The following is a 57671-nucleotide window of genomic DNA, read 5'->3' as shown; positions in this document are numbered from 1 at the left end:
CCAGAAACGCCGCCTTGATGTTGTGGTCACCCGCCGTGCCGGATTCGATGCCACACGTCTCCAGGGTGATGTAGCTGCCCCCGCCGTTGAGGACGATTTTCTTCTTCGCCGTGATGTGGATTTCATCTTCGGTGCTGGTGATCTCCAGCCCATGCCGCGCCAGCAGTTCAAGTTTGTCGTTCTGCGCCTGCACCCTCACCGGGCCCTGATTGGCGATCAGCTTGATCCCCAGCTTGCGTACGAACAGGCTCAGGCCCTGGCCGACGCCGATGAACAGGCGCTTGACCACGCTGAGGTCGGCCTCGCCGCCGGCGTTGAGCATCAGGTTGTCTTTTGCCGCCAGCTGCAGGTGCTGGCCGCTGGTCAGGGCGATGCCTTGCGGGGCGCTGAGCAGCAGGACCTGGGACTTGAGCTGTTCCAGATCCTTGCGCAGCAGGTTCAGTTGCGCGGCCACGTCCGCCGGTTCGGCGTGGGCGGTTTGGGCGTCCGTGGACAGCTGTTGCAGTTGGTCGCCGGCCTGTTGCAGGCGGCCGACGGCGGCGGCCATGTCCAGCACCGGCCCTTGGGCCTTGGGCTGCGCATCGGCACTGATAAACAACCCCTTGCCCGTCCGAATCGCCCCCCAGGCATCGGTGCGCAACTCAAACCCTTCACCCCGTTTTTGCCGCTCGGCATCCACCACATGCCCAAGGTTGAGCTGACTCTTGCCACTGTGTTCGGTGCTGAGCTTGATGTGCTCCTGCCCTCGGGTATCGTCCAGCCGCAGCTTGTTGTTGGCCGGGGTGCGCAGCACGTTGCGCTTTTCGTTGTACATGGTGACGGGGTCGGGGTGCTGGCTGTCGTGCAGGGCGTGGGCGATGTAGGGCCGGTCGGGGTCGCCCTGTTCGAAGGCCACCGCCACTTCGGTGCCGGCGATCAGCGGCAGGTGCAGGCCGTGGGTGTCGCCGGCGTATGCCCGGGCCAGGCGCAGCCAGGTGCTTTCGCGACCGGCGTCCCAGGTGTCGCGGTCGAACAGGAATTGCACCCGGTAGCGGCCCTCGGCGTCGGTATCGGCGTAGGGGTTGTGGGCCTGCGCGCTGGTCACCCGGGCCGGCACGGTGCCGGCGATCAGGGGTTTGGGCGGTACGTCTGGGCGAAAGCACACCGTCTTCGCGTAGGGGATGGCCTGGAAGCTGCACTCGAAACTGCGGTCGCGGGCGGCGCCGGCCTTGAGCCCGATGATCACCGCCCGCGGCGCGAAGGCCTGGGGCGCGCCGTCGGTGACTTCCAGTACCTGGCCTGGCGCCAGGCGGGCGCTGCTGCTCATGCCGCAAAGGCGGGTGCGGCGGTTGAGGTAACGCTCGTGGCGCAGGCGCGCATAGAAGTAGCCGCTTTCGCACTGCACGTCTTCGGGGAAGGCATGGCGGTCGCCGAGCGCGGTGTAGGGTTCGGCGTAGTGATAGGCCTCGCCGTAGGTGCCCTTGGCGCCGCGCGTCTGGTCGATGTCGCCGTCGAGGTGCGCGCGGGCGTCACGGTGGTGGTAGGCGCGGATGTTCACGTGCTGCTCCACCACCTGGTGTTCCGACTGCAAGGCCCAGACGCTGTCCTCGCCGCTGCTGCTCAACCCGGAGAGCGGACGCAGCGGCAGTTCGACGTCGAACTGGTAGGCGCGCGGGGAGTCGTGGAATTCGACGACGTCGATACTCAGGCGTTCGTCGCTGGTGAAGCGGTACCAGATGCCGACTTCGGCCAGCAGGCGGGCAATAAAGGCCAGATCGCTTTCGCCGTATTGCATCACCTGTTCACGCCGGGGGTACTCGCGGTGCAGGTGGAAGAGGAAGTCCTGGCCCCTGAGCTCGTGGCGGCCGCGCAGGATGTGCTCGACGATTTCCGGCACCGACCGGTGCTGGTAGATCCGGTATTGCCGGCCCCGCGCGAGCAGCGCCAGGCGCGGTTGCAGGGTGACTTCGTAGCGTGCCTCGTCGATGGAAGCGGACAGGCGTTTGAAGCCGCTGATTACCCCGTGCAAGCTGCGCAGCGGCTTGACTTCGGACGGTTCGAAGATCAGCGACGAGACCTTTTCCGGCAGCGCGTGCAGGCTGAAGCTGGCGGGTTGGCCAAGCATGAGCTCGGCGTCGATGTCGAGTTGGCTGGAGGTGAACTCGATGCAGTAGCTGAAGGGTTGGCTGAGGTGTTCTTCGCCGTGGAAGGCCAGGACGTCGAGGGGGGCGTCCAGCTCCCGGACCCAGAGTGTGTGGCGGCTGTGGTCGAAGAAAGTGCGCAGTTCGTTGAGCATGTTCAGGCCTCCATGGCGGTATTTGCCGCGCAATCCTGCGTGTTGGAGAACTGCAGGGTGACTCCCTGTTCCTCGCTGTAACCCAGGGTCACACCATGGGTGCTCTGCCCAGCGGCCTGGCGCTGCAACAACTGCTGGCTGAGCACCGGCAGAATCTGCTGGTCAAGCAGGCTGTCGATGTTGCGGGCGCCGGTATCGGGCAACAGGCAGGCGGCGACCAGGGCGTCGTTGAGCGCGGCTTCGATCCGGCAGTCCAGTGCGTAGTGACGCTGCAAGCGTTTGCCGACCTGGGCGAGTTTGATGGCGACGATGCCTTTGAGGGCCTCGGCTTGCAGCGGTCGATAGATCAGCGTCTGAAAGCGGGCCAACAGGGCCGGCTGAAAATGCTCACGCAAAATGGGCCGCAGCAGTTCGTGCAAGGTGCTGTCCGAGGCTTCGGGTTGTTCTTGCAAGAAACCTTGCAACTCATCACTCCCCAGGTTGGAGGTCATGAGAATGACGGTGTTGCGAAAGTCGATTTCACGGCCTTCGCCGTCGCGCATGCAGCCGCGATCGAACACCTGGTAAAACAGGTCAAGCACGTCACGATGGGCTTTTTCCACCTCGTCGAGCAGCACGACGCTATAGGGTCGTTGGCGTACGGCCTCGGTGAGCACCCCGCCCTGCCCGTAGCCGACGTAGCCGGGCGGCGAGCCCTTGAGCTGGCTGACGGTATGGGCTTCCTGGTATTCAGAGAGGTTGATCGTGATCAGCGACTTTTCGCCACCGAACAGGCTGTCTGCCAGGGCCAGGGCCGTTTCGGTCTTGCCGACTCCGCTGGTGCCCACCAGCAGGAACACGCCCAAAGGCGTCTTTTCGTCAGTCAGGCCGGTCTTGGCCGCACGCAGGCGTTGGGCCATGGCACTGAGGGCATGGGGTTGGCCAATCACCCGCTCGCTGAGTTGCTGTTCCAGTTCCAGCAGGCTGGCCTGTTCATCCTTGAGCAAGCTGCCCAGCGGTACGCCGGTCCAGTCGGCGATCACTTCAGCCACGCTGCGCGGGTTTACGTCGAGCAAAAGCAGCGGCTGATTGCCCTGAATCTCGCTCAGTTGTCGCTGCAACCGGGCGCAGTGTGCCATGTATGGTGGTTCGGCCTGGCGTGCGTCGAGCAGTTGGCGGGTCAGTTCGAGCTCGCTCTGGTATTGCCGCACCAGGTCGATTTGTTCTCGCTGCAATTGCGCGTATTGCTGTGCGATCAGAGCGAGCCGTTGATCGGTGGCGTCGCCGCTCAGTTGCTGATCCTCTTGCCGGGCCTGGCGTTCCAGGTCCAGGGCAGCCATTCGGGCTTTGAGGCGCACCAGCACCTGCGGTTCGCAATCGAGGCTCATGCGTACCCGTGCACTGGCGGTGTCGAGCAGGTCGACGGCCTTGTCCGGCAGTTGACGGCCGGTGAGGTAACGCCGCGACAGGCTGACCGCCGCCTCTACCGCCGCGTCTTCGATGTGCACGCCGTGGTGGCTGGCGTAGCGGGCTTTGAGGCCGCGCAACATGAGGCAGGCACTGGCATCGTCCGGTTCGTCGACCTTGACCCTCTGGAACCGTCGCTCAAGTGCGGCATCGCGCTCAAAGTATTGTTTGTACTCACTCCAGGTGGTGGCCGCGATGGTGCGCAATTCTCCGCGAGCCAGGGCGGGCTTGAGCAGATTTGCCGCATCGGCGCCACCGGCCTGGTTGCCGGCACCGATCAGGGTGTGGGCTTCGTCGATGAACAGCAGGACCGGAGTTTCTGATTGCTGAACGGCCTCGATGACGTTTTTCAGGCGTTGTTCGAACTCGCCCTTGACCCCGGCTCCGGCTTGCAACAGGCCCAGATCGAGGGTGCGCACGCTGACCGGCTTGAGGCTGTCGGGTACATTGCCCTCGGCAATGCGCAAGGCCAGGCCCTCGACCAGCGCGGTCTTGCCGACCCCCGGTTCCCCCACCAGCAACGGGTTGTTCTTGCGCCGACGACTGAGGATGTCGATGACCTGACGGATTTCATCGTCACGCCCGAACACCGGGTCGATGCCTCCCTCCCGGGCCTTGGCGGTCAGGTCCTGGGTGTACTTGTCCAGCACCGCCCTCAATGCATCGCACCGTTGAGCACTCGATGAGTTGTCGAGGATCACCGCCTTGCGATCCAGCGTCTGCTCCTGTTGCAGGTGCGGTCGTTCTTCGGAGTGCTGGTCAAGCAGCGGGAGCAAGTGCTGCAATTGCACCGGACCGAGACTGAGCATCGGCCAGGCCGCTTCACAGGCCAGCAGTGTCGGGGTCTCCAGCAGCGCACCGAGCAGGTGGGCCGAGCGCAGGCTGTCATTGTCGTCGTCCAGCGATGCACGTAGCCAGGCGTTCTTGATCAATTGCTGTAACTTGCCGCACAGCTGCGGCTTGCCCTGCACGCTGCGCGGCAAGCTGTCGAGATGCTCGAGCAAGCCGTGCCAGAGGGCGTCTATATCCCATTCGTAACGGCGCGCAATAAGCGTCAGGTCACCCTCGCCCTGCTCCAGCAGTTTGAGGAGCCAGTGCTCGATGCTGATCTGCCCGTGGGCGCGGCTTTGGCACAACGATGCCGCCGCGCTCAAGGCCTGGGCGCAGTAAGGATTGAGGCGGCGAAGCAAACGGGTGGCGTGATGGGCCATGCTGGGCGTCCTTGTGCTGAGTTCCTGGCGTATTGCCGGTGGTGGGCTTGAAGCTCGATGTGCCGGGTTGAGCGTCCGCCAACAGGCGCTCAAGCCGACACACTCAAACCAGCAGGCAGCGTTCTGCCTGCTGGTGTTTTCGCGTCAGACGCTCTGGCGTTCGTTCCAGGAATCGCTGTGAATGATGTTGCCGTCCTTGTAGGTCCAGGTGATTTTGTCGTAACGCAGTTCAATCAATTCCAGGTGGTTGTGCTTCTCCTTCGAAGGGTCTTTGATGTCGTGCATTTTTGGCGCGACCTTCACCACCTTGACGTTTTCGAGTTGAGTCACGAAGTACTCGACTTCTTGGCCTGCGTCGTCGATGCGATACCACTTGAACTCGGCACTCTTGAGGGTCTGGCCAGTGGTCACCGCCTTGTACAGGTACGGGCTGGAGGCATCGATTTCCTTGGTGAACAGAAACGGGGCATGGACCCGGGCACCGGTCAACTTGCCGGTGTTGTTGTCGGTGGGGATGTACAGGCTGTGATCCTGGGCCAGCACCTCAATGCTGCCCTCGCGTTTTTGCACGTTCACCGAACCTTTGATGTCCGCGCCGCCGTCGTCTTGCAGCCAGAGGTAAATGGGAATTGCCATGTGAAACTCCTTTTCTAAGAACATGAATGCCGCGTGACGCGACTGGGGTTGTCAGCCCGGTATCGTTGGGGAATGCGAGCAAGCCCCCGTTTCCGGTATCAGGCGAATTTCGACTCGACGGTTGGCAGTGCGCCCCGCCTCGGTGTCATTGCTGGCGATCGGCTGCCTGGCGCCGAAGCCCTGGACAGCAAAACAACTGTCGGGCAGATCGCCCATGCGTTGCATCCAGTCCCGCACCGACGCCGCGCGGGCCCGGGACAGCAGAAGGTTTTGCGCGTCATTGCCCGACGCATCGGTATGCCCGGCGATGACGATCAGCCATCCCGGCTGGGCCTTGATGTCCGCCAGGGCATTGATCAGCACTTTGGTCGAATCAGGCTTGAGCACGGCGCTGCCGCTTTTGAACAGCGACAGGTTGTCCAGGCGTACCGCTTTGGCGACTTTTACCGCGAGTGGCGCTGACGGCAGAGTGCGGTGACTGGCAATCGCCGCCAGCACCGGCGCACGCAGTCGGTCGCCGCGATACAGGCCCAAACCCAACTTCAGCGGAGCACCATGACGGTAATGGTTGTCCAGACGCTCGGCGTGCTGGCGAAGCGTCGTCAATGCCGCTTCGCGCTGGACAATCCCGGTCTGGTCGAAAGGGGCCGGTGGCGCCATGGAGGTGTAGCGACGCAGGTCATCGGTGACCTGACGCGCCAGCAACATGTTCTGCCAGGCCGAACTGGCCAAGGCCACCGCAGTCGCGACCACAAACAGCCACAGCGCAATCACCCCCGCCCGGCGTATCGGCGTTCGCTGGATACGGATGGGCAGCAACTGCAGCAACGGGTCAGGGAATGGCAGTGGCGCCGCGCCTGCGGTCTGTGCCTGCCAGTCGACTGACAGCGACAGCTTGTCGCTCAGCCATTGTTGCCAGAGGTTCCCCGACACGGTCCGGGGCAACACCGGCACCAGCGTGATGGCGATGGCCACTGCGGGACCTATCGAATGGCGGCGGTCACGCGCGGCCAGGTCCGGCAGTACCGCCTCCTCCAGCCAGGCCGCAACGCTGCTCACTTGAACGCCGGTATGCATGCGCGCCATACGCGTGACATCGTCCACTGCCAACTGCTGCCAATCGACCAGGCCGGCATGCATCCCGGCCTCACGGACCTCGGGGCTGGTCTGACCCGCCTCCCAACTGAACCAGGCCCCCTCGCCCTGAGAAGCTTGCAGGTAACTGACCAGCAACATCGGCAATGCAATCCCGCGTTTGCGAACCAGGGCAACCTGATGACAAAAAGCCCGCACCTGCCCCGCCAGTACGGCGCGGTCGTCATGCTCGCCCGGGTTGGAAACGAACATGACAGCAAGCTGCCCGCCCCATGCCGGCCGACGGGCCAATACGCTGGCTATCAGCTCCGGCAGTTGCATCAGGTCTGGCACCCGCAAGTAGCAACCTTGCCCGGTCTCGCGCAACGCTGGCGAATCACCGGCAACCGCGCCGAACAGACCGTCCAGGCCATCACCACAGACCAATACCACCGGCTGACAATAATCCGCCGGTGGCAGCGTCAGGTTAGCGGCCAGCACCCGTGACCCGGCTTGACGCTTCGCCCGTCGCCCGATCCTGATCCAGACCGCTATGGCAACGCACGCCACGAACAAAACCGCCGTTGCACGTGTCCAGGCCGCCAGCGGGATGATCGCCAGCAATGCCAGGACAAGCGCGCCGGCCCAAAGCCAGAGGAGTCGATTGAGTTTGTACGTCATCGGTGGCTCACGCCTGGCCAGGCTGGAGGTTGGCGATGACACCGCCCAACAGGTGATCGAGCCCCAGCCAGATCCCCGTGAGCAACAACCCTGCCAGCACAACCTGGGCCAGCGGGGAACGCTGCCAACGCCAGCTGCCGGATCGGTAGCCGATGCCCGCTTGTGTCGCTAACCCATGGTTGAGTTGCAGTGGCGGAACCTGCGCATTCAAGGCTGCCAGCAGTTGCAGGCGATCAGGGTCATTCAGCTCGCGATAGCGGCCGCGAAAGCCCAGCATCAATACCCGCTGGAATGCTGTCAGCACCTGCCGGTCCGGTGCGGGCTCGCGCAACACTTCGCGCATGTCTTCATACAGAAACTCACCGGCCTGGTGGCGGCTGAAGAACTTCGCCTGCAAGGGTTCGCTGGCCCAGGAAGCATGATCTTTGCCCTCGGCATAGCCGAGCACGGTTTCATCGAGCAACGCGCATTGGGCGTAGCTGATGTAGTCGATGCTGCGCCGACTCAAACCGGCCTGTTCAAGCGACTGGCGAACGTATTCGATCTGGTCGGCACAACGTGACCACAGCCCCTGGCTGTTTTTTGCTGATCCAGCCTGGCGCAGTTCAACCACCAGCAGGTAGCTGTCCTGCAACAGGACGTCGATGTTCACGGGCGAGCGGGTTTGCTTTTCGGTTTTTCCGTTCATGTGCGCAACACCGCAAACAGTTCAAGCCTGACCTCGACCAATGTGCTCGGCACATACAATGCGCAGACCCCCGCGGCCAGCATCGCCAGCCCCTTGGCATGATTGAGATCAAGGGCGAAGTATTGATTTTCCAGGCGCAACGGAATCGCGGCCGGCACATGGCTGAGCGCCTGCATGGGCACGCCGTCCAGTGCAGCATTGATCAATTGATCCACCTCATCCGGCGTACCGATCTTGCACAGTCGAGGAAACTGGCTCTGCAACTGCGCGGCCGGCAGGCGACAACGCACGGACAGATAGAAGTCCGCGCCGCCAGGCTCACACAAACGAGCGTCGTTGAGACTGACTTGCCAGCGGTTGGCGCCCGTTTCCTGCAACTCCAGGGCGATGACCCGGGACGGAAGGCTGGCTTCCAGCAAGGTGGAAATCATGCTCATCAACGGCGGGAAGACGGTTTCCAGGTGTTCGTGCCGATAGGCAGGAATCAGCTCGATGTCATGTTCCAGCGAAAAGGTCAGCAGGCTTCCAGCCAGCCTGGCCAGTTCCAGATAGACCTGTTCGGGATGGCGCCCCGGATGCGCCTTGAGGTCAGCCAACACGGGTTGATAGCTGTTCAAGGCATTTAGCAGCCAGAACAACGACACATCGGCCACCGCAAAGTCCGCCATGCGCTGATTACTCTCGCGCCGCATGCCCATGAGCCGTTGACGCTTGGCGGCCAACTGGGTCAACAGATTGTCCAGTTGGGTAAGCAAACCCGGGTGAGCAGCAAAGCTGAGAAGCGGCGGTACGTAGCCCGGGTCGAGCATCCAGGCCCCCTGCCCGTCGCGAATCAGACGGGCAATCGGGCAAGTCAGGTAATCGGCGTTGTCATCGTTGACCAGGCGCAAGCTCAAGGCATGCTCCAGCACCCCGATCGATTGCACCTCATCGCCAAACACGTCTTGAACCTTGCGCCAAGCCTGACGATAGCGCATTGGTCGATCGGCCCTGCCCCCGTCGAACAGACAGTTGTTGCCATTGCCCTGTTCCAGCGGCAAGGCCAGCAACAGCGTGACGCTCTGACTGTCATCAGGCAGCTGCCGAGCCAACTCCAGTGCAGGAGGCAGGCGATCGACATGATCGGTATCGACCAGGGTACCGTCGGCCATGCGCAAGTGCAGCCGGGTCAGTTTTAACTTGCCCAGGCGCAGTGCCTGCAGATCAACGTCCATTGCTTGTACACCCCAGGGATGTACCAACGACAGGTGCGCAAGGCACTCATTGGTCCAGGCTTCCCAGCGCGCCTGCTGCTGGAATTGCTGCGGAGACAGCAACGCCCCCGCGGCCCACAGGGGGCGGTCGATCTTCATGACAGTCGTTTCCTACGAAATGGCCCGGGTTTGAACAGGCTCAGTTTTTGGCCTTGGGCATCTGCGAAACCAGTGACAGGTTGACGTCCATGCCTTCCACCTGAAAGTGCGGCACGGCGTACAACTTGACGCGGAAGAAGCCGGGGTTGTCCTCGATGTCTTCCACCGTCACCTTCGCCTCACGCAGCGGGTGCGAAGCCTGCAAATCGTCGCCGGGGTCGGTCATTTCGGTGACCAGCCCACCGATCCACTTGTTGAGCTCAAGCTCCAGCAAGCGACGATCCTTGGTGGTTCCGATGTTCTCGCGCTGGATCATTTTCAAGTAGTGAGCGATGCGCGACAGGAGGAAAATGTACGGCAAGCGCGAGTTGATACGGCTGTTGGCAGTCGCGTCGGCGGTGTCGTACAGGGCGGGTTTCTGGCTGGAGTTGGCTGAGAAGAAACACGCGTAGTCGCGATTCTTGTAGTACGACAAAGGAATGAAACCGAGGTTGGCGAATTCAAATTCACGCGTCTCGGGAATCATCACCTCCGAGGGGATTTTCACCTGATTGCCGGTGCCCAGGTCGTACAGATGAATCGGCAGGCCGGTGACCGCGCCACCCGACTGTGGGCCGCGGATCTGCACACACCAGCCGTTGCTGATGAAGCTCTTGACCATGTTCGCGGCAAACGCGAACGAGGCATTGGTCCACAGGTACTTGTCGTGGTCCGGCCCCTTGACGCTTTCGATGTAGTTGAAGCTGCGCACCGCAATGGTGTCAGGACCGTAGGGCAAGCGACCGAGCACCCGCGGCATGGTCAGGCCGATGTAGCGGGCATCGTCACTGTCGCGAAAGGCTTTCCACTTGATGTATTCGGCGCGGTCAAAGTAGTTGCCGATGTCCTTGATCGCAGCGACTTCTTCCATCGATTCCTTGCCGAAAAAAGCAGGTCCCACAGAACCTATGAACGGCATGTGTGCTGCGGCCGCCACCTTGGAAACATTGCGCAACAAGGCAACATCCTGAGGGCTGCGGTCGAATTCGTAATTGGAAATGGCTGCAGCGATAGGTTCGCCACCCGGCGTGTCGTATTCCTGGATGTAGCTATGGAAATACAACCCGCTCTGGGCGATTTCCGGTGCGTCTTCGAAGTCCTGGACCAAATGGTCCTTGCTGATATCCAGCAACTCGATGCGAACGTTGCGGCGGAAATCGGTTTGGTCGATCAGCGATTTCACGCCGCGCCAGGTCGACTCGACGCGCTGGAAGTCGGGATGGTGCATGACGGCATCGAGCTGGCGACTGATCTGCTCGTCCAACGATGCAATGTGCTCATCGAGCAGCGCCTTGTCCAGACGCTCGACTTTATGTGAAGACTGCTTGAGCAAGTTCAGGAAAACGCTGACGGCAGCGGTCACGCGCTCATCGGCAGAGGCCTCGGACAATGCTTCATTGTCCTGAAAGGAGTCGAAACCGGCCAACTCCTCTACTGGATTCAGATTGATCTTACTGAACAAAGCGCTATATATACCCTGGCTTTCTTCAGACAACACTGTATCGCCACGCGATTGCGCGGAAGAATGTTCAACGGACATTTAGAGTTTTCCTGTGAAGCGAACCGAAGGGAAATTAACGAACTTCTTTTGGAGCCAGGGCAGCCAGTTCGGCACGCAGTTCGTCACTCAGCGCATCATCCTTGAGGATGCGCTCCAGTTCGTGCCGAAAGGTCGCGTTGTCCAGCAGGTTCGACTTGAGATCGCGCAGCAGGTTGCGCATGGCCAACAGTGCGCGCAACTGCGGAATCTGCCGCGCCACCTGTTCCGGTTCAAAGTCTTTCATGGCCCGGAAACTCAATTCCACAGAGGTGTCGCAGTGGTCATTGACCAGTGTGTTTTCCACCGCCAGCTTCAGGCTTGGTGAATACTCGGACAAAACACTGTCGAAATTATTCTTGTCAATGTTCATTTTGTTTCTTGCGGACAGCGGGCGCTGTTCCTTACCGTTGCTGTAGTCGCCCATCACCATCAACTTAAGCGGCAATTCGACTTTTTTCTGTGCGCCACCCGTGTGCAAATCGAGCTTGATATTAACTCGAGCCTTGGGCACTTCGTTTTGAAAACTACTTGCAGTCATCATTCCTCCTGACACCCGCGCAACTGTAACAACCATCACGAAGATAAATAAGACTGGAATCCAGAACGGCGATCAACTCTATACGCAGAGTTGCCATCCACAGCCCTTAAATTCCTTTCAATGCATAGAAGCCGCAACTCCAAGCGACAACTTTTGTCTCTCTGTCTATAAACGATGAAGCATCTGAAGTTAATTCTCCATCCCCCTCTAGCACTTTCGGAAGTTTCCTACATGACCAATCAGCAAAAGAGAAGTTAATTTGTAGGACTAGAGCGGGATAATCAAATCTGGTTACGCCAACACACAATTTTTGCTAGGAGTAATGGATCTCACTCAGGTCGATCGACACCAGCAACGACCGGCGGGACAAAAGGCATCAAAAGACAGCACACCGACTCAATATTCCCGACCCGATCTACGTAACCATCACGTCCTCACTCCCCCCTAAGGACAGTGTCATGGTCATTGCAAAGGCAGTACCCGGCAAAACCCTGCCCCTGTGGTGACCCATTGATGATCTTTTCCCCGCAAGAATCCAGGGCGGCCATTGCCCTGTGCTGCTGCCTGCTGGCAACCCACGCACTGGCCGAGGAATCGGCGAAAGACAGCGTAGGATTTTTCGAGGGCGCGACCCTTGGCGTGCTCAGCCGAAACTTCTATCTGAACAGCGACTATCGATCGCCCTCGCCATCCGGCAAGAGCTACAAGGCTGAATGGGCTCAAGGTTTTATCAGCGCTTTTGAATCCGGTTTCACGCCGGGTACCGTCGGCTTCGGCCTCGATGCCCATGCCTTTCTGGGGTTGAAACTCGATAGCGGCAAAGGCCATTCCGGGACCGGATTACTGCCCGTGGGCAGTGACGGTCGTAGCGAAAGTAACTACTCCGGCGGTGGCGGCGCGATCAAGCTCAAGGCCTCGAACACCACCCTGGCGTTTGGTGAAATGGAGGTCGAAAGCCCGGTGTTCGACACCGCGGACAAACGCCTGCAACCGGAGTACGCCACCGGTTTTCTGTTCGACAGCCGCGAAATCGACGGAATGAACCTGCAGGCCGGCCACTTCACGGCGTTCAAGAATCAGGACAGTGCGTCAGGCAAGGGCAACTTTTTCGGTTATGGCGCCAACACCGAGGCCGGCGGCATTTCGTTTGTCGGCGCCGACCTGTTTACCCAAAGCCCGGTTGGCGGCGCCCTGTATGCCTCGGATCTGACCGACACCTGGCATCAGTACTACGGCAATCTGCACTTCAAGCAGTCCGAGGTGTTCCTCGACGCCAACCTCTATCACACCCGGGACACCGGTCAGGCGCTGGCCGGTGCCATCGACAATACTGCGTACAGCCTGTCCGGCCGATACACGCTGGGCGCCCATGGTTTCACCCTGGCCTATCAGAAGATCAACGGTGATACGCCGTTCGATTTTGTCGGTGGCGACTCCATCTACCTGGCCAACTCGATCAAATACGCCGACTTCAACGGCGCCCGCGAACGCTCCTGGCAGGCGCGTTACGACCTGGACCTGGCCACCTTCGGGATACCCGGCCTGAAGTTCATGACCCGTTACGTCACCGGCGACCAGATCGACGGCACCCATGCGCCGCAAGGCGGGGCCTACAACCCGTTCGACCCGGCGACCGGCACCTTCGTGCCGCAACAGGGTGATGGGGGCAAACACTGGGAGCGCGACATCGACCTGCACTACGTCGTGCAGTCCGGGGCGGCGAAGGGCTTGTCGTTGCAATTGTCCCATGTGTCGCACCGGGCGAACGCGGCCCAGGCAGGCGACGACATCGACCGGGTGTACGTGGTCATCCAGTACCCGTTGGACTTCGGGCCGTTCTGACCGGGAAGTGGCGGAAGGCAGCCGGAGTCGAACCTGCCCGGGAACGGATGCCGTCCCCAACCGGGTTTGAAGCCCGGCCGCGCCACCGGGCGCGATTGCCTTCCTTGAAATCATGTCTTTGAATCAGTGCTCTATGTGCTGGGCCAACGCACTGTCCAGGCGAATCTGCCGGCGATCACCCAAGCGTCGTGTCAGACCGATACGGTCAAAGTACTCCAGTATCTGAATGCTGCGCTTGCGCCCCAGACCCACCGCATCCCGAAATGCCGCCACCTGGATCACCGGGTTGGCGTCCGCCAGCTGCAACAGCATAGCCGTCAATCGGCGAATCATGTTGTCGGGGTAAAACAGATCGCGCACCACCTGGTGCATCAAGCCCAGACGCGCCATCTTGCGTAGCAATGCGCGGACGGTCGCTTCGTCATGCCCCAGGTTACGCACCCAGGGCGGGTCGAATCCGGCCTGTTCGAAAAGCGGCTGCAATTCTAGCCACAGGGCTTCGTCCTCTTCGCTCAAGCGCACCTGATGCCCGGGCAGGTGCAACCACGGTCCGCTGCTGGCGATGTCGCCGCTGGCCAACAACTCGTCGAGCAGGCTGATAAACGTTGGGCGTTCCAAAGTACTGCCGGTGAATCGGCGCAGGCGGTCCCGATCCGGGCCCATCTGGTCCGGTTCGAGTTCATGGAAACGCGCGAGTTGCTCCACTAAAGGCGATTTCAAGGCTTCCCAACGGCTGGCACTGAACAGCAATGGGCCTTGGCGGGTATCGATCAGGCGCACGTCAGCGGGCAACACCCAACTGCTGCGCGGTCGGTTGAACTGTCGCGCCAGGCGCTGTGGATCGAGCCCTGTGTCGCTATTGGCCAGCAATGCCGGCAAAACATCCTCCAGCGTTGCGCTGTTCACCAATGCATGCAGCTGCGCCAATCGTTCGGGGCTGCGGCGTTGCCGAGTGGGAGCAAACGGGTCGAGCACCCGGCCGCCGCCAAGGGTGCGTTGGGCACTCTGGTCGCGCAGGATCAGCGGATCGCCTTTCACCGCATGCACCGGTGTATTGAGCAGCAGTTGCGCCAGCATCCGCTCACCCGGTGCCAGGCTGGCGCCTTCGAGCAAGGCGACTCGACCGGTGACGTCCAGGGTGCCGAGGTGTACGTGCACCGGTTGAAAGTGCTCGAAGGCGCGGGGTTCGGTGGCTAGCAACTGCATGTCGATGTCCAGGCGCTGGGTGGGCGCATACAGGGCTTCGGCGAGTAACCAATGGCCGCGATGGATATGCTCCAGGGCCAGCCGTTCGGCACTCAGGTTCAACGCCACGCGCTGGCCGGCCAAGGCGTGGCCGGCGGCCTGGTTTTGCGCGTGCAGGCCGCGAACGCGCACCGGTTTGCCTTGTGGCCCCAACAGCAGGGTATCGCCCACCGCGACCTGACCGGACAGCGCCGTGCCGGTGACCACGATACCGGCCCCGGCCACGCTGAAGGCCCGGTCGATCGCCAGGCGAAAACCACCTTCGGTGCTGCGCTGCTGCACTCCGCGCTGGGCTTGCAGCAATTGTTGGCGCAGGGTTTCGATGCCCTCGCCCGTCAGGCTCGACAGCGCAATCAGCGGTGCATCGGCATACGGCCCGGGCGCCAACAAGGTGCGGACCTGATCGCGCACCTCCTGTACCCGGGCGCTGTCGACCCGGTCGCACTTGCTGATCGCCACCAGTGCCCGAGGGATACCCAATAGCTGGACAATCGCCAGGTGCTCGCGGGTCTGCGGCATCACCCCGTCATCGGCGGCCACCACCAGCAACACCAGATCGATGCCCTGCGCCCCGGCCAGCATGTTGTGGGTGAAGCGCTCATGGCCCGGAACGTCGATGAAACCGGTCAGCGGCGCATCCGTCTCCAGCGCGGCATACAGGTAGCCGAGGTCGATGGTCATGCCGCGCTCGCGCTCTTCGCGGCGACGGTCACCCGCCTGACCGGTCAACGCCTGGAGCAGCGCCGTCTTGCCATGGTCGATGTGCCCTGCGGTGCCGACAATCACCCTGCCCGGCCCTCCACCTGTAATTGATCGAGCTGCGCCAGCCATGCCGGTTCGTCGTCCAGTTGCCGCAGGTCCAGCCACAGGGCGTCATCGTCGATGCGCCCCAGGACCGCAATCGGCAAGGCGCGAAAGGCCTCTTCCAGCGTCAACAGCGAACGCCCGCGCAAGCGCTTGGAGGTCAGCGGGCGCAGACACAGCGCGGCGCTGGCCAGCCGCGCCACCGGTTGGCTGCCGCTGCCGATCATACCCAGCGCCGGCATGGCACTGACGCTCCAGCCGTCACCCAGCACCTGGGCCAGCCACGGTCGCAAACGCTCGGCCTGGGCGAGGATATCGGCCTGTGGCCGAGTCAGCAGGCGCAGGCTCGGCAAACGCTCGGCCAACCGGTCCGGATTGCGGTACAAACCCAGCACCGCTTCCAGGGCGGCCAGGGTCATCTTGTCGACGCGCAGCGCCCGCTTGAGGGGATTTTTCTTGATCCTGGCGATCAGTTCCTTGCGGCCGACAATCACCCCGGCCTGTGGCCCGCCGAGCAGTTTGTCGCCACTGAAGGTGACGATGTCCGCGCCATCGAGCAGGGCCTGGCGCACTGTCGGCTCCGGCGGCAAGCCCCAGCGGGACAAGTCCAGCAGACTGCCGCTGCCGAGGTCTTCAAGCAGAGGCAAACCGTGCAGATGGGCCAGTTGCGCCAGTTCGGCAGTCGGCACGCTGGTGGTGAACCCTTGAATGCTGTAGTTGCTCGCATGCACGCGCATGATCAAGCCGCTGCGCGGGCCGATGGCAGCCTCGTAGTCGCGGGCATGGGTGCGATTGGTGGTGCCGACCTCAATCAGCTTCACTCCGGCGCGGGCCATGATATCGGGGATGCGGAAGGCGCCGCCGATTTCAATCAGTTCGCCCCGGGAGATAATCCCTTCCTTGCGCGCGCCCAGGCTGTTGAGGGTCAGGAGCACCGCCGCGGCATTGTTGTTGACCACGGTCACTGCTTCGGCGCCGGTCAGCTCGCGAATCAAATTTTCGATCAGGTCGTCGCGGTCTCCGCGCTTGCCGCTATGCAGGTCGAACTCGAGGTTGAGCGGATAGCGCGCGGCCATTTGCACCGCTTCAATCGCCTCCTCTGGCAACAGCGCCCGGCCGAGGTTGGTGTGCAAGACCGTACCGGTGAGGTTGAACACCCGGCGCACATGGCTGCGATGCTGGGTTGCCAGTCGCTCGCCGACCCTGCCCGCCAGTACATCAGGGCTGACTTCAACAGCTTCGAGCAAACCCTGTCGTACCCCTTCGCGCAATTCATCCAGCAATAACCGCAAGGTGGTCAGCAAGGCCTCGCGCCCATAGCGCTCGGCCAACGGCTGGCACGCCGGGTGGCGCAACAGACTGTCGATGGAAGGTAGACGCAGGGGTTGGCTGGCACTGCGTGCAGACATCTGGCGCTCCTGATAACGAATGACCCTCGCGCCAGAGTGTAGACGCTGCGGTTACTCGTCTCCCGGCGCCAGCAACAGATTGGGTGCCAGACGCTGATAACCGTCCTGGGCCAGGCGCATGTCGAGCATCAGGCTGGACAGGTCGGCCGACAACGCTTCGGCGTGCGCATCGTTCTCCAGATAAAGCAACTTCAGATAGCTGTTGCAACCAGGGCAGACTTCGGCGCGCAACGGCGCCTGGTTGGCGGCATGGCGATCATCTTCAAGGCTGAGGTATTCCAGGCCCTTGCTCTGCTCGCAATACACGCACTTGACCCGCACCACATGCCACTCGCAGGCGCACAGCGAACAGACCAGGTAACGCAAACCGTTGTGCTTGCCGCGATGGCGGATGACCCCGGCCATGGCCGGCGAGCCACAGGCCGGGCACTGGCTGAGGCTGTCGCCGGCGGTCAGCGAGAGGTTTGGCGTACTCAACAGCCAGTGGCTCCAGGCCGTTTGCAGCGCCGCACCGAGAAACGGCACCAGCGCGGCCGGCACCAGCGAATACTGGCCGCTGACCAGTGCCACCGCCCAGGCACGACGCTGCCCGGCACCGGCCAGGCGCAAGCTGTCCACGGCATCGGCCACCGCGGATTGTGGCGGTGCGTTATAGCGCTGCAACAAGGCATCGAGGTAAAGCTGCCAATCGTCTTCGCGCGCCAGGCTATCGGCCGCGAACGGCGGCAAGCCATGTTGCTGGCACAACTCGATGCGTTGTCGGTCGAGGGGTTCGCTTGAGGGCGGGTCGTCCAGTACCTGTTGCTGCACCCGGCACAACCCGGCGATCAGGCGCAGGTAGTCGGCCAGCGGGTGCCCTTTGGCCAGCATTTCCAGGCGCTGGGCACGCAGGTTGAACAGGTTGGGCGGTGGCATGTACAGAAACGGCGGCGAACTGGCCGCCGCTTCGATTTCTCCAGGTTCCAGGATGGTTGGCAAAGGTCAGCCCTTTTTAGTGATCGGTCGCTCGGGCGCTTCGTCGCGGGTCTCATCTTGAGTCACTTGGCGATACCAGAGTTCGTGGTGTTTCCTGGCCCAGTCGCGGCTGACCCTGCCGTGCAACATGGCGCTGACCGAGCCCTTGATCCAGATGCCAGCATAGATGTGCACGATGATGCTCAGGATCAGCACAAAACCGGCCAGCGCATGCAGCAACATCGCCCAGCGTATCGCGGTGATGCCGAAATACTCGCTGAAGTACGCACGCCAGATCACCAGCCCGCTGAACAACAGCACCAGCATGCACAGCAGTAAAGTCCAGAACAGCAGCTTCTGCCCGGGGTTGTATTTGCCGATGGGCGGGACGCCCTCCTCCTCATTTTTCATCACCCGGTCGATGCGCCTTAGCCATAGGCGATCATTGGCGATGAAGTAGTTGGCGCGCCAGAAGCGCAACACCAGTGCGAGGAACAGCACGAACATCAGTATGCCCATGAACGGGTGCAGGATACGTGTCCATGGCCCGCCGCCGAACAGGTTGCTCAGCCAGAACAGCGCCGGGTGGAACAGCGCCAGCCCGGACAGCCCGGCCATGAGGAACAGAATCGCCACCAGCCAGTGATTGGTGCGCTGGTTGCTGGTGTAGCGCAGGATCGTCTTGTTGCTCATGGCCTGCCCTCCCCACGGGGATCGAAGGTGTGCACCGACGGGTCGACTTCATGCACGGCGGTGTCCGGCGGCTGCGGATGTTCATCCTCTTCGACGATCTGCGGGCCGACACGCACGTAGTGGAAGAACCCGGCCACCACCGCTGCGCCCATGGCCAGCAGCGCCAGGGGTTTGCTGATGCCTTTCCACAGCCCCACCAACGGACTGATCGCCGGGTGATCGGGCAAGCCGGCGTACAGCCTTGGCGTATCGGCGTGGTGCAACACGTACATCACGTGGGTACCGCCGACGCCTTCGGGGTCGTACAGGCCGGCGTTTTCAAAGCCCCGGCTCTTGAGGTCGACGATACGCTCGGCCGCATGTTCCTTCATGTCGTCCTTGGTACCGAACACGATGGCGCCGGTCGGGCAGGTTTTCACGCAGGCCGGTTCCAGCCCTACCGCGACCCGGTCCGAGCACAAGGTGCATTTGTAGGCCTTGTGATCCTTTTGCGAGATCCGTGGAATGTTGAACGGACACCCGGTGATGCAATAGCCGCAACCGATGCAATGATCCTGATCGAAATCGACGATGCCATTGGCGTGCTTGATGATCGCCCCCGGGCTGGGGCATGCCGCCAGGCAACCGGGTTCGGCGCAGTGCATGCAGCCATCCTTGCGGATCAACCATTCCAGGTTACCGGCGTCGGTCTCGTGCTCGGTGAAGCGCATCAACGTCCAGGTTTCGGCGGTGAGGTCCTGCGGGTTGTCGTAGGTGCCATGGTTGTGACCGACTTCGTCACGCAGTTCGTTCCATTCCGAACAGGCGACCTGGCAGGCCTTGCAGCCGATGCATTTGGTGGTGTCGATCAGCTTGGCGACTTCCTCCTGGTTGCGCACCGAAGGCGGGACTGTGGTGGTGGCCGAACGGGCGATGATGTCTTGGCTGGCCATTTAGACTTTCTCCACGTTGACCAGGAATGACTTGGATTCCGGGGTCTGGGTGTTGCCATCGCCGAGGAACGGCACCAGGGTGTTGGTCAGGTAGCCGTGGCGCGTGAGGCCGGTGAAGCCCCAGTGCAACGGAATGCCGATCTGGTGCACCACCTGGTTGTTGACCTGCAGCGGACGAATCCGCTTGGTCACCACCGCCACCGCTTCGATGAAACCGCGCTTGCTGCTGACCCGCACCCGGTCGCCGGCGACGATGCCTTTTTCCTTGGCCAGCACTTCACCGATCTCGACGAATTGCTCCGGTTGGGTAATCGCGTTGAGCTTGCAATGCTTGCTCCAGAAGTGGAAATGCTCGGTCAGCCGGTAACTGGTGGCGGCGTACGGGTAATCCTTGGCCACGCCGAGGGAATCCCACACCGAATCGAAGATCCGTGCCGCCGGGTTGCTGGTGGCTTTCTTGTTTTGCGGGTGCAGCGGGTTGATGCCGATCGGCGTCTCGAATGGCTCGTAGTGTTCGGGGAACGGGCCTTCGTTCATCTTGTCGACGGCGAAGAATCGCGCCACGCCCTCGGGGTTCATGATGAACGGATTCATCCCCGCTTCCGGCGGCACGTCGGCCTTGTAGTCCGGCACATCGGTGCCGCCCCAGGTTTTGCCGTTCCACCACACCAGGCGTTTTTTCGGATCCCACGGTTTGCCTTGCAGGTCCGCCGAGGCGCGGTTGTAGAGAATCCGCCGGTTGGCCGGCCAGGCCCAGGCCCAACCTTGATGCTGGTGCATGCCGTATGGGTCGTTGTTGTCGCGGCGGGCCATCTGGTTGCCCAGTTCGGTCCAGCTGCCACAGAAAATCCAGCAGCCGGACGCCGTGCTGCCGTCATCCTTGAGCTGGCCAAACCCGGCCAGTTGCGCATTGGCCTTGATCGCCGCGCCCGTGGCGTCGGTGAAGTCAGCAGTGGCGGAGCCGTTGATTTCCTTGGCCAGCTCTTCCGGCGAAGGTTCCTCGGGGATCTTGTACGGCCACGACAACTTGAGCATCGGATCGGGGTATTTGCCGCCATTGGCCTGGTAGCGCTGGCGCAGGCGCAGGAACAGCTCGCTCATGATGCGGATGTCGGTGCGCGCTTCGCCGGGGCCATCCGCGCCCTTCCAGTGCCATTGCAACCAGCGGCTGCTGTTGACCAGCGAACCGTCCTCTTCGGCAAAACAGGTGGTGGGCAGGCGAATGACTTCGGTCTGGATGTCGGCGCTGTTCACGTCATTGTACGGCCCGACCTTATGCCAGAACTCCGAGGTCTCGGTGGCCAGCGGATCCATCACCACCAGCCACTTCAACTTCGCCAATGCCACCATCACCCGGTTCTTGTCGGGTAATGCGGCAATGGGATTGAAGCCCTGGCACATGTAGCCGTTGACCTTGCCCTGGCCCATCAGGTCGAACACCTTGAGGATGTCGTACTGGGGAATATCCAGTTTCGGCAGGTAGTCGTAGGCCCAGTTGTTCTCGGCCGTGGCGTTGGCGCCGTACCAGGCTTTCATCAGGCTGACGTGGAATTTGCCGTAGTTCTGCCAGTAGGACAGTTGCCCCGGGCGCAACGGTTTTTGCGTGCGTTTGACGATGTAGGCGTTGTAATCCTGATCGGCATCGCCGGGCAGCGTGAGGTAGCCCGGCAATGAGTTGGACAACAAGCCCAAGTCCGTCAGCCCCTGGATGTTGGAATGCCCGCGCAAGGCATTCACGCCGCCGCCCGGCATACCGACGTTGCCCAGCAGCAGTTGCACCATCGCCGCGCTGCGAATCATCTGCGCGCCAGTCGAGTGCTGGGTCCAGCCCAGGGCATAGAGGATGGTCATGGTCTTGCCCGGCGTCGAGCAGGTGGCGATCTCCTCCCAGATTTTCTGCATGGCGTCGACCGGCATGCCGCAGATCTGGCTCGCCAGCTCCCTGGTGTAGCGGCTGTAATGCTGCTTCATCAATTGATAGACGCAACGTGGGTCCTGCAGGGTCGGGTCGACCTTGGCAAAACCGTCTTCACCAAGTTCATAGCCCCAGCCGGACTTGTCGGTGTAGAGACGCTTGGCCGCGTCGTAGCCGCTGAAAATCCCGTCCTCGAAGCCATAGCCGGCTTTGACGATGAACGACACGTCGGTGTAGTTGCGCACGTACTCGTGCTGGATCTTGTCCTCGGTCAGCAGGTAATTGATCAGCCCGCCCATGAAGGCAATGTCGGTGCCGGTGCGGATCGGCGCGTAATAGTCGGCCACCGAGGCGGTCCGGGTAAAACGCGGGTCGACCACGATCAGCCGCGCCTTGTTGTGCGCCTTGGCTTCGGTCACCCATTTGAAGCCGCACGGATGCGCTTCTGCTGCGTTGCCGCCCATCACCAGGACCAGGTTCGCATTGGCGATATCGGTCCAGGTATTGGTCATGGCACCACGGCCGTACGTCGGGGCAAGACTTGCCACCGTCGGGCCGTGTCAGACACGCGCCTGGTTATCGAACCCCAGCATGCCGAGACTGCGCACCACTTTGTGGGTGATGTAGCCGGCTTCGTTGGACGCCGCCGATGCCGCGAGGAAACCGGTGGTCAGCCAGCGGTTCACCGTTTGGCCCTGGGCGTTCTTCTCGATGAAGTTGGCGTCGCGGTCGGCCTTCATCAGGTCGGCGATGCGATCGAGGGCTTCATCCCAGGAGATGCGGGTCCATTCGGTGCTGCCGGGTTTGCGCACCTGCGGGTATTGCAGGCGACCGGGGCTGTGAATGAAGTCCAGCAGGCCCGCGCCTTTGGGGCACAGGGTGCCGCGGTTGACCGGGTGGTCGGCGTCACCTTCGATGTGGATGATGTTTTGCGCGACATTCTTCGCCGCATCGCCCTGGCTGTACATGATCAAGCCGCAACCGACCGAGCAATACGGACAGGTGTTGCGGGTTTCATGGGTGTGGGCGAGCTTGAAGTGACGCACCTGTTCGGCAAAGGCAACCGTCGGGGCCATGCCCAACGCGCCCAGGCTAGAGCCTGCAAGGCCGATACCGGCGACCTTGAAGAACTGACGACGGCTGAGATCCATCGTGCACTCCTGATCAGGTGGAACCCGGTACATGGCCGGGCCTTTTTGAACAACCACGGTCGCGGCAGCCTGGCTGCCGACACTTGAACTTTAGTCAATGCTGTCGAAATCACCATGACAGCCGACCGTCGGGCGATTCCCCGATGCGAGCTAAGGCACACAACCTGTGGGAGCAAGCTCGCTCCCACAGGGCTTGGCGTTTATCATGGTCAGCATTCCAACCCAGCTTTCATGAGACTACGCATGACTTTCGATTTTGATCAGGTGTTCGACCGCCACCACACCGGCAGTACCAAGTGGAGCCGCTACCCGGCCGACGTGTTGCCGATGTGGGTCGCCGACATGGACTTCGCCGCACCGCCGGTGATCATCCAGGCCCTGCAAAAACGACTGGAACACCCGATGGTCGGCTACAGCGTGGCCCAGGATGACCTGCGCGAGGCGATCGTCGCCGACCTCTGGAACAAATACGCCTGGCGCGTAGAACCCCAGGAGCTGATTTTCCTGCCGGGCGTCGAGTCCGGTTTCAACATGGCGCTCAAGGCACTGGTGCAGGCGCCACAGAATGTCGTGGTGCAGGTGCCGAACTACCCTCCGCTGCGCCATGCGCCCGGGCATTGGGGCCTGAACAAGGTCGAACTGAATTTCGATGCGCAAGCCGACGGCACCTATACCACGCCGCTGGACACCCTGAGCCAGTCGCTGCAAGGCGGTGGCGCGCTGCTGCTGAGCAACCCGCATAACCCGCTGGGCAAGGCCTTCCCCCGCGCAGAACTGCAAGCCATTGCCGACATTTGCCTTGAGCACGGTGCCTGGATCATTTCCGATGAGATCCACGCCGAGTTGTGCTTCGACGGCCGCCAGCACATTCCGATGGCGACCCTGAGCCCGCAAGTCGCCCAGCGCACCATCACGCTGATGTCGGCGAGCAAGGCCTACAACATCGCCGGCTTGAAGACCTCGTTCATGATCATCCAGGACCGCCACCTGCGTGAGAAGGTCAACCACGCCCGTTGCGGCATGGTCGACAGCGTCAACCCGCTGGGCATGGAAGCCACCCGCGTCGCCTACAGCGAAGCCGCGCCATGGCTGGCCGAGCTGAAGGTCTACCTGCAAGGCAACCGCGATTTCCTCGCCGAGGCCGTGCGCACCCGCCTGCCGGGCATCACCATGAACCTGCCGCAAAGCACCTACCTGGCATGGCTCGACTGCACGGCACTGGGGCTGGACAACCCGCAACAGTTCTTCCTCGAACAGGCCAAGGTCGGTTTGAGCGCGGGCCTGGACTTTGGCGATGACTGCAAGCAATTCGTGCGCCTGAACTTCGGCTGCCCACGGTCGTTGCTGGAAGAAGGCATATCGCGGATGGAGCGCAGCTTGCGCCATCTCAAGGGCTGATAACGTCCCCTGTGGGAGCAGGCTCGCTCCTACAGGTAATAATTGAACCGACGTAGCCCTCCAATGCTCAACAGCCTATAGCCCTGCACTGGCGGTTGTTTCGAGATCTGAGCCATGAGTTTCGTTGCCTGGGTGGCGGTGTTGGGCGCGGTGTTACTGACCCTGGCACTGACCTCGTCGTACCTGCGCTGGATGCCGGTCACCACTTCAGCGGTGTGCCTGGTCCTGGGCATCGCCATCGGGCCGGCGGGCCTGGGTTTGCTCAGGCTGGATATCGACGAGGCGGCCTTCTGGATCGAGCACCTGACGGAAGTCGCGGTGCTGTTTTCATTGTTTGTCTGCGGGCTCAAGCTGCGACCACCGCTTCGTGATCGCCAATGGCGAGTGGCATTCACCCTGGCGGGACCGGTGATGGTGCTGAGCATTGTCGGTGTCTGCCTGCTGCTGCATTTCGCTTTCGGACTGGGGTGGGGGCCGTCGCTGCTGATCGGGGCGATACTGGCGCCGACCGATCCGGTCCTGGCCTCTCTGGTTCAGGTCAATGACGCCAAGGATGATGACCCGGTGCGGTTCGGGCTCTCGGGCGAGGCAGGACTGAACGACGGCATCGCTTTCCCGTTCGTGATTTTGGGACTGTTGTTTTTGCAGCAAAACGGCAGCTTCGGCAGCGGCCTGGATGACTGGTTCTTCAAGCGTCTGTTGTGGGCCGTACCCGCCGGACTGCTGACCGGCTTCTGGATGGGACGCGGCATTGGTCACCTGACATTGGTCATGCGCATCAAGAATGACGACAGCACGTTCTCCCCCAATGACTACCTGGCCCTGGCCTTGATCGCACTGGCGTATGTCGCAGCCGAAACCATCGACGGCTACGGGTTTCTCTCGGTGTTTGCCGCCGGCCTGGGCTTGCGTCAGGCCGAGGTCAAGACCAGCGGCGGTGCCCATACACCGGCCGAACATCTGGTTCAAGCGGTGGTCGGTCATCAACATGTCGAACCCGAGGCGGCCGTGCTCGGCAATGTGGAGCACCTGCAAGACACGCAAGTCGCCGCCGGGATCATGATGGGCGACATGCTGTCGTTCGGCAGCCTGGTGGAACGGGCCATGGAAGTGTTTCTGGTGACCTTGCTCGGTATTGTGCTGATCTCGCACTGGGACTGGCGGGCGCTGCTGGTCGCGTTGGTGCTGTTCGCCGTGATTCGCCCGTTGAGTGTCTGGCTGATGCCTTGGGGTTCGTTGCTCAATGGCCCCCAGCGCTGGTTGATCGGCTGGTTCGGGATTCGCGGCATCGGGAGTTTCTACTACCTTTTCTACGCCTTGAACCACGATCTGTTGCCTTCGGTGGCAACCTTGTGTGCCGACCTGACGCTGTCGGTGGTGGCACTGAGCATACTGGTCCACGGCATCAGCACCCAGCCGATGCTGGCCCGCTATGAGCGGCACAACCGCCGTGTCACTTCATCGCCAGGGCAATGATTTCCACCAGGTGGAGTTGGGTATAGGGTTTCGACAAACGTGGCAGGCGCGCGGCAAAGCCTTCCAGCCGATCGGCATAACCGGTGGCGAGGATGATCGGCACGCTCGGTCGCAAGATACTGATGGCCTTGGCCAGTTGAGCACCACTCATCTGTGGCATGGCCATGTCGGTTATGACCAGGTCAATCTCCGGTTCACTGCTGAACAGTTCCAGCGCCCTGGCACCGCAAGCCGCACTGATGACCCGGTGCCCAAGGTCCTCTAGCAGCAGGCTGGTGCTGGTCAACACCAGGCTGTCATCGTCCACGACCAGTACACACAGGCCAGGCACCGACACGGCCACCGCTTCGGCGACCGGTTGCACCGCCGCACCACGGGTGGCGACCGGCAACCAGAGTTCGGCGGTCGTACCATGGTCTTTGCGGCTCTTGAGGATGAACCGTCCGCCCAGTTGTTCAATGAAACCGTGAACCATCGACAACCCCAGGCCCGTGCCTTTGCCGACGCCCTTGGTGGTAAAGAACGGGTCCATAGCCGAGGCCAGCGTGGCTTCATCCATGCCCTCGCCGGTATCGGTAATGTTCACGCAGACATAGCGCCCCGCGGCCAGGAATGAGGTGCCGTTGTCGAGTACTTCCTCGGTCCTGGCACTGAAGGTAATGGTCCCGCCGTGGGGCATGGCGTCACGGGCATTGGTCGCCAGGTTCAGCACGGCCAGTTCCAGTTGATTGACGTCCGCCATCACCGGTTCAAGATCCTCGGGAAAACATGTTTCGATGTTCACCGAAGGCCCCAGGGAGCTACGCAAGAGCCCGGAAATGCCGTCCACCAAGGCTGGTATCCGCACCGGTTCCGACTTGAGCTCCTGACGTCGGGCAAACGCCAGCATGCGCTGGGTCAGGGAAACCCCGCGCAAGGCGCCTTGGGTGGCGTTGTCGATCAGGCGGGTTATTTTGGGATCGTCCGTCCCCCGTTTGCGCACGATTTCCAGATTGCCGAGGATCACCGTCAGCAGGTTGTTGAAGTCGTGGGCGATCCCGCCGCTGAGCTGACCGATGGCCTGCATTTTCTGCGCCTGGAACAGGGCCTCCCGGGTTTGCTCGAGCGCCTGCTGCGCCTGGGTGACTTCAGTGATGTCCCGGGTGATCTTGGCAAAACCGAGCAAGGTACCGGTGTCACCCCGGATCGGTTCGACAATCACATGGGCGAGGAACCGCGTACCGTCCTTGCGCACCCTCCAGCCCTTGTTTTCAAAGCGTCCTTCACGAACGGCGATGTCCAGTGTCCGTTGTGGCTCGCAGGCATCGCGATCCTCCGGGGTGTAGAACATCGAAAAATGCTGGCCAATGACCTCTTCCGGCAAATAGCCCTTGATGCGCTGGGCGCCCGGGTTCCAGTTGCTCACCCGTCCGTCCGGGGAAAGCATGTAGATCGCGTAGTCGGTAACGCTCTGCACCAGCAGGCGGAACTGCTGCTCGCTTTGCTTGAGGACTTCCTCGGCCATTTTGCGATCGGTCAGGTCCCGGGTGATCTTGGCGAAACCCAGCAATGTGCCCGACGGGTCGAGGATCGGATCGATGACCACATGGGACCAGAAGTGCGTGCCGTCCTTGCGCACCCGCCAGCCTTCCCCCTCGAAACGCCCTTCACGAATCGCCGTGTCCAGTGCCCGCTGGGGCAAGCCCGCACGGCGATCGTCATCGGTGTAGAAACGCGAGAAATGCTGGCCGAGGATTTCCGCCTCCTCATAGCCCTTGAAACGCCTGGCGCCGGCGTTCCAGCTGGTAACGATGCCGTCCGGATCAAGCATGTAGATCGCATAGTCGATCACCGCATCGATCAATAGCCGAAAACGACCGTCTTCGATGGCACTGACCCTGGTCCGATCTTCGCTCATTGATCCCTCCGCCTCATGGTTTCACTGGAGTATGGGTCATACCGGGATTTTGGAAAGCCCACCAACGCGGCAGCAACTGCCTGACCTTGCTCTCGCCAAAACGGTCGTCGATCAACATCACCACCCCTTGATCCTGTTGCGTACGGATCACCCGCCCAGCAGCCTGCACCACCTTCTGCACACCAGGATAAAGATAGGTGTAGTCATGACCGGCACCGAAAATCGCGGCCATGCGTCGTTTCAGTTGCTCGTTCACCGGATTGAGCTGCGCCAGCCCCAGCGTGGCGATAAACGCGCCGATCAACCGGCCGCCGGGCAAATCGATGCCTTCACCGAAGGCCCCACCCAGTACCGCAAAGCCGACGCCCTGGCCGTCGGCGTGGAACTGCTCGAGAAACTGCTGGCGCTGCGCTTCGCCCATGCCTCGGGACTGCGACCACAGACTGATGTGCGGATGTTTCTCGGCCAGCAACTGCGCCACCTGCTGCAAATAATCGAAACTGCTGAAAAACGCCAGGTAGTTGCCGGGGCGCTCGCAGAACTGCCTGGCGATCAAGTCCACGATTGGTTCCAGAGACGCCTGGCGATGTACGAACCGCGTGGAGATCTGGTCGACGATGTGCACCTGCAGTTGATCGGCGTGAAACGGCGACTCGACATCGATGCACACGGTGTCCGCCGGTGTTCCCAGCAGATCGGCGTAATAGTGCCGGGGGCTGAGGGTCGCGGAAAACAGCACCGTGCTGCGCGCGGCGGTCAGGCGCGGGCGGATGAACCCGGCGGGGACCACATTGCGCAGGCACAGTTGCGAGAGGCTGCGCTGGCGCTCGAGGTCGCGCTTGCTGATGTCGAACAGGAACTGCTCATCGAACAGTTCGCCGACCCGGCAAAAATGCAGCATGTCGAAGTAAAACCCCTGCAGTGCGCTGTCCAGGCCCTGAGGGTGATCGTTGAGGTAGTCACCGATGCTGGCGCTGCACGATGACAGTGCCTGAAGGAGCTTTTCCGGCCCCTTGTCATAGGCCTGATAGGCGCCGGTTTGTGCGTTATGCAGGGCATTCCACTCGCGGTTGACCCGCTGCAGCGGTTTTTTCAGCACGTCGGGCGCGGTTTTGCGCACGCCGTTGAAGGTCGCCTGATCGAGGCTGGCGCTGTACATCTGCCGGCCCCGCTCCACCAGGTTATGGGCTTCGTCGACCAGCACAGCGACCTTCCAGTTGTTGGCCTGGGCCAGGCCGAACAGCAACGCGCTGAAATCGAAGTAATAGTTGTAGTCGGCAACCACCACGTCGGCCCAACGCGCCATTTCCTGGCTCAGGTAATACGGGCAGACATCGTGCGCCAGGGCAACCTCGCGCAAGGCGCTCTGGTTCAACAGGCTCAGTTGACTGGCCACCTGCCGTGCGGCGGGCAGGCGATCGTAGAAACCCCGGGCCAGTGGGCAGGACTCGCCGTGGCAGGCTTTGTCCGGGTGCTCGCAAGCCTTGTCCCGGGCGATGATCTCCAGCACCCGCAATGGGGGCGCATTGGCGCTGGAAAGAATCACTTGCGCGGCGTCCAGGGCCAGTTTCCGTCCCGGGGTTTTCGCCGTGAGGAAGAACACCTTGTCCAGTTGCTGCGGCGCCAGGGCCTTGAGCATGGGGAACAAGGTGCCCAGGGTCTTGCCGATGCCCGTAGGCGCCTGGGCCATCAGGCAGCGCCCGGTGCTGACGGCCTTGAACACCGATTCGGCCAGATGGCGCTGCCCTGGTCGAAAACCGGCATGGGGAAAGGCCAGGCCCTGGGCGGCCAGATTGCGCCCTTCACGATGGGCGACTTCCTGTTCGGCCCATTGCAGGAACAGCGCGCAATGCCGCTCGAAGAATTGTTGCAGCTCGATGGCGTCGAAAGGCTCGACCAGGCAGGTTTCCTTTTCGCTGACGATGTCGAAGTACACCAGAGCCAGATTGATCCGAGCCAGATCCAGTTTCCGGCACATCAACCAGCCATAGATTTTCACCTGGGCCCAATGCAATTGACGGTGGTTGGCCGGTTGCTTGCTCAAGTCGCCGCGGTAGGTCTTGACCTCTTCCAGGCAATTTTGCCCGGGGTCATAGCCATCCGCCCTGCCCTTGACCGTCAAGGTCTGATACTGGCCCTCAAGGGCGACTTCGCTTTGGTAGCCCTCGCTGCGCCGGGAGGCCACCGTACGGTGACCGACGATACCTTCCTGTGCGGTCGGTGACGGAGTGAAGCGCAGGTCGAGGTCGCCGACCTTGGCGGTGAACTCGCACAGCGCCCGCACCGCAATGCTGTAGCTCAATCGCCCTGCTCCGTCCATTGCACATGGCACACGGCAATGGGCATCTGGTGTTCGTGACAGAATTCCAGCCAGCGCAACTGGTTGTCCTGCAGGCGATCGCCCGGGCCTTTGACTTCGATCATGCGGTAGGTCTTTTGCTGCGGCCAGAACTGGATCAGGTCCGGCATGCCGGCGCGATTGGCCTTGATGTCCAGCAAGAGGCGGTTGAACCAGTGCTTGAGGTGCTCGGCCGGGAGGCAATCGAGGGCTTGTTCCAGCAACTCTTCGCTGAGCACGCTCCAGAACACGAACGGCGACTGCACGCCCCACTTGGCGGCATAACGTTCGCGAATGGTCTGCCGGTAGCGCCCGTCGTCAAGTTCGGCCAGGCACGCCTGAAACAGTTCGGCCCGGCGGACCTGGAAGTCTTCGCTGAGCAGATCCACCGGCCCGCGCTGGAATGGGTGAAAAAACGCCCCCGGCAACGGCGCGAAGATCGCTGGCCAACACAGCAGGCCAAACAGTGAATTGACCAGGCTGTTTTCCACATAGTGCACCGGTGCCGACTCTTGCCCCAGATGCGCCTGAACGTAGAACTCCACCGATAACGCCGGGTCTGTCCTGGGCAATTGCAGGTCCAGACGCTGCATTGCCCGAGGCGCTGCCCGCTTGATGGGCGGCCCGCCGAGCTTGCGCCGCAGGCGTGGCAGCACACGCAGCAGCTGCTGGAGTTCGGCTGCGCTTTCCGGTGCCTGTTCGGCCTGCTCGGCCAGGTCCATGGCCTGCTCAAACTGACCGCTGCGTTCCAGCACGCGAATGATCCGCGCCCGCGCACCCGGATAAGCGCATTCGCGGTACAGGCTCAGGGCCATGGAGAAATCCGCGATGCGTTCGCAGTACTGGGCCATCTGGAACAACAGCTTGCCGCGCCGGCGTTGCAACCACGGATTATCCAGCGCCAGGCCCTTGATTCGCTCGGCCACCTCTTCCAGCGCTTCACCGGCTTCGAATTGTTGCTGGTACGCGTGCAGGAGGACGCAGGCATCCACGTCTTCGCGGCTGCGCAAGCCACGGGACTCGGCGCAGAATTCGACTTTTTCGTAGGTGTAGATACCGAGGTCCGCCAGCACGAACTCCGACCAGTCCTGATACAGGTTGCCGAAAAACATCAGGCGCAGGCGATCGCACAATTGCATGATGGTCAGGCTGAACAGGCGCTCGTCCAGGGTCGGGCACCAGTCGTTGAAGCTTTTTACCTGGGGAAACTGCTCGCACAGCGCTGGCAACCAATCGGCTTTCTTGCCTTTGGGTTGATCGATTGCCGGGCCAAAGGCCTGGAGGATTTCACCCTTGAGCAGCACCTCGAACAGTGCTTCGACCGTCAACGGCATTCGCTCATCGACCCAACCGAGCGCTAACAGCGGCCCGACGGCGCTGCCGGTATCGCCGATTTCCTCGTAATGCAGTTTGCTCACCCTGAAATGAACGCCCTTGCGCATGACCATTCTGACCAGCAGTGCCTGCGATTCACGGGGCAACCGCTTAAACTGATTAATGAAACGCAGTTCGTCGACGCTCAGCACATCGGCAAAGCGCTGCTCAAGCCAATCAAGCACTTGCATGAAGTTGTTCAAGTAGTAGAACGGGTCGTCGAGGGGATTTGCGGTCACTGGAAAATGGGCCATGTCGAGGGGTACTGGTTATGCATACAGATACCAGTTCCACGCCGCGTGGCGCAATCGGAAAAGGATAAATGGCGGCGCTGTACGGAATTTTCCCCGGGCAGTAGAACTTTCTGCCCCCTGGCGGCACCAACCGCCATACAGATGCAGTGACAGCCTCGGGCTGATGGCGCTGCTTTAAACGAACGGGAGGTGATCATGGACATCAAGACATTGGGCTTGCCCCTGGCTGCAGCGGCCCTGCTGGCGCTGGCCGGTTGCTCGACGCCAACGGTGGTGACGCTGCAGAACGGCACTCAATACCTGACCAAGGACATGCCGAAGACCAAAACCAAGGACGGGTTCTTTGAGTTTGAGGACATTTCCGGAGCGATGGTGAAAGTCAGGGCCGATGAAGTGGCGACGATTCGTGAGGAAGACTGACGTTTCTCCTGGCACGATGTGGCAGGTTTCGAGCACTGCTTTACACTCGATAGACCCCGTGCGACCGAATGACTGTGCAGCGCTTCGACACAGGCGTTGCAATACGGGCTTCACGCAAAGACTCAGGTGACGCCGAAATGAAAATGGTCATGCCACTTCTGGCCTCTGTGCTCGCCGTCAGCACGTGCGTGACGGCGAGCCTGTGTGATGCCGCCACAAAGGCAAAACCAAAGCCAAGGCCCTTGCCAACGTACAAAACCAGTTTCGATTGCGCCAATCCCCAGGCCTCCGCCGAAAGGCTTATCTGTCATGACGCCCAACTGGCGAGCATGGATCTGGAACTCAATCGCCTTTATCTCCTGGCACTCTCTGACGACCATTCAGTGCCGCGCCCGAATAAAGTCGAGATTGATCAGCGATTCTGGATTGAGTCACGCAACCAGTGTGGTGGCGGGCCGCAAGACAAGGCGTGCGTCATCCGAAGTTATGCCGAGCGTGCGTTCCAACTGCGCCAGGGTTCGGCCATTGCGCGAACCAAGGACCCCAGCAGGCTCACCGAAGGGCCGTTGGCTTATCGTTGCGCGGGGTTTAACGCATTGGTTGCCGCGACCTTCTTTACGGTCGAACCGGGCGTGGTGCTCCTTAAATGGGCCAACACCTCGGTGACCTTGAACCAGGTGCCGAACAATTCCGGAACCCAGTACACGGGCAAGGACTACAAAGGCAGCTACAGCTTCTGGCAACTCGGCGATGACGTGTTTTTCCAGATACCCGGCTCAGGCCAGATGAGTTGCGCAGCCGAGCCGGTCAGCTGATAAGGGTGGCAACGGGACGTCCTGTCCCGAATGCCTGACCAGGTTTCAGCTGCCGGTGCGAATCTTGTTCCACACTCGTGTGCGAATCCGGTCGATATTTAACGGCATGGCTTCCAGGGCAAACAGCTTGCCCATCATTTCCGGACTTGGGTACACCTTGGTGTCGTTCTTGATGGCCGGGTCGATGAGGCTGTCGGCCTGTTCATTGCCATTGGCGTAATGCACATGGTTACTGATGCCGGCCATGACGTCCGGGCGCAGCAGGTAGTTCATGAAGGCGTAACCGGCCTTTTCATCCGGGGCATCGACCGGCATGGCAACCATGTCGAACCAGATCGCGGCGCCCTCCTTGGGAATCGAATAGCCGATGTCGATACCATTCCTGGCTTCCCTGGCGCGGTTCTCCGCCTGCAGGATGTCACCGGAGAAGCCGACCGCGACGCAGATATCGCCATTGGCCAGGTCGCTGGTGTACTTGGACGAGTGGAAGTAGCTGACATACGGCCGCACCTTCATCAGCAGGGCTTCGGCCTTCTTGTAGTCTTCCGGGTTCTTGCTGTGATGGGGCAGCCCGAGGTAGTTCAACGCCGCCGGTAGCAGCTCCGGACCGTTGTCGAGGATGGCCACCCCGCACTTCTGCAACTTCTGCATGTTCTCGGGCTTGAAAATCAGGTCCCAGGAGTCCACCGGGGCGTTGTCCCCCAGCACGGCCTTGACCTTGGCGATGTTGTAACCGATGCCGGTGCTGCCCCACAGGTACGGGAAGCCATGCTCGTTGCCCGGATCGTTGGTCTGCAACGCCTTGAGCAACACAGGGTTGAGGTTCTTCCAGTTCGGCAGCTGACTCTTGTCGAGTTTCTTCAGCGCGCCGCCTTCAATCTGCCGGGCCATGAAGTGGTTGGACGGGAACACCACGTCGTAGCCGGATTTGCCGGTCATCAACTTGCCATCGAGGGTTTCGTTGCTGTCATAGACGTCATAGGTGACGTCGATGCCGGTTTCTTTCTGGAAGTTTTTCGTGGTGTCTGGCGCGATGTAATCCGACCAGTTGTAGATCTTGACGGTTTCGGCGGCCTGGCTGATCGATGCCACGAGCATCAGCGGGGCCAGGGTCAGTGTCTTTCGGATCATGGGTCGATTCCTGTAGTTTTTTTTGTTGGCAGGCAATCAAAGGATCAGCTTTCAAATTTCAAAGAATTGAAAACTCAAAAAATCAGCACGTAGGTCTTGCGCACGGTTTGCTGGATGTCCCAGATGCCCAGGCTGTTGGCCGGCAACATCAGTGCGTCGCCGGCTTCTATGTGCAGGGGCTCGCCGCCGTCCGGGGTGAAGGTGCAGCGGCCCTGGATGAAGTGACAGAATTCCTGGGCGACGATCTGCCGCCGCCAGCGCCCCGGGGTGCACTCCCAGACGCCGGTCTCGACGCCGTCGTCGCGTTCGACGCTGGTGGTCGACGCCACGGCCACGGTGGTGCCCAGGGGCACGGCGACCGGATTGGATTCGTCCAGTTTCAGGGTTGCGGTGTTCTTGAACTGCGTGATGCTCATGGGAATACCTGTCGATGTAGAAGCGCGTTTAGTGCATGAAACCTTCCATGAAACCGGCGACCCCGCTGGCCAGCTTGCGCCGCCAGGGCGCAGTGGCCGGGTTGGCCAGGGTCTGGTCTTCATGGACAAAGCTGCGGATGATCGCGTTGTAGCCGAGCCAGCGGATTGGCTCCGGCTCCCAGGCCCGCAGTGCGTCGAGGCCGCGCTGGGGGATGACCCACGGCTGGCGCACCAGTTCGGTGTCGCGCCCCAGGATCAGGTCAGCCAGCGTGCGGCCCCCCAGGTTGCTGGCGCCAACGCCCTCCCCGCCATAACCGCCAGACAGGGCAATGCCGTTGGCCCGGTCGCAAAGCATGTGCGGCTGGAAATGCCGGGACATGCCCAGGTTGCCGCCCCAGGAATGGGTGATCTGCACGTTCTTCAACTGCGGGAACAGTTCGCCGAACAGGTAGCGCCGCAGCTGTATTTCGTCAGCGGTCAGGTCGAAGTCGTGGCGCAGCTTGCCGGCGAACTGGTAGCCGCCACGGGCGCCAAAAATCAGTCGGTTATCAGCGGTGCGTTGACCGTAGGTGACCTGGCGACTGGCCTCGCTGAACGCCTGGCCGCGACTCAGGCCGATTTCGTCCCAGGTGGCCGCGGGCAATGGCTCGGTCGCGACAATCAGGCTCTGCACCGGCATCTGGTAACGCCCCAATGGCGGCAGCGTCACGGAGTAGCCTTCCACCGCCGGCACCACCCAGCGACTGTGCACCGAAGCTTTCGCCGTGCGCAGGCTGCCGGACTGCCAATGGGTGACCGGGCTGTTTTCGTAGATTCTGACGCCCAGCCGCTCCACCGCCCGGGCCAGCCCCCGTACCAGCCTGGCCGGGTGGATGGTCGCCACGTGCGGCGCGTAGATGCCGCCGTAAGGTTTCGCGACGCGGATCTGTTGCGCCAGTTGCTCCGGGCTCAACCAGCGATAGTGGCTGTCGTTGAGGCCCTGGCGGTGGAGATCGTCCAGGTAATGACGCAGGCTGGCCTCCTGCTCCGGATAGCGTGCGGCGCAATACAGCACCCCGCCTTTACGGTAATCGCAGTCGATCCCCTCTCGTTCGAGGACAATTTCCACTTCATCCGGAATGCTGTGCAGCAAATCGTAGGAGGCACGTCGTTCTTCGGCTGAGAGATTGGCCAGCAGGCGATCCTCCCCCAGCAAATTACCCATCAGCCAGCCACCATTGCGCCCCGACGCGCCGAAACCGGCGGTTTGCGCTTCGACAATGGCGATGTTCAGGTCTGGTTTGTGCTGCTTGAGGTAGTACGCGGTCCAGAGCCCGGTGTAGCCCGCGCCGATGATCGCGACGTCGACATCCAGGTCCCGCTCCAGCGCCGGACGCGCCAACAGCGGCTCGTCGAGCTGGTCCATCCACAAACTGATAGTGCGCCACGCCGGCATGCAAGACTCCGCCACTCAAACTTCGATGGCGTCGATCCTAGTGCGTGGGCTCAGGCGCTGTCTTGCGCGCGTGCACGCAAAGAAATTTGTTTGACGTAAGCCTTGGGTGACTGGCCGGTATGCTGGCGGAAACAGCTGTAGAACGCCGACAGCGAATTGAATCCGGCAGCGAAGGCCAGTTCATCGATGCGCACTGGCGGTGTGGCGGCATCCAGCGCCGCAAGCAAATGTTGCAGGCGTGCCTGGTTGACGTAGCGGTAGAAGCTCTGGCCCAGCACCTGGTTCAACAGGTAGGAAATCTGGTTGCGGCTGTAGCCACACTCCTTCGCCACCCGTTGCAGATCGAGCTCCGGGTCCAGATATGGCTGTTGACCCTGGAAATACTGCTGCAGGTCATCGGCCATGAAGCTCAACTGGCGCGGCGACAGGCCGAGCCGGCTGACCGCCGGGCGATGGTTGCCGGACGTTTTACTGCCGGGTTGTTCATGCACCAATGAAGCATATTCATTGACCCGCCAGATCAGCCCGTCCTTGACGGTGATCGCTTCGCTGGCGCGGAACGACACCAACCCTTCACCGCCGCGCAGGGTGATGCGGTACTGAATGAACGCGGTATTGCCGTCCAGTCGAATGCGGTCGGAATGCTCCAGCGCCTCATCCGGGTCCCGGGGCATGCTGCTGCGTACGTACTCGCGCAATTCAGCCAGGCCCATGAGCTTGTTCTGGAAGAAATCGTTGTACTGGACCTCAGGGTGATAAAGCGCCATGACGCCGTCCAGATCCCGGTGCTTCCAGCGCAAGTGATAGCGCATGACCGTATCGCCCGTGGCCTGGGTTTGCAGCGGGCCATCATCATCGGCGTGCATTGAACATCTCGACGAAAAAACACCGAGCTTGCCCAACTTGCGCTTTGTCTTCAACGACTAACCGATGATGGCAGGCGCCCGCAAATGGCCGACAAGCGTGAGCTGGATCAAAAAAAACGTTGGCAATCGCCAAACGACCTGAAAAATCCACAATATTTTCACAACCGGATGCTACTTTTAAAACCTGTCACTGGTTGAACCAATGAAGGTTCTTCCCTCCTACCATGAGCTAAAGGAAGCGCTCGATAATGAAGGTGGGCAACACATGAATAAAGGGTTCAGCAAAGTCACGTTTCCAAACGCCTGCCAGCTGATGCGCTGGCATTTTCATCCCATGGGTTTCGAGGCGAGCATGGACGCGCCGGGCAGCATGATTGCCCGTCTGTTTGATCGTGCCACTGGCGAGACCATGATCGCCATTGCCGGCATTCCGTGCGCCACCGTCATGAATGCCGCGGATGTAGAGCGAATAATCGAAGCGGTGGAGGATGAACTTGAAGCTTTCGTACCACCACAAGCCCTCAGAAGTTATGCCTGAAGGCTGAACACCCACAAAAAAGCCCACGTCAGGTGGGCTTTTTTGTGGGTGAACAATCGCTCAAGTAGAAGCTTTGCCCTGCCGATGGTCGACAAAGAACGCCTTGCCCTTGCCGATCCGGTCGGAAGCCTTGGGCATGTTCGCGGCCTGGGTGTCTTGTGCGTCAACGTACCAGTAGCAATGGCTGACGGCGCGGGTAATCCCTACATAGGCCAGCCGCAGGATCTCGTCCTTCTGGGCGTTGTCGTAGGGTTCGCTGTCACCTGCCTTGCCCAGGCCCGCCATGCGGTAAACCTGATTCTTGTAAGGCGAGCTGGTCAGGTGCTGGCAATCGCCCAGCAAAAACACCGCATCGGCCTGGAGGCCCTTGGCACTGTGATAGGTCAGTTGCTTGAGCCTGCGAGCCTCATACGGCAAGCTAGAATCAACATTAACTACAGACTGAATATGCTCTTCTATCAATAACTTATCGCTGCTTTTTCGATAAAGCATCAAGATCGAATCGCCCTTTCGGTAATGCTCCATCAGGCGTTGGGCCATGCCTTGGTCATCACGATCGTGGACGTTCACCGGCAGCAACGCCTTGGGTTCGCCGCTGGCCTTGGCTTTCTTCCCGGCAATCGCCGGTGCTGCACGCACGATGTGCTCGGCGGCATCGATGATGTGTTGGTGGCTGCGGTAGTTGTCGCTGAGCATGACCTTGGTGGTGCTCGGCGACGGAAACTCCTTGTTGAACTCCATGAAGTAGCTCGGCGAACTGCCGCGCCACCCGTAGATGGACTGCCAGTCATCGCCCACACACAGCAGCGAGGAGCGCTGGGCGCCGCGCCCGACGTGCATGGCCGGCCCGCGACTGCGGATCTCTGCCAGGCTGGCCCTGATCCAGGAGACGATCTGCGGCGAGACATCCTGGAATTCATCGATCATCAGGTGCGACAGCGGCCGCAGCAGCTCATCGCCGAGCAGCTTGAGGTTCTCCGGCGAATGCTCGCTGAACAGGGCGAACATCCGGTTGTAGGTCATGATCGGCGGCTTCTGATCCAGCAAGTGATCTTCCAGCGCCCGCCAATAAAGGCTCAAGGCTTCGAAGAAGAACCGGTCGGGATCGTCCTTGGCGAAACTCATCTGGCCTACCGCGCTCGGCACATCCAGCCCGAGGTTTTCGATGAACCCGGCGGCGGCGACAAAGCAATCGAGCAGCGGCGCGGAAGCGAGCTCGCCCTTGACCTTGTAATCGAAGCCCGGCCCGGCGCTGGCATCGCCGGCAAGCGAGGCCAGAACACGTCTGGATGATTCGTAACTATCTAGCCATATCAAAGGCTTACGACAGAAAGCTTGAAACAGGGTGCGCTTTACTGCCCACTCTGCGCGCACCGTCAGCTTGGCGTTCGGTCGCGTAACCTGCGGGTTTTCCCGAGGATCGAACCCCAGCACCACCCAGGCATCCAGGGACGGGATGTGGCCGTGGCAATGGAATGTCGAACCGTTGATATCGAACGACTGGCGATTCGGTTCAATGCCCTTGATCGGCCAGGCACCGGCGCGAAACCACAGGTCCTCGATGGCATCGCACAGTTCTTCATCGCGTTTGGCCGCCAGTTCGGTAACCCCCATGCGTTTCTGCACATCGGGGTGATCGCGCTCCAGTTCCTTGAGTTGCAGGGCATGCCGGGACAGTGGCTTGATCAACTCGCGAAAACGCTCATCGACACTGTGCAGGCGGTGATAGCAGGCGTTGAGCTGTTGGCGTTGAGCGTCGTTGATGCGCAGATCGAACGGATTGCTGTCGGCCTCCTCATCGCCCTGTGCGGCCCGCAGGCTGAGGTTCTCGAAAGCCTGCAAACGCTCGAAACCCGCAAGGCTGCGCACCATCGGCAGGATCCGCGAGTGAAAGGTGCGTACCAGATCACGTGCCTCCTTGAAACTGATCGCGCGGCCCCAGAGCGCAAACAGTTCGATCAGCTTGTTGATGAAGTCCTTGCGCGACTCGCGGGTGAAGGTCACCACCGTCATCGAACTCAGTTCAAAGCCCAGGTAGTGGGTCAACAGCAGGATTCGCAGCACCAACGTGGTCGATTTGCCAGCACCGGCACCCGCGATCACCGAGGTGGACGGCGTATCGCTGAAGATCATTTTCCACTGTGCGGCGCTGGGCTGGGCATGGGCCGGCAACAAGCGGGCGACATCGGCCTTCATGCGCTTCTTCAACTCGGCGCTCAACGGCAGGCGCCAATCGTCGAACAACAGGTCATCGACATTCGGCGGTCGGTGTTCAGTGCAGCGCGAGTCGCGGATCAGCAGGACCTGCCGACCCTCTTCCAGCCCTTCGAGCTTGCCTTCCTTGTAGCCGTAATCGACCCCGGCGCTGTGACCGCTGCGAAAACCGTCGGCCTGGCCATGCAGCCACGACGCACGATGCTGCGCGTGCAGGCGGGTCAGACTGTAGCCGAAGAATCGGGCGAGCAATCGCTTGATCAGCGGCATCTCGGCCAGGGGGCGAAGTTCAGGCGGAAGATCTGGGGTGTGTTGCGGCACGCGGACTGACTCCAGGGTGTGAGGCTGTTGGGCGCTATGGTGTCTGCATTTGCCGTCGAGTTCTAGTCAATTGCTTATGTCTCATTGGCTTATGCGATGAAGTGAAAGCTGGATGACAAAATTTCGAGCTCGTTTTATATCAATCCATTCGATGGGAATGCTGCATTTTTTACGCTTTTTATCGATTGTTACCTGTTAGATGATGGCCGTCATCACTCACCGGTCTCGCTTCGTGGCTCAGGCACCTGCCCCATGACGAACCTTTCCTGGAGACGATCATGCTTGAACTCAGACCCTTCAACTCCCTCGGCGGCGCTCACCACGGCTGGCTGGATGCCCACCATCATTTTTCGTTCGCCGAATACTACGATGCCAAGCGCATGAACTGGGGCAACCTGCGGGTCTGGAACGACGACGTGATCGCCCCGGGCACCGGTTTCCCGCAACACTCGCACCGCGACATGGAAATCATCACCTATGTCCGCGAAGGCGCCATTACCCACCAGGACAACCTTGGCAACAAGGGCCGCACCGAAGCCGGTGACGTCCAGGTCATGAGTGCCGGCACCGGGATCGCCCACAGCGAGTACAACCTGGAAGCGACGCCGACCCGGATTTTCCAGATCTGGATCATCCCGAACGAGTCCGGCCTGGCGCCGTCCTGGGGCGCCAAGCCGTTCCCGAAAGGCGACCGCGAAGGCTTTGTCACCCTGGCCAGCGGCAAGGAAGGCGACGACCAGAGCCTGCGTATTCGCGCCGATGCCCGGCTGGTAGCGGCCAATCTGAAGGCCGGTGAGTCTGCCGAATACCCGCTGGACAAGGGGCGTCGTGCGTACCTGGTGCCGGCTACCGGGATCATTGAAGTCAATGGCTTGCGTGTACAAGCTCGAGACGGTGTAGCGGTTGCCGATGAGCAAGTGCTGCGGGTGACGGCCATCGAGGACAGCGAGATTGTTCTGGTGGATCTGGCCTGATTCGGTAAATGCCGGGCGGCACAAAAAAAGGGGCGGCCGTGAATGGTCGCCCCTTTTTAGTTGCTGCAGGGTTGTGTGTTTATTTCGCGGAAATGGCACCATCGACCAGCGTTTGCGCCTCGGCCACCAGTTGCTTGAGGTGGTCGTCGCTGACAAAACTTTCGGCGTAGATCTTGTAGATGTCTTCCGTGCCCGACGGACGTGCCGCGAACCAACCGTTCTCGGTCATGACCTTGAGGCCGCCAATGGCCTGGTCATTGCCCGGTGCGTGGCTGAGGATGCTCTGGATCGGCTCGCCGGCCAGCTGGGTCGAGGTGACCTGTTGCGGCGAGAGTTTGCTCAACAGCGCCTTCTGCTCCGGATTGGCCTTGGCGTCGACCCGTACCGAGAACGGCTCACCCAGTTCGTCGGTCAAGGCACGGTACGCCCGGCTCGGGTCGCGACCGGTGCGGGCGGTCATCTCGGCGGCCAGCAAGGCCGGAATCAAACCGTCCTTGTCGGTGCTCCAGACGCCGCCGTCCTTGCGCAGGAACGAGGCACCGGCGCTTTCTTCACCGCCGAAACCCAGGGAACCGTCAAACAGACCATCGGCAAACCATTTGAAACCGACCGGCACTTCGTACAGGCGACGACCCAGGCGCTTGGCCACGCGATCGATCAGGCCGCTGCTGACCACCGTTTTACCTACTGCAGCATCGGCGCGCCATTGCGGACGGTTCTGGAACAGGTAGTCGATGGCCACGGCGAGGTAGTTGTTCGGCGCCAGCAAGCCACCGGACGGGGTGACGATGCCATGGCGGTCGTGGTCCGGATCGCAGGCAAACGCCACATCGAAGCGTTCTTTCAGGCCGATCAGGCCTTGCATGGCGTGGCTGGACGATGGGTCCATGCGGATCTGGCCATCCCAGTCGACAGTCATGAAGCGGAAGGTCGGGTCGACCTCTTTGTTCACCACGTCCAGGTCCAGGCGGTAATGCTCGGCAATCGCCGACCAGTAGCGCACCCCTGCTCCACCCAGCGGATCGACACCCAGGCGCAGCTTGGCGTCGCGGATGGCGTCGAAGTCGATCACGTTGATCAGGTCGGCGACATAGGTGTTGAGGTAATCGTGGCGATGGGTGGTGCCGGCCTTCAGTGCCTGCTCGTAGCTGATGCGCTTGACGCCAGCGAGCTTGTTGGCCAGCAGTTCGTTGGCCTTGGCTTCGATCCACTTGGTGATGTGGGTATCGGCCGGGCCACCGTTGGTTGGATTGTACTTATAGCCACCGCTTTGCGGCGGGTTGTGGGACGGCGTGATGACAATGCCGTCGGCCAGGCCGCTGGTGCGTCCGCGGTTGTAGCAGAGAATCGCATGGGAAATGGCCGGTGTCGGCGTGTACTCGTCACCTTCGGCGATCATTACAGTCACGCCATTGGCCGCCAGTACTTCGAGGGCGCTGGCGCCGGCCGGCGTGGACAGCGCGTGGGTGTCGATGCCGACAAACAGCGGGCCGTCGATGCCTTGAGCTTCGCGGTACAGGCAGATCGCCTGACTGATCGCCAGCACGTGCCATTCGTTGAAACTCAAGTCGAACGAGCTGCCCCGGTGCCCGGACGTGCCGAAGGCAACGCGCTGGGTCGAAATCGCGGCATCAGGCTGGCCGGTGTAATAGGCCGTTACCAGTCGCGGGATGTCGACCAACAATTGTGCCGGTGCCGGTTTACCCGCAAAAGGACTGAGTGTCATGCAAAACCTCTGGAATAGAGTGGTTCAGGAGATGGGTCGCAGTTTACTGGCAGTTGGACCGCAAGGCGATGGAATCGATCCAACACAGTGGCGGTTGTTATTTTTTGTCACTCACTCGATCGATTCCAGGCGCAGCGCATCCCCCAGCAGTCCCAGCGCGGCCGCCAGGTTGTGATCGCCACCGAAGGTATGGCTCAGGCGAAAATGCTGTCCGTGCAGACCGTGGAGGCTGAACAGCTCCCCCGGTGCAATGACCACCTGATGCGCCAGCAGACGCTGGAACACACGACGGACATTGACCCGACGCAAAGAGCGCACCCAGACCGTTGCACCACCTTCTGGCTCGACGAAACGCAAGGCATCACCCAAGCGCTCCTGCAACAACTGGGTCAGTTGATTCTTGCGTTCATTGAGCAGCCGCCGCAGCACCAGCAGGTGTTGATCGATGCGACCGCTGCTGTACAAGCGTGCGATGGCTTTCTGGCGAATCGGCGAGAGTCGGAAGGAACGCAGCAGAAAGTGCCGTTGCAGATCAGCGCTCAAATGCCTTGAAAGCAGATAGCCATAGGGCGCTTCCGGCCCGATGATTTTCTCGAACGTGGAAAACACCATCAGCCGTTCAGGGTCCAGCAAGTCTCGAAAGCGCACGCCGCCCAGGTCGAATCCAAGTTCGCCATAACAGTCGTTCTCCAGCACCCAGCTGTCGTGCGCGGCCAACAGTCGGGCAATGGTCTGCCTGTTGTCGTCAGGCGCCAGGCTGCCACGGGGCATGTTGAGGGCCGATGACAACAGCACCAGCCTTACCGGCTCGGTATCCAGGAGCATTTTCAACCGTTCCGGGTCCAGGCCACCATCGGCTTGCACAGGCAATTCGATCACCCGCACACAGGCGGCCTGGAACAAACGCAGGATCGTCCAGTCGCACGGCGATTCGACCACCACCGTGGCGTCTTTCAAGCCCAGCACGGCGATCAGGATTTCCAGTACACCGCGCAGGTCAGCGCCGATATAGACATCGTCGGCGTGCCAGTAACGCATGGGAGACGTGGTGTAGCGTGCTGCCAGGGCGGTACGCAATTCGAGTTCGCCGCAGGGTTGCGAAGGCGACTGCGGCTGGCGGGGATACTGGCGCAGCAACTCCCTCTCCAGCAGCAACAAAGGACTGTCGAGCGGTTGCAGCAACGCCGGTTCATCGGCGCTCAGGACCAGCATCCCCGGGCGCCTGGCATTGACGTAGACCGCTTCCAGCAAGTCGCTGCCGCTGTCCTGCAGGTTGATCGAGGACACCGGCAACGCGTAGTAGCCGGACTTGGCCACCGAATAGACGCGCCCTTCTTTCTCCAGCAGCGAATAAGCGTACTGAATGGTCGAAATCGACACATTGAGGCGCTCAGCCAGATGCCGCAGCGACGGCAGGCGGATGCGCGAATCCCCTTCAGACTCGTTGATCAGGCTGACCAGGTATCGATAAACCGCCTGATAGGCGAAATCCGTTTCTCGTGGACCTTTCATCGGCGAAGGCCAGCCACGCTGGCTGAAAATCCGCCCACGCTCAGTGACCCGCTGACCATTCATCCTCCATCGTGATGCCGGCGTCAGGATCGTCCGGCGTATTGTGCGACGCAGCCCTTTGGATGATTGCCTCAGGCGCCCCGCCATCGACTGCGGGCGTCCACTCCATGCGGTAAAGCTGGCCAATCAGGCTCAGGGGTAATCCACTGACATCAATCATCCATTGCATGATCTGTTCGGCGACCGGGTGCCCCTGCATGGCCTTGTGCAACTCGGGCATGGCCACCAGCATGCCCGGATGGCACTGACGCAGAAAAGGCTCGAGCCCCGCGCCTTTATCGATAAAAGGCGAAAACAGCAGGCACACCAGTTGCGCTTCGCTCAGGCCCAGGTTCTTTTGCGCCTCGGCTGCCGCCCGGGCGCGCAGTTCGGTCATTGTCGCCGGATTGCCGAAGACCTCGATGGCCTGCTCGCACAAACGCTCGGGCAAGCGCTTGCGGCGCATCATCACCAGGGCGCGTTGCAGGTATTGCGCAATGCCGGATTCGTAATTGCGGCCCTGCACGTAGCACGCTTGCAACCCCCTGACGTGCGCCGAGATCGACGGGCTGACAAACTCGTTATCGCTGATCTGCGCGGACAGTTCGTCGGGCTGGAAGCCGAGAAATTCAGTCAGCATTGGCCAGCGTTCTTCCAGGTTGCTGACCAGCAAATCGTGAATGTCGATGCAGGCCGTACGGCGACAGGTCTCGAAGCGCTCTTGCGGACGCCACGGGGCCTGGGCGTAATCGGCGTAGAACCCCTGATAACAGTCGCTGCCCAGTTCATCGAGCAATGCAAACAACCCCGCATAACCGGCCTCGCCCGTGTGGGAAAACTGCAGCCCGGCCTTGGTGGCGGCACGTTTCAAACCCTCGATGAATTGCTTCTGCTGACGCGGCGTGTCACTGATGAGCAACGCGTCGACACCTCCGTCCCAGCGGGCGATTTGTCCGTAGAACTCTCCCGTGGCCAGATAACCGTCATCCCACAGGTCGAACCCGCCGCGCCATTCCCGGCGATGGCCGATCAGCAGCAGGTTCAGGCGGCCGGACTCGCGACCGGCGTCGGAGACCGGCGTCAGATGATTGAACGGCAATACCTCCCGATCATCGACCATCAACACCTCGACCCGGGGATCGTCATAGACAAACAATGCGCTGTTGGTCCGGTGCATGTTTTCCACGGCCGCGCAGTTTGCTCCGTTCAACCGTAACGAGGCGATGCGCAACTGGAATGTCGCCGGTGTACGGGTAGCAATGGTCAACTGCGCAGCACGCAACAGCGCCAGCGTGTAACAGTTGTCACGAGCCCCGGACTGGATCGCCAACACTTTGTAATCGCCAATGCGCTCCATGCCCCCGGCCGCTACCGCCAGGCGCTGAATCAACAATTGCAATGCAGTGCGTTCGGCCCGGGAGAAAAAACCCAGTAATCGCTGCAGCACTTGTTGATAGACATAGTTCATCGCTTGGTCATGGATGCTGGTCATCTTTATTTACCTGATACTCGTAAGTTCAATATCGTGCAGACAGCAAATCCCGTTGGACTGTCGGCGCGAATGGAGTCATGGACTTTATTGCCAAATGCTAACACTTGAATTTTCTTGAAATTATTTGAAACGTTCGCAGCGCCCCCTCGTTTTAAAGACAAAGGAAAGACCGGAGTGCCCAGCTGGCAAGGGCTTGCTCGTTTTAAACGGGAGTCCTAGGAAATGTCCGACAAGGTCCCACAGACACTTAATACAAGAAATAAGGAAGAAAGTTGTCGCTGTCTTTTTGGCAACTAAAAAACAACCAACTAATTTGCAGATTTGCACCGATGGCGCACAGTGAAAAGTTCCAGCCTGATACCCAGCCATGACTCATTCCTTGAGATGAAAGTAATCATTCAATTATCAGGGCTTAGTGGCTGATTAGAAGCTACAGATTACGGGCAAAAACCAGTTCAGTTGCTGGACCGGCCTGCGGATCGACGGGTTTCGGGGGGTTGAAACGAAAGAGTCCGTGCGGGCACGGACTCTTGGGAGGACTGTTGGATAAGTGCTACGCCGGTTCGACCTGCAGCGCGACCCGTTCGCGACACGGGCATTCGTCCATGTAGCGGTGTGCTTCGACAAACTCGGCAAACGGGAAGACCCGGGTCTTGAGCGGCAGCAGAACGCGGTCGGCGGTCAGCTGATTGATGTCGCGCAAGGCACGTTGCAGTGCGGCCTGGTCCTGGGTGATGCCCAGTTCCGGCTTGCCCGTGAAGTTGCCAATGCAGTGGACGAAGAACTGAATATTTTTCTGGAACGCTGCGCAGGCCGGGAAAGGCGTCTGGTTGCCACCTTGCAGGCCGTACAGCACCAGGCTGCCGCGAGGTGCCAGCACATCGCCCAGCAACGACATCTGCGGACCGCCCAAACCATCGAACACCACGTCCACGCCGCGGTTATCGGTGATCTTGTTGATCCGCATCAGCAGATCTTCTTCCTCGGTGACGATCACTTTATCGGCACCCAGCGACAGCAGGTATTCACGTTCCTCCGCGGTCTTGGTCGCGGCGATCACTCGAACACCCAAGGCCTTGCCCAGTTGTACGAACGAAGGTCCGGCGCAATGACTGGCGTCGGTCACCAGGGCGAATTGCCCGGGCTTGACCCGTGCCAGATCGGCATAGGCGAAATAGGCAATCAACAACGGCGTGTAGTGCACGCTGGCTTCAATCGGGCTGAGCACATCCGGATAACGGGTGACCGCCGAGCGTGGCAGAACGATCAGCTCACCGTAGACCGGGTAGTCGTTCGGGCTTTGGGCCGGGAAGCTGGCGACCTTGTCACCGACTTCCAGGTCATCGACGCCATCACCGACAGCGGTGACGATACCGGCCATCTCCTGGCCAAGGCCTGAAGGCAGACGGGCATGGGACGGGGCCAGGTTCTGGCGCCAGAGAGTGTCATACCAACTGATGCCGATCGCTTCGACGCGCACCTGCACTTCGCCCGGTGCAGGCAGAGCCGTCGCATGCTCTTCGCATTTGAGCACCTCGGCTGGACCAAACTTGTGAAAACGGATCGTGCGGGACATCGCAAACCTCGCCAAATGAACCTCTAATGCCTTGAACTCTAGCTGGGCTTTCAACCCAACACTATCTGTGGCTATTAATAGTCGACATGCCTGTCATTGATTCCGCAGCGGCGGCAACATCGTCAAATGTCGTAAGAAACCGAAGCAGCCTATGTAGGAAAAACTGAATTACCCGGTGCAGAGTACCAGCCTTTCCCCGTAATATTCCTGCTGGCCATTGTTCTCATATGGCCGCCCACGTCAAGTTTGCTGACTCTGCCAGGACTCCAGATGAATCGTAATGACCTGCGTCGTGTCGACCTGAACCTGTTGATCGTTTTCGAAACGTTGATGCACGAACGCAGCGTGACCCGCGCTGCGGAAAAACTGTTCCTCGGCCAGCCTGCCATCAGTGCGGCGCTCTCGCGCCTGCGCGGGTTGTTCGATGATCCTTTGTTTGTGCGTACCGGCCGCAGCATGGAACCGTCCGCCAGAGCGGTCGAGATCTTCGCCCTGCTCTCGCCGGCACTGGATTCGATTTCCACCGCCGTCAGCCGTGCGGCCGAGTTCGATCCTGCCACAAGTACCGCCGTGTTCCGCATCGGCCTTTCGGACGACGTCGAGTTCGCCTTGCTGCCCATGCTGCTCAAGCGCCTGCGTGCCGAGTCGCCGGGGATCGTGCTGGTGGTGCGTCGGGTCAACTACATCCTGATGCCGGGACTGCTGGCATCCGGCGAGATCTCCATCGGTGTCAGCTACACCACCGACCTGCCGGCCAACGCCAAGCGCAAGGTACTGCGCCGCAGCCAGCCGAAGCTGTTGCGCGCCGACACCGTGCCGGGGCCGTTGAGCCTGGATGATTACTGCGCTCGCCCCCATGCACTGGTGTCATTCGCCGGCGACCTCAGCGGCTTTATTGACGAAGAACTGGAAAAACTCGGGCGCAAACGGCATGTGGTGCTGGCTGTGCCGCAGTTCAACGGGTTGAGCACCCTGCTCGCGGGCACAGATATTGTGGCGACGGTGCCGGACTACACAGCTGAGGCACTGACCGCCGCGGGCGGTGTGCGGGCTGAAGATCCGCCGCTGCCGGTGCGCAGTTTCGAGTTGCACATGGCTTGGCGTGGTTCGCAGGATAATGATCCGGGCGAACGCTGGTTGCGTTCGCGGATTCAGATGTTCTTCGGGGATCCGGACAGCCTCTGAGAAGGCGACGCAGGCCTGAATGAAAACGGGTGCCTTTACAGGCGCCCGTTTTGTTGTCGCGGGTTGCATGACCGACACCGGGTGCATCGACGTCGAACCGGGGAAGATCAGCAAAAGAATTTCGTATACCCTAGCGCTATCTCACTCCAAATGACCGCCGCCGTGAACTTACCCAAACTCAACGCACCCGACCTTGGTAACACGCCTTCGACTTCGGAAATCATCACCCGCCATCTGCGCGATGCGATTGTCGCCGGGCATTTTGCCGAGGATGAGCCGATCCGCCAGGACGACATCGCCCGCCAGTTCAATGTCAGCAAGATCCCGGTGCGCGAAGCCCTCAAGCGGCTGGAGGCCGAAGGGTTGGTGATGTTCCAGCGCAATCGCGGGGCGATGGTCACGCGGGTTTCCGATGCGGAACTGGCGCAGATGTTCGAAGTGCGGATGCTGCTGGAGGACAAGATTCTGCGCCTGGCCATTCCGAACATGACCGAAGAGACCTTCGCCCGTGCCGAGCGCATCTGTCAGGAGTTTGTCGGCGAGGACGACGTGGGGCGCTGGGCCGAGCTCAACTGGGAGTTGCATTCCTGCCTGTACGAGCCGGCGCAGCGACCGTTTCTGGTGAGTCTGATCCGTTCGGTCAACGACAAGCTGGAACGTTATCTACGCATGCAGATGAGCTTGTCGGCCGGTAAGGAACGGGCCGATCACGAACACCGCGAGATCCTGGCGGCCTGCCGCGCCGGGGATGTGGACCTGGCGGTGAAGCTTCTGGACGAGCACATTGCCGGCGTCTGCACGACCCTGTTCGAGCACCTGCCCCATAGCCACTGACAGCGACGAATGCTGTGCCGATTTCGTCATCGACACAGACTAAATCCATCAAGCCGACACCCCGCCGCACGGGCCACTCTTGCGTTCACTCAACCGAATGGACGTGGCCCTCCCATGAAACGCATCTCAGTGATCGACTCCCACACCGGCGGCGAACCGACCCGCCTGGTGACCGCCGGCTTTCCTGACCTGGGCACTGGCAGCATGGCCGAACGGCGCAAGGTACTGGCCGAACAGCATGACCAATGGCGCGCCGCCTGTGTGCTGGAACCACGGGGCAGTGACGTACTGGTGGGCGCCCTGCTCTGCACGCCGGTGGACCCTGGCGCCTGTGCCGGGGTGATTTTCTTCAACAACACCGGTTATCTGGGCATGTGCGGCCACGGCACCATCGGCCTGGTGGCGTCGTTGGCGCACCTGGGCAAGATCGGCCCCGGTGTGCACAGCATCGAAACGCCTGTGGGCACGGTGCAGGCAACCCTGCACGAAGACCATTCGGTGAGTGTGCGCAACGTGCCGGCCTACCGTTATCGCAAGGCGCTGGCGGTGCAGGTGCCGGGCATCGGCCAAGTGGTCGGTGATATCGCCTGGGGCGGCAACTGGTTTTTCCTGATCGCCGAGCATGGACTGCGGGTGGCCGGCGACAACCTCGAAGCGCTGACCGCTTACACCTTCGCTGTGCAGCAAGCCCTGGAAGCCCAAGGCATTCGCGGTGAAGACGGCGGTTTGATCGATCACGTCGAGTTGTTCGCCGATGACGATCACGCCGACAGCCGCAACTTCGTGCTCTGCCCCGGAAAAGCCTATGACCGTTCGCCCTGCGGCACCGGCACCAGTGCCAAACTGGCATGCCTGGCGGCCGACGACAAGTTGCAACCGGGGCAGATCTGGCGCCAGGCCAGCGTCATCGGCAGCGAGTTCGAGGGGGCCTACGAACTGCAGGGTGAGCGCATCGTGCCGACCATTCGTGGTCGCGCGTTCATCAGTGCCGAGGCGAGCCTGATCATCGAACAGGACGACCCGTTCGCCTGGGGCATTCGTCCATGAACGAGGGCCAGGTGGCCGATGTGATCGTGATCGGCGCCGGCATTATCGGCGCCGCCTGTGCCCAGGCGCTGGCCCGTCGCGGCTTGCAGGTGCTGGTGCTGGACGCCGGCCTGCACGGCGCCACGGCCGCCGGCATGGGCCACTTGCTGGTACTCGACGACAACCCCGCCGAACTGGCCCTGAGTCAATATTCATTGCAGCGCTGGCGCGAACTGGGCGCGGACCTGCCCGACAGCTGTGCCTATCGCTGCAACGGCACGCTGTGGCTGGCGGCGAATGCCGAAGAAATGGCGGTGGCCCACAGCAAATTCCTGAACCTGCAGGCCCAGGGCGTGGCTTGCGAACTGATCGGCGCCAGTGCCCTGCGCCAGCGCGAACCGGAACTGAGCGAAGGACTGGAAGGCGGTTTGCTGATCAATGGCGACGGCATTCTATACGCCCCGGCGACAGCCGGATGGATGCTCGAAACACCGAACATCCGCCAGCGCCGGGCACGGGTCAATGCGGTCGATGGCAACCGCGTCTGCCTCGATGATGGTCACTGGTTGAGTGCCGATGCCGTGGTGTTGGCCAACGGTATCCAAGCCAACGAACTGTGCCCGGAATTGCCCATCGAGCCGAAAAAAGGCCACCTGCTGATCACTGACCGTTACCCCGGCAGCGTCACCCATACGCTGGTGGAACTGGGTTACGTCACCAGTGCCCACAACGCCACGGGGCCGTCGACCGCCTGCAACATCCAGCCGCGCCCCACCGGGCAACTGTTCATCGGCGCCTCGCGGCAATTCGGCACCACCGACCCGCAAGTCGAAGGCTGGATGCTCGCGAAAATGCTCAAGCGTGCCGCCGAGTACATGCCGGGGCTGGCCCGGCTCAATGGCATCCGTGCCTGGACCGGTTTCCGCGCCGCCAGCCCCGACGGCTTGCCGCTGGTGGGCCAACATCCACAACGTCAAGGCTTGTGGCTGGCAGTCGGTCACGAAGGATTGGGCGTGACCACCGCCCCCGGCACCGCCGATTTACTGGTGGCGCAACTGTTCAACGAAACCCCGCCACTGGCCGCACAACCTTATCTGCCCCAGCGTTTTCTCGGAGAACCGGTCTATGCCTGAATTGTTGCTGGACGGCCACGCCCTGAAAGTCGCCGAAGGCACCAGCGTCGCCGCTGCCCTGGCGTTGGCCAGTGACGGCTGCACGCGCACCTCGGTCAGCGGTCAGCGCCGTGCGCCGCTGTGCGGCATGGGCATTTGCCAGGAATGCCGGGTGATCATCGATGGCCGGCGTCGCCTGGCTTGCCAGACCCTGTGCCGTGACGGCATGCAGGTGGAGACTCGCCCATGAATGAATACGCTGATCTGTTGATCATTGGCGCTGGCCCTGCCGGGATGAGCGCCGCCCTTGCCGCTGCCCCCAGCGGCGCCCGCATTGTCATGCTCGACGATAACCCGCTGCCGGGCGGGCAAATCTGGCGCGACGGACCTCAAGCCAACGTGCCCGGTCAGGCCCGGCGCCTGCGCGAGCGTCTGGCGTCGTGCAACAACATTCGCCATCACGCCGGTACCCGGGTGATCGCCAACCCCGGCGCGAAACAACTGCTGGTGGAAGATGACGACCACGGCTGGTTGATCAGCTACGACAAACTGATTCTGTGCACCGGTGCCCGTGAATTGCTGCTGCCCTTCCCCGGCTGGACCCTGCCGGGCGTCACCGGTGCGGGTGGTTTGCAGGCGCTGATCAAGGCCGGTTTGCCGGTGCAGAACGAGCGCGTGGTGATCGCCGGCAGCGGCCCGCTGTTACTGGCCAGTGCCGCCACCGCCAAACAGCATGGCGCGCAAGTGCAACGCATTGCCGAACAAGCCAGCCTTGGCGCCGTCGCCGGTTTCGCCGCGCAACTGCCGCGCTGGCCCGGCAAATGGCTGCAATCGTTCAGCCTGTTCGACCACCATTACCGCACCGCCACCCACATACTGGCGGCGCTCGGCACCGACCGAGTGGAAGGCGTGCGCCTGCAACAACAAGGCAACATCGTCGAACTGGAATGTGATCGGCTGGCCTGTGGATTCGGGTTGATTCCCAATATCCAGTTGGGTCAGGCACTGGGTTGCGCCATCGAAGATCAAGCCATCGCGGTGGATGCCTGGCAGGCCAGCAACCGCGCCGATCATTATGCGGCGGGCGAATGCACAGGGTTCGGCGGCAGTGAACTGGCCTTGGTGGAGGGTGCGATTGCCGGCCACGCTGCGGTCGGCAATCTGCAAGCCGCCAGGCAATTGTGGCCGCGCCGGGCGCGCTGGCAGGGTTTCGCCAAGGCGCTGAACAGCGCGTTCGCCCTCGACCCGCGACTCAAGTCCCTGGCCCGCCCCGACACCCTGGTTTGCCGCTGCGAAGACGTGCCCTACGCGGCATTGACCGGTCACTCTGACTGGCGCGAAGCCAAACTCGCCAGTCGCTGCGGCATGGGCGCCTGCCAGGGCCGGGTGTGTGGCGGCGCAGTGCAGCATTTGTTTGGTTGGCAGCCCTCTGCACCGCGCCCACCCTTCAGCCCGGCGCGGATCGAAACCTTGATGTCCCTGGACGATATCCCGCCAGCGTGATGACCACGCCAGGGCTTTCGGCCACGCTGGCGAGCCTCTATGATCCCGGGGGTCACCCTCAGACCCCCGGCGCCATGTATCCCTCGCTCACTACCTTTAAACCTTGCGATCTGCCGACGCTGCTGAACAGCCTTCAGCCCATCGCGCCGTTGCTCGATACCCTGTCGGACGTGGTGTTTTTCATCAAGGACGGCGAGGCCCGCTACGCCTTCGTCAACCAGACCCTGGCCCGGCGTTGTGGTTTCAAACACAGGGACGAGCTGCTGGGGCGCACCGCCGAAATGGTCTTCCCGGAACGCTTCGGTCCGCTGTACACCGAGCAGGATCGGCGAGTGCTGTCCAGCGGTCGCGAACTGGCCGATCAGCTGGAGTTGCATTTGTATTATGGCAATCAGCCGATCTGGTGCCTGACCCACAAACTCGCCTTGAAGGATGAACAGGGTCGAATCGTCGGCCTGGCCGGTATCTCCCGCGACCTGCAATCGCCGCAGTCGAACCATCCGGCGTTCCAGAAACTCGCCGCCGTGGATGCCCATATCCGTCGCCACTTCGCCCGCTCCATCAGCCTCGCCGAACTGACCGCCATCGCTGGCTACTCCGTGGCGCAATTGGAGCGGCACTGCAAACGGGTGTTCCAGCTCACCCCGCGGCAAATGATTCACAAGGCACGCCTGGAAGAAGGTTCGCGGTTGTTACTGCACACCGGGTTGCCGATCACCGAGATTGCCTTGCGCTGTGGTTACACCGACCACAGTGCCTTCAGCCGGCAGTTTCGGGCGCTGACCAGTTTGTCGCCGAGTCAGTATCGCGATAATCAGCGCTGAAGATCAAAAGATCGCAGGCTGCGCCAGCTCCTACGCCGACCGCGTACACCCGTGATTAAAGGGCGTACACCAATCCCGTAGGAGCTGCCGAAGGCTGCGATCTTTTGACAGCCAGTGTTCCTTAAAGGGGCGCCCGCGCTACCGCTGCTCCCATATGTAACACCTGCCCCCGATACCTTGGCGTCACCACATCTCGGGTTGCACCGCTATAAAACCTCTACGCCAAGGCCTGACAACTAATTCACCCATCGGACTGGAAATAGGCACGTTGATTGCTATTGTTAATATCGTATACGAAATCCCCAATACGATATTTAACAGCACTCCACATCAACGAGGCCTCTATGAAAAACCCCGCATTTGCCGTAGCCCTCAGCGCTGTTCTCAGTACCTCCTTTATCGCCACTGCCCAGGCCGACAAGCTCGACGACATCATCGGTTCGGGCAAGCTGCGCTGCGCCGTGACCCTGGATTTCCCGCCCATGGGCTTTCGCGATGCCAGCAACTCGCCGGCCGGCTTCGATGTGGACTATTGCCGCGACCTGGCGAAGATCCTCGGGGTCGAGGCCGAAGTGGTGGAAACGCCCTTCCCGGATCGCATTCCGGCACTGGTCTCCGGGCGGGCTGACGTGATCGTCGCATCCACCTCCGACACCCTCGAACGCGCCAAGACCGTTGGCCTCACCGTGCCCTACTTTGCCTTCCAGATGGTGGTGCTGACCCGCGACGACACCGGCATCAACGGCTTCGACGACCTCAAGGGCAAAGCAGTGGGCAACACCAGCGGCACCTATGAGGCCATCGCCCTGGAGAAAGACGTGAAGAACTGGGGCTCGGGCAGTTTCCGAGCCTACCAGTCGCAGAGCGATACCCTGCTAGCGGTCGCCCAAGGCCACATCGATGCCACCGTGGTCACCAACACCGTGGCCGCGGCCACCCTCAAGTCGGGCAAATACAAAAACCTGAAAGTCGCCGGTAACGCCCCGTACGTCATCGACTATGTGTCCCTGGGTGCCAAGCGCAGCGAGTTCGGCCTGCTCAACTACCTCAACCTGTTCGTCAACCAACAGGTGCGCACCGGTCGCTACAAGGAGCTGTTCGTTAAATGGGTCGGTACCGAGATCCCGCCGACCAACCTGACCGTGCCTCAGGTCTATTACTGAGATGTCCGGCATGCCTAGGCCAATTTCTCTGACCGGGCGCAGCCTGGTGGCGGGTGCCGCGCAAGGCGCCCTGCTGTTCGCCGATGTCGGCTTGAGTTTCTGGGGCGGAGTCGATCCCTGCACGGGTGAAGTCATCGACCGCCATCACCCGCTCAGCGGCCAACACCTGGCCGGCCGCGTGCTGGCGATTCCCAGTGGTCGCGGCTCGTGCACCGGCAGCAGTGTGTTGATGGAACTGATCAGCAACGGCCATGCACCGGCGGCATTGGTGCTGGCCGAAGCCGACGAAATCCTGACCTTGGGCGTGCTGGTGGCGCAGACCATTTTTGCCCGTTCCCTGCCGGTGCTGTGCATCGGTCTGGAGGCCTTCGCCGCCTTGCGCGGCCAGGCCTTCGCCCGGGTCGAAAATACAACGCTGAGCCTGTTCGATCACCTGCCGGGCGACGCCTGGCAGGCGCTCGACGGCCCACTGCCAAACACTGACAGCACCGCCTCGATCCGGCTCACCGAGCACGATCGGGCGCTGCTCGATGGTCGGCATGGCAAGGCCGCGCAAATGGCCATGCAGATCGTCCTGCGCATGGCCGAACTGCAGGGTGCCGAGCACTTGGTGGATGTCACTCAAGCACACATCGACGGCTGCATTTACACGGGACCGGCGAGCCTGCGCTTTGCCGGGCAACTGGTGCAATGGGGAGCAAAAGTGCGAGTGCCCACCACCCTCAATTCAATTTCCGTCGACCAGCGCCGTTGGCGCGAACTGGGGATCGACCCGGCACTGGGTGAACCGGCCAGTGCCTTGGGCGATGCCTATATGGCGATGGGCGCACAGCTCAGTTTCACCTGCGCCCCGTACCTGCTCGACACTGCACCGAAGGCTGGCGAACAAATCGTCTGGGCCGAATCCAACGCAGTGGTCTACGCCAACAGCGTGCTCGGTGCACGCACCCTGAAATACCCGGATTACCTGGACATCTGCATCGCCCTCACCGGTCGCGCGCCGCTGATCGGTTGCCACCTGGACACGCAACGCAAGGCCCGGTTGCAGATCGAGTTGCCTGCCCTCGGTGAACTGGACGATGCCTTCTACCCGCTGCTGGGTTACCACATTGGTGCCCTGGCCGGCAGTCGCGTGCCGCTGGTGCGGGGACTGGAAAAACGCAAGCCGAGCCTGGACGACCTCAAAGCCTTTGGCGCGGCCTTCGCCACCACCTCTGCGGCGCCACTGTTCCACATCGCCGGGGTCACCCCGGAGGCCATTGACCCGGCACAGGTGCTGGATGCGGACATTTCCATTGCCGTGGAAAAGATCCGCCTGAAGGACCTGCTGTCGAGTTGGCGCGCACTCAACAGTGCTCGCGATAACCGGGTGGATGTGGTGTCGCTGGGTAACCCGCACTTTTCCCTCAGCGAGTTCGCTCACCTGGCGCGACTGTGCCGGGGACGACAAAGACACCCGGATGTGGTGCTTGCCATCACCTGCGGCCGTGCCGTGTTGGAGCAGGCCCGCGAGGCCGGGCACATCGCCGTGATCCAAGGGTTTGGCGCGACCCTGGTCACCGACACCTGCTGGTGCATGCTCGGCGAACCCGTAATCCCCCTGGCGGCCAAAACCCTGATGACCAACTCGGGCAAATACGCCCACTACGCACCGGGCCTGGTCGGCCGCAAGGTGCACTTCGCCAGCCTTGCCGAATGCGTCGACGCGGCCTGCACCGCAACGGCCAGCGGACGTTTGCCGGCCTGGTTACAACCTGCTGCCCTACTGGAGAGCCCTGCGCATGTTTGACTACAGCTTCCAATGGCGCGCCGCCCTGCGCGCCCTGCCGGACATGCTCGGCGGTGCCATCGTCACCTTCGAAACCGCCGCGCTGTCGATGATCTTCGGCGTGCTGATCGCCCTGGCGCTGACGGTGATGCGCGAGGCCAAACACCCATTACTGCGCGGGTTCGGCAACGGTTGGGTATCGATTGCCCGCAACACCCCGTCGCTGTTCCAGATCTACATCCTCTACTTCGGCCTCGGCTCGCTGAACCTGCACGTCAGTTCCTGGTTCGCCCTGCTGGCCGGGATTACCTTCAACAATGCCGGGTATCTGGCGGAGAACTTTCGCGGCGGCCTCAAGGCCGTGCCGAACACGCAGGTGCGTGCGGCGCGTTCCCTGGGCATGAGTGCCTTCCAGGCCTACCGCATGATCATCGTCCCGCAACTGCTGCGGATCGTGTTCTACCCGCTGACCAATCAGATGGTCTGGGCGGTGTTGATGACGTCGCTGGGGGTGATCGTCGGGCTGAACAATGACCTGACCGGCGTGACCCAGGAATACAACGTCAAAACCTTCCGCACCTTCGAGTATTTCGCCATCGCAGCGGTGCTGTATTACTTGATTGCCAAGGCGATCGTCGCGGCAGCCCGGCTGATGGCCTGGCGGTTGTTCCGTTACTGAGGAGCTGTCCATGTTTTTCACCGATTTTTCCTCGAATGACCTGATGTTCCTGCTCAACGGTGCGTGGGTCACGATGCAACTGACGTTCTGGTCGATCATTCTCGGCTCCTTCGCAGGGTTGTTCTTCGGCCTGCTGAGGGCCTTGTTGCCACGGGCCAGCCTGCCGCTGGCCTGGGTGCTGGACGTGTTTCGCAGCGTGCCGTTGCTGATCCAGTTCGTGCTGTTCAACTCACTCAAAAGCATCGTCGGCTTGAACATCAGCGCCTTCAGCGTCGGCTGCATTGTGCTGGGGGTTTACGCGGCGGCGTACTTCACCGAGATCGTGCGGGCCGGCGTGCTGGCGGTGCCGTTCACCGTGCGCCGGGCCAGCCGTTCGCTGGGGCTGAGCTTCTTGCAGGACTTGCGCTGGATCGTCCTGCCGATGGCCACCCGGGTAGCGTTCCCCGGCTGGCTGAACCTGGTACTTGGTGTCATGAAAGACACCGCGCTGGTGATGTGGATCGGCATCGTCGAACTGCTGCGCGCCTCGCAAACCATCGTCACCCGCATCCAGGAACCGTTGCTGGTGCTGTGCATCGCGGGCCTTATCTACTACGTCATGAGCCTGGTGGTCGCACGCCTGGGCGCTCGTCTGGAAAGAAGGTGGCAAGAAAATGATTGAGATCGACAACGTACATAAATCCTTCGGCAACCTCGAAGTGGTCAAGGGCGTCAACCTGACGGTGAACAAGGGCGAAGTGGTGTCGATCATCGGCGGCTCCGGCTCCGGCAAATCGACCTTGCTGATGTGCATCAACGGCCTGGAACCGATCCAGAAAGGCAACATCCGCGTTGACGGCGTCGAGGTCCATCACAGCGCCACCGACCTCAATCGCCTGCGGCAGAAAATCGGCATTGTGTTCCAGCAATGGAATGCCTTCCCGCACCTGACGGTGCTGGA

General features: G+C 61.4%; 45 protein-coding genes and 1 tRNA gene (2 of these 46 only partly in view). 19 read left to right on the top strand and 27 right to left on the bottom strand.

Features of this window, described 5'->3' with window-relative positions:
* From vgrG to tssB, 8 genes are all read right to left on the bottom strand, one after another.
* Positions 1–2275 carry the 5' portion of a type VI secretion system tip protein VgrG gene (gene vgrG, locus ACMDB8_RS13255; protein ID WP_409079020.1) on the bottom strand. 1709 nt of this gene lie to the left of the window's left edge, so 2275 of the gene's 3984 nt are visible here — the first part of the coding sequence; the start codon lies at positions 2273–2275; the stop codon falls past the left edge of the window.
* A 2-nt stretch (positions 2276–2277) separates the two neighbouring features.
* Positions 2278–4932, bottom strand: coding sequence for a type VI secretion system ATPase TssH (gene tssH, locus ACMDB8_RS13250; protein ID WP_409079021.1), 2655 nt, complete (start codon positions 4930–4932; stop codon positions 2278–2280).
* Between the two features lie 144 nt (positions 4933–5076).
* Complete coding sequence (locus tag ACMDB8_RS13245; protein ID WP_409079022.1) at positions 5077–5568, bottom strand: Hcp family type VI secretion system effector; 492 nt, start codon at positions 5566–5568, stop codon at positions 5077–5079.
* Positions 5569–5619: 51 nt separating this feature from the next.
* Positions 5620–7323, bottom strand: coding sequence for an OmpA family protein (locus ACMDB8_RS13240; RefSeq protein ID WP_409079023.1), 1704 nt, complete (start codon positions 7321–7323; stop codon positions 5620–5622).
* 7 nt (positions 7324–7330) lie between these two features.
* Positions 7331–8011 (bottom strand): type VI secretion system protein TssL, short form, encoded by a 681-nt coding sequence (gene tssL, locus ACMDB8_RS13235; protein WP_056724808.1) that lies wholly within the window; start codon positions 8009–8011, stop codon positions 7331–7333.
* Entirely contained in the window at positions 8008–9363 is a 1356-nt protein-coding gene (gene tssK / locus ACMDB8_RS13230; protein WP_056724805.1) for a type VI secretion system baseplate subunit TssK, read from the bottom strand. Before tssK ends, tssL begins: the two co-directional genes overlap by 4 nt.
* A gap of 40 nt (positions 9364–9403) precedes the next feature.
* A complete protein-coding gene (tssC, locus tag ACMDB8_RS13225; protein ID WP_056724803.1) occupies positions 9404–10942 on the bottom strand; it encodes a type VI secretion system contractile sheath large subunit in 1539 nt (512 codons plus the stop codon).
* Between the two features lie 34 nt (positions 10943–10976).
* Positions 10977–11480: a type VI secretion system contractile sheath small subunit gene (gene tssB / locus ACMDB8_RS13220; RefSeq protein WP_056724801.1), complete on the bottom strand. Its 504-nt coding sequence runs from the start codon at positions 11478–11480 to the stop codon at positions 10977–10979.
* 513 nt (positions 11481–11993) lie between these two features.
* On the opposite strand from tssB, the gene ACMDB8_RS13215 reads away from it, so the two are divergent.
* Entirely contained in the window at positions 11994–13322 is a 1329-nt protein-coding gene (locus ACMDB8_RS13215; RefSeq protein ID WP_056724799.1) for an OprD family porin, read from the top strand.
* Positions 13323–13330: 8 nt separating this feature from the next.
* On the opposite strand, the gene ACMDB8_RS13210 is transcribed toward ACMDB8_RS13215, so the two are convergent.
* The 7 genes from ACMDB8_RS13210 to fdnG form a co-directional block, all read right to left on the bottom strand.
* Positions 13331–13426, bottom strand: a tRNA-Sec gene (locus ACMDB8_RS13210).
* A 19-nt stretch (positions 13427–13445) separates the two neighbouring features.
* Complete coding sequence (gene selB / locus ACMDB8_RS13205) at positions 13446–15353, bottom strand: selenocysteine-specific translation elongation factor (protein ID WP_223541219.1); 1908 nt, start codon at positions 15351–15353, stop codon at positions 13446–13448.
* Complete coding sequence (gene selA / locus ACMDB8_RS13200; RefSeq protein ID WP_056724796.1) at positions 15350–16780, bottom strand: L-seryl-tRNA(Sec) selenium transferase; 1431 nt, start codon at positions 16778–16780, stop codon at positions 15350–15352. Before selA ends, selB begins: the two co-directional genes overlap by 4 nt.
* A gap of 51 nt (positions 16781–16831) precedes the next feature.
* Positions 16832–17758, bottom strand: coding sequence for a formate dehydrogenase accessory protein FdhE (fdhE, locus tag ACMDB8_RS13195; RefSeq protein ID WP_056724795.1), 927 nt, complete (start codon positions 17756–17758; stop codon positions 16832–16834).
* Between the two features lie 3 nt (positions 17759–17761).
* Entirely contained in the window at positions 17762–18427 is a 666-nt protein-coding gene (locus tag ACMDB8_RS13190) for a formate dehydrogenase subunit gamma (RefSeq protein WP_056724793.1), read from the bottom strand.
* Positions 18424–19359 (bottom strand): formate dehydrogenase subunit beta, encoded by a 936-nt coding sequence (fdxH, locus tag ACMDB8_RS13185; RefSeq protein WP_056724791.1) that lies wholly within the window; start codon positions 19357–19359, stop codon positions 18424–18426. Before fdxH ends, ACMDB8_RS13190 begins: the two co-directional genes overlap by 4 nt.
* The gene (gene fdnG, locus ACMDB8_RS13180; RefSeq protein WP_223541220.1) at positions 19360–22425 is read right to left on the bottom strand and encodes a formate dehydrogenase-N subunit alpha; all 3066 of its coding nucleotides are present in this window, start codon (positions 22423–22425) and stop codon (positions 19360–19362) included.
* Positions 22426–22668: 243 nt separating this feature from the next.
* Between fdnG and ACMDB8_RS13175 the strand changes: the two genes are divergently transcribed.
* Both ACMDB8_RS13175 and ACMDB8_RS13170 read left to right on the top strand, forming a co-directional pair.
* Complete coding sequence (locus ACMDB8_RS13175) at positions 22669–23823, top strand: MalY/PatB family protein (protein WP_056724786.1); 1155 nt, start codon at positions 22669–22671, stop codon at positions 23821–23823.
* Positions 23824–23937: 114 nt separating this feature from the next.
* The gene (locus ACMDB8_RS13170) at positions 23938–25299 is read left to right on the top strand and encodes a cation:proton antiporter (RefSeq protein WP_223541222.1); all 1362 of its coding nucleotides are present in this window, start codon (positions 23938–23940) and stop codon (positions 25297–25299) included.
* On the opposite strand, the gene ACMDB8_RS13165 is transcribed toward ACMDB8_RS13170, so the two are convergent.
* The 3 genes from ACMDB8_RS13165 to ACMDB8_RS13155 are packed head-to-tail and all read right to left on the bottom strand — an operon-like array spanning position 25277 to position 31162.
* Complete coding sequence (locus ACMDB8_RS13165; protein ID WP_409079024.1) at positions 25277–27196, bottom strand: hybrid sensor histidine kinase/response regulator; 1920 nt, start codon at positions 27194–27196, stop codon at positions 25277–25279. The genes ACMDB8_RS13170 and ACMDB8_RS13165 overlap by 23 nt on opposite strands.
* A 13-nt stretch (positions 27197–27209) precedes the next feature.
* Entirely contained in the window at positions 27210–29498 is a 2289-nt protein-coding gene (locus ACMDB8_RS13160) for an ATP-dependent DNA helicase (RefSeq protein WP_056724779.1), read from the bottom strand.
* A complete protein-coding gene (locus ACMDB8_RS13155) occupies positions 29495–31162 on the bottom strand; it encodes a VRR-NUC domain-containing protein (RefSeq protein ID WP_056724777.1) in 1668 nt (555 codons plus the stop codon). The genes ACMDB8_RS13160 and ACMDB8_RS13155 overlap by 4 nt, the downstream gene beginning before the upstream one ends.
* Before the next feature lie 195 nt (positions 31163–31357).
* On the opposite strand from ACMDB8_RS13155, the gene ACMDB8_RS13150 reads away from it, so the two are divergent.
* The gene (locus ACMDB8_RS13150; RefSeq protein WP_056724775.1) at positions 31358–31582 is read left to right on the top strand and encodes a YgdI/YgdR family lipoprotein; all 225 of its coding nucleotides are present in this window, start codon (positions 31358–31360) and stop codon (positions 31580–31582) included.
* Positions 31583–31719: 137 nt separating this feature from the next.
* The gene (locus tag ACMDB8_RS13145; protein ID WP_056724773.1) at positions 31720–32397 is read left to right on the top strand and encodes an MliC family protein; all 678 of its coding nucleotides are present in this window, start codon (positions 31720–31722) and stop codon (positions 32395–32397) included.
* A gap of 45 nt (positions 32398–32442) precedes the next feature.
* Here the strand turns inward: ACMDB8_RS13145 and ACMDB8_RS13140 are convergent, their stop codons facing one another.
* The 4 genes from ACMDB8_RS13140 to ACMDB8_RS13125 form a co-directional block, all read right to left on the bottom strand.
* Positions 32443–33528, bottom strand: a complete 1086-nt coding sequence (locus tag ACMDB8_RS13140) for a polyamine ABC transporter substrate-binding protein (protein WP_056724771.1) — start codon at positions 33526–33528, stop codon at positions 32443–32445.
* A 74-nt stretch (positions 33529–33602) separates the two neighbouring features.
* Positions 33603–33944, bottom strand: coding sequence for a cupin domain-containing protein (locus tag ACMDB8_RS13135; RefSeq protein ID WP_056724769.1), 342 nt, complete (start codon positions 33942–33944; stop codon positions 33603–33605).
* A gap of 28 nt (positions 33945–33972) precedes the next feature.
* On the bottom strand, positions 33973–35379 hold the full coding sequence (locus tag ACMDB8_RS13130; protein ID WP_056724767.1) for an NAD(P)/FAD-dependent oxidoreductase: 1407 nt from the start codon (positions 35377–35379) through the stop codon (positions 33973–33975).
* Between the two features lie 50 nt (positions 35380–35429).
* The gene (locus tag ACMDB8_RS13125; protein WP_056724765.1) at positions 35430–36245 is read right to left on the bottom strand and encodes a helix-turn-helix domain-containing protein; all 816 of its coding nucleotides are present in this window, start codon (positions 36243–36245) and stop codon (positions 35430–35432) included.
* A gap of 265 nt (positions 36246–36510) precedes the next feature.
* Here ACMDB8_RS13125 and ACMDB8_RS13120 point away from each other — a divergent pair, with 265 nt between their 5' ends.
* Positions 36511–36783, top strand: a complete 273-nt coding sequence (locus tag ACMDB8_RS13120; RefSeq protein WP_008050083.1) for a DUF1652 domain-containing protein — start codon at positions 36511–36513, stop codon at positions 36781–36783.
* Between the two features lie 60 nt (positions 36784–36843).
* Here ACMDB8_RS13120 and ACMDB8_RS13115 read toward each other — a convergent pair whose 3' ends face one another.
* Positions 36844–39318 carry a UvrD-helicase domain-containing protein gene (locus ACMDB8_RS13115; RefSeq protein ID WP_409079025.1) on the bottom strand — a complete coding sequence of 825 codons (2475 nt, stop codon included), beginning with the start codon at positions 39316–39318 and terminating at the stop codon, positions 36844–36846.
* A gap of 278 nt (positions 39319–39596) precedes the next feature.
* Between ACMDB8_RS13115 and ACMDB8_RS13110 the strand changes: the two genes are divergently transcribed.
* Positions 39597–40292: a pirin family protein gene (locus tag ACMDB8_RS13110; protein ID WP_056724761.1), complete on the top strand. Its 696-nt coding sequence runs from the start codon at positions 39597–39599 to the stop codon at positions 40290–40292.
* 79 nt (positions 40293–40371) lie between these two features.
* Here ACMDB8_RS13110 and pgm read toward each other — a convergent pair whose 3' ends face one another.
* The 4 genes from pgm to ACMDB8_RS13090 all read right to left on the bottom strand — a co-directional run bounded on the left by pgm (position 40372) and on the right by ACMDB8_RS13090 (position 46637).
* A complete protein-coding gene (pgm, locus tag ACMDB8_RS13105; RefSeq protein ID WP_056724759.1) occupies positions 40372–42018 on the bottom strand; it encodes a phosphoglucomutase (alpha-D-glucose-1,6-bisphosphate-dependent) in 1647 nt (548 codons plus the stop codon).
* A gap of 111 nt (positions 42019–42129) precedes the next feature.
* On the bottom strand, positions 42130–43530 hold the full coding sequence (locus tag ACMDB8_RS13100) for a PLP-dependent aminotransferase family protein (RefSeq protein ID WP_223541244.1): 1401 nt from the start codon (positions 43528–43530) through the stop codon (positions 42130–42132).
* Between the two features lie 40 nt (positions 43531–43570).
* Entirely contained in the window at positions 43571–45061 is a 1491-nt protein-coding gene (locus ACMDB8_RS13095) for a hypothetical protein (protein ID WP_409079026.1), read from the bottom strand.
* A gap of 553 nt (positions 45062–45614) precedes the next feature.
* The gene (locus ACMDB8_RS13090; RefSeq protein ID WP_056724755.1) at positions 45615–46637 is read right to left on the bottom strand and encodes a zinc-dependent alcohol dehydrogenase family protein; all 1023 of its coding nucleotides are present in this window, start codon (positions 46635–46637) and stop codon (positions 45615–45617) included.
* Between the two features lie 270 nt (positions 46638–46907).
* Between ACMDB8_RS13090 and ACMDB8_RS13085 the strand changes: the two genes are divergently transcribed.
* The 12 genes from ACMDB8_RS13085 to ACMDB8_RS13030 all read left to right on the top strand — a co-directional run.
* Positions 46908–47822: a LysR family transcriptional regulator gene (locus ACMDB8_RS13085; RefSeq protein WP_056724753.1), complete on the top strand. Its 915-nt coding sequence runs from the start codon at positions 46908–46910 to the stop codon at positions 47820–47822.
* Positions 47823–47984: 162 nt separating this feature from the next.
* Entirely contained in the window at positions 47985–48656 is a 672-nt protein-coding gene (locus ACMDB8_RS13080) for a GntR family transcriptional regulator (RefSeq protein ID WP_236709744.1), read from the top strand.
* 114 nt (positions 48657–48770) lie between these two features.
* The gene (locus ACMDB8_RS13075) at positions 48771–49703 is read left to right on the top strand and encodes a 4-hydroxyproline epimerase (RefSeq protein WP_223541230.1); all 933 of its coding nucleotides are present in this window, start codon (positions 48771–48773) and stop codon (positions 49701–49703) included.
* Positions 49700–50815, top strand: a complete 1116-nt coding sequence (locus ACMDB8_RS13070; RefSeq protein WP_409079027.1) for an NAD(P)/FAD-dependent oxidoreductase — start codon at positions 49700–49702, stop codon at positions 50813–50815. The genes ACMDB8_RS13075 and ACMDB8_RS13070 overlap by 4 nt, the downstream gene beginning before the upstream one ends.
* Positions 50808–51044, top strand: coding sequence for a 2Fe-2S iron-sulfur cluster-binding protein (locus ACMDB8_RS13065; protein ID WP_056724745.1), 237 nt, complete (start codon positions 50808–50810; stop codon positions 51042–51044). Before ACMDB8_RS13070 ends, ACMDB8_RS13065 begins: the two co-directional genes overlap by 8 nt.
* A complete protein-coding gene (locus ACMDB8_RS13060; protein ID WP_409079028.1) occupies positions 51041–52297 on the top strand; it encodes an FAD-dependent oxidoreductase in 1257 nt (418 codons plus the stop codon). The genes ACMDB8_RS13065 and ACMDB8_RS13060 overlap by 4 nt, the downstream gene beginning before the upstream one ends.
* A 74-nt stretch (positions 52298–52371) precedes the next feature.
* Positions 52372–53121: an AraC family transcriptional regulator gene (locus ACMDB8_RS13055; RefSeq protein WP_056724741.1), complete on the top strand. Its 750-nt coding sequence runs from the start codon at positions 52372–52374 to the stop codon at positions 53119–53121.
* 344 nt (positions 53122–53465) lie between these two features.
* Complete coding sequence (locus ACMDB8_RS13050) at positions 53466–54284, top strand: transporter substrate-binding domain-containing protein (RefSeq protein ID WP_046042020.1); 819 nt, start codon at positions 53466–53468, stop codon at positions 54282–54284.
* Between the two features lie 10 nt (positions 54285–54294).
* Positions 54295–56073 carry an aconitase X gene (locus ACMDB8_RS13045; protein WP_409079029.1) on the top strand — a complete coding sequence of 593 codons (1779 nt, stop codon included), beginning with the start codon at positions 54295–54297 and terminating at the stop codon, positions 56071–56073.
* Positions 56066–56731, top strand: coding sequence for an amino acid ABC transporter permease (locus ACMDB8_RS13040; RefSeq protein ID WP_056724739.1), 666 nt, complete (start codon positions 56066–56068; stop codon positions 56729–56731). Before ACMDB8_RS13045 ends, ACMDB8_RS13040 begins: the two co-directional genes overlap by 8 nt.
* A 10-nt stretch (positions 56732–56741) precedes the next feature.
* A complete protein-coding gene (locus ACMDB8_RS13035) occupies positions 56742–57392 on the top strand; it encodes an amino acid ABC transporter permease (protein WP_223541233.1) in 651 nt (216 codons plus the stop codon).
* Positions 57385–57671, top strand: the 5' end (the start) of a protein-coding gene (locus tag ACMDB8_RS13030) for an amino acid ABC transporter ATP-binding protein (RefSeq protein ID WP_008018646.1). It continues 436 nt past the right edge of the window; the window shows 287 of its 723 coding nt (coding positions 1–287); it begins with the start codon at positions 57385–57387; its stop codon lies off the right edge, out of view. The genes ACMDB8_RS13035 and ACMDB8_RS13030 overlap by 8 nt, the downstream gene beginning before the upstream one ends.

It is taken from the genome of Pseudomonas monachiensis, from assembly GCF_047345015.1.
GTDB classification, from domain to species: Bacteria; Pseudomonadota; Gammaproteobacteria; order Pseudomonadales; family Pseudomonadaceae; genus Aquipseudomonas; species Aquipseudomonas monachiensis.
Note: the sequence above shows the minus strand (reverse complement) of the source record. Positions and strands in the feature narration are given on the sequence as shown.

Coding starts and splice junctions, on each gene's coding strand:
- tssH (WP_409079021.1), bottom strand. CDS start 4,932: ATGGCCCATCACGCCACCCGTTTGCTTCGCCGCCTCAATCCTTACTGC.
- ACMDB8_RS13245 (WP_409079022.1), bottom strand. CDS start 5,568: ATGGCAATTCCCATTTACCTCTGGCTGCAAGACGACGGCGGCGCGGAC.
- ACMDB8_RS13240 (WP_409079023.1), bottom strand. CDS start 7,323: ATGACGTACAAACTCAATCGACTCCTCTGGCTTTGGGCCGGCGCGCTT.
- tssL (WP_056724808.1), bottom strand. CDS start 8,011: ATGAACGGAAAAACCGAAAAGCAAACCCGCTCGCCCGTGAACATCGAC.
- tssK (WP_056724805.1), bottom strand. CDS start 9,363: ATGAAGATCGACCGCCCCCTGTGGGCCGCGGGGGCGTTGCTGTCTCCG.
- tssC (WP_056724803.1), bottom strand. CDS start 10,942: ATGTCCGTTGAACATTCTTCCGCGCAATCGCGTGGCGATACAGTGTTG.
- tssB (WP_056724801.1), bottom strand. CDS start 11,480: ATGACTGCAAGTAGTTTTCAAAACGAAGTGCCCAAGGCTCGAGTTAAT.
- ACMDB8_RS13215 (WP_056724799.1), top strand. CDS start 11,994: ATGATCTTTTCCCCGCAAGAATCCAGGGCGGCCATTGCCCTGTGCTGC.
- selA (WP_056724796.1), bottom strand. CDS start 16,780: ATGTCTGCACGCAGTGCCAGCCAACCCCTGCGTCTACCTTCCATCGAC.
- ACMDB8_RS13190 (WP_056724793.1), bottom strand. CDS start 18,427: ATGAGCAACAAGACGATCCTGCGCTACACCAGCAACCAGCGCACCAAT.
- fdxH (WP_056724791.1), bottom strand. CDS start 19,359: ATGGCCAGCCAAGACATCATCGCCCGTTCGGCCACCACCACAGTCCCG.
- ACMDB8_RS13175 (WP_056724786.1), top strand. CDS start 22,669: ATGACTTTCGATTTTGATCAGGTGTTCGACCGCCACCACACCGGCAGT.
- ACMDB8_RS13170 (WP_223541222.1), top strand. CDS start 23,938: ATGAGTTTCGTTGCCTGGGTGGCGGTGTTGGGCGCGGTGTTACTGACC.
- ACMDB8_RS13165 (WP_409079024.1), bottom strand. CDS start 27,196: ATGAGCGAAGATCGGACCAGGGTCAGTGCCATCGAAGACGGTCGTTTT.
- ACMDB8_RS13155 (WP_056724777.1), bottom strand. CDS start 31,162: ATGGCCCATTTTCCAGTGACCGCAAATCCCCTCGACGACCCGTTCTAC.
- ACMDB8_RS13150 (WP_056724775.1), top strand. CDS start 31,358: ATGGACATCAAGACATTGGGCTTGCCCCTGGCTGCAGCGGCCCTGCTG.
- ACMDB8_RS13145 (WP_056724773.1), top strand. CDS start 31,720: ATGAAAATGGTCATGCCACTTCTGGCCTCTGTGCTCGCCGTCAGCACG.
- ACMDB8_RS13140 (WP_056724771.1), bottom strand. CDS start 33,528: ATGATCCGAAAGACACTGACCCTGGCCCCGCTGATGCTCGTGGCATCG.
- ACMDB8_RS13135 (WP_056724769.1), bottom strand. CDS start 33,944: ATGAGCATCACGCAGTTCAAGAACACCGCAACCCTGAAACTGGACGAA.
- ACMDB8_RS13130 (WP_056724767.1), bottom strand. CDS start 35,379: ATGCCGGCGTGGCGCACTATCAGTTTGTGGATGGACCAGCTCGACGAG.
- ACMDB8_RS13125 (WP_056724765.1), bottom strand. CDS start 36,245: ATGCACGCCGATGATGATGGCCCGCTGCAAACCCAGGCCACGGGCGAT.
- ACMDB8_RS13120 (WP_008050083.1), top strand. CDS start 36,511: ATGAATAAAGGGTTCAGCAAAGTCACGTTTCCAAACGCCTGCCAGCTG.
- ACMDB8_RS13110 (WP_056724761.1), top strand. CDS start 39,597: ATGCTTGAACTCAGACCCTTCAACTCCCTCGGCGGCGCTCACCACGGC.
- pgm (WP_056724759.1), bottom strand. CDS start 42,018: ATGACACTCAGTCCTTTTGCGGGTAAACCGGCACCGGCACAATTGTTG.
- ACMDB8_RS13100 (WP_223541244.1), bottom strand. CDS start 43,530: ATGAAAGGTCCACGAGAAACGGATTTCGCCTATCAGGCGGTTTATCGA.
- ACMDB8_RS13095 (WP_409079026.1), bottom strand. CDS start 45,061: ATGACCAGCATCCATGACCAAGCGATGAACTATGTCTATCAACAAGTG.
- ACMDB8_RS13090 (WP_056724755.1), bottom strand. CDS start 46,637: ATGTCCCGCACGATCCGTTTTCACAAGTTTGGTCCAGCCGAGGTGCTC.
- ACMDB8_RS13085 (WP_056724753.1), top strand. CDS start 46,908: ATGAATCGTAATGACCTGCGTCGTGTCGACCTGAACCTGTTGATCGTT.
- ACMDB8_RS13075 (WP_223541230.1), top strand. CDS start 48,771: ATGAAACGCATCTCAGTGATCGACTCCCACACCGGCGGCGAACCGACC.
- ACMDB8_RS13070 (WP_409079027.1), top strand. CDS start 49,700: ATGAACGAGGGCCAGGTGGCCGATGTGATCGTGATCGGCGCCGGCATT.
- ACMDB8_RS13065 (WP_056724745.1), top strand. CDS start 50,808: ATGCCTGAATTGTTGCTGGACGGCCACGCCCTGAAAGTCGCCGAAGGC.
- ACMDB8_RS13060 (WP_409079028.1), top strand. CDS start 51,041: ATGAATGAATACGCTGATCTGTTGATCATTGGCGCTGGCCCTGCCGGG.
- ACMDB8_RS13055 (WP_056724741.1), top strand. CDS start 52,372: ATGTATCCCTCGCTCACTACCTTTAAACCTTGCGATCTGCCGACGCTG.
- ACMDB8_RS13050 (WP_046042020.1), top strand. CDS start 53,466: ATGAAAAACCCCGCATTTGCCGTAGCCCTCAGCGCTGTTCTCAGTACC.
- ACMDB8_RS13045 (WP_409079029.1), top strand. CDS start 54,295: ATGCCTAGGCCAATTTCTCTGACCGGGCGCAGCCTGGTGGCGGGTGCC.
- ACMDB8_RS13040 (WP_056724739.1), top strand. CDS start 56,066: ATGTTTGACTACAGCTTCCAATGGCGCGCCGCCCTGCGCGCCCTGCCG.
- ACMDB8_RS13035 (WP_223541233.1), top strand. CDS start 56,742: ATGTTTTTCACCGATTTTTCCTCGAATGACCTGATGTTCCTGCTCAAC.